The organism is Streptomyces sp. NBC_00572 (genome assembly GCF_026341815.1).
Lineage (GTDB): Bacteria > Actinomycetota > Actinomycetes > Streptomycetales > Streptomycetaceae > Streptomyces.
The window spans coordinates 1938724-1996258 of the sequence record NZ_JAPENX010000001.1; the positions used below are offsets into that span (position 1 = coordinate 1938724).

General features: G+C 71.7%; 50 protein-coding genes, 1 tRNA gene and 1 riboswitch (1 of these 52 cut by a window edge). Of the genes, 16 read left to right on the forward strand and 35 right to left on the reverse strand.

Annotated elements, in window-relative coordinates:
* The 5 genes from OG514_RS08780 to OG514_RS08800 all read right to left on the reverse strand — a co-directional run.
* A protein-coding gene (locus tag OG514_RS08780) for a hypothetical protein (RefSeq protein ID WP_266892592.1) crosses the window boundary here: on the reverse strand, positions 1–154 show its 5' end (the start). The gene continues 305 nt to the left of window position 1, outside the view; the window shows 154 of its 459 coding nt (coding positions 1–154); its start codon is at positions 152–154; its stop codon lies off the left edge, out of view.
* A gap of 104 nt (positions 155–258) precedes the next feature.
* A complete protein-coding gene (locus OG514_RS08785; RefSeq protein ID WP_266892594.1) occupies positions 259–2211 on the reverse strand; it encodes a hypothetical protein in 1953 nt (650 codons plus the stop codon).
* A 117-nt stretch (positions 2212–2328) separates the two neighbouring features.
* Entirely contained in the window at positions 2329–3138 is an 810-nt protein-coding gene (locus OG514_RS08790; RefSeq protein ID WP_266892596.1) for a polysaccharide deacetylase family protein, read from the reverse strand.
* Entirely contained in the window at positions 3135–4424 is a 1290-nt protein-coding gene (locus OG514_RS08795) for a glycosyltransferase family 2 protein (protein ID WP_266892598.1), read from the reverse strand. The genes OG514_RS08790 and OG514_RS08795 overlap by 4 nt, the downstream gene beginning before the upstream one ends.
* Before the next feature lie 57 nt (positions 4425–4481).
* Complete coding sequence (locus OG514_RS08800; protein ID WP_266892600.1) at positions 4482–5558, reverse strand: GNAT family N-acetyltransferase; 1077 nt, start codon at positions 5556–5558, stop codon at positions 4482–4484.
* Between the two features lie 166 nt (positions 5559–5724).
* Here OG514_RS08800 and OG514_RS08805 point away from each other — a divergent pair, with 166 nt between their 5' ends.
* On the forward strand, positions 5725–6396 hold the full coding sequence (locus OG514_RS08805) for a phosphotransferase (RefSeq protein ID WP_266892602.1): 672 nt from the start codon (positions 5725–5727) through the stop codon (positions 6394–6396).
* 328 nt (positions 6397–6724) lie between these two features.
* Here OG514_RS08805 and OG514_RS08810 read toward each other — a convergent pair whose 3' ends face one another.
* The 5 genes from OG514_RS08810 to hutU form a co-directional block, all read right to left on the reverse strand.
* Complete coding sequence (locus OG514_RS08810; protein WP_266892604.1) at positions 6725–7468, reverse strand: hypothetical protein; 744 nt, start codon at positions 7466–7468, stop codon at positions 6725–6727.
* A 69-nt stretch (positions 7469–7537) separates the two neighbouring features.
* A complete protein-coding gene (gene hutI, locus OG514_RS08815) occupies positions 7538–8710 on the reverse strand; it encodes an imidazolonepropionase (RefSeq protein ID WP_266892606.1) in 1173 nt (390 codons plus the stop codon).
* 100 nt (positions 8711–8810) lie between these two features.
* Positions 8811–10151: a formimidoylglutamate deiminase gene (locus OG514_RS08820; protein ID WP_266892608.1), complete on the reverse strand. Its 1341-nt coding sequence runs from the start codon at positions 10149–10151 to the stop codon at positions 8811–8813.
* Entirely contained in the window at positions 10142–11344 is a 1203-nt protein-coding gene (locus OG514_RS08825; RefSeq protein ID WP_266900794.1) for an allantoate amidohydrolase, read from the reverse strand. Before OG514_RS08825 ends, OG514_RS08820 begins: the two co-directional genes overlap by 10 nt.
* Before the next feature lie 17 nt (positions 11345–11361).
* Entirely contained in the window at positions 11362–13026 is a 1665-nt protein-coding gene (gene hutU, locus OG514_RS08830) for a urocanate hydratase (RefSeq protein ID WP_266892610.1), read from the reverse strand.
* Between the two features lie 103 nt (positions 13027–13129).
* Between hutU and OG514_RS08835 the strand changes: the two genes are divergently transcribed.
* The 6 genes from OG514_RS08835 to OG514_RS08860 all read left to right on the forward strand — a co-directional run bounded on the left by OG514_RS08835 (position 13130) and on the right by OG514_RS08860 (position 17203).
* Positions 13130–14488 (forward strand): diaminopimelate decarboxylase, encoded by a 1359-nt coding sequence (locus OG514_RS08835; RefSeq protein ID WP_266892612.1) that lies wholly within the window; start codon positions 13130–13132, stop codon positions 14486–14488.
* Positions 14489–14520: 32 nt separating this feature from the next.
* Positions 14521–15006 (forward strand): SRPBCC family protein, encoded by a 486-nt coding sequence (locus OG514_RS08840; protein ID WP_266892614.1) that lies wholly within the window; start codon positions 14521–14523, stop codon positions 15004–15006.
* A gap of 140 nt (positions 15007–15146) precedes the next feature.
* Positions 15147–15539 carry a hypothetical protein gene (locus OG514_RS08845; protein ID WP_266892616.1) on the forward strand — a complete coding sequence of 131 codons (393 nt, stop codon included), beginning with the start codon at positions 15147–15149 and terminating at the stop codon, positions 15537–15539.
* On the forward strand, positions 15536–16330 hold the full coding sequence (locus OG514_RS08850) for a transcriptional regulator (RefSeq protein WP_266892618.1): 795 nt from the start codon (positions 15536–15538) through the stop codon (positions 16328–16330). The genes OG514_RS08845 and OG514_RS08850 overlap by 4 nt, the downstream gene beginning before the upstream one ends.
* A gap of 41 nt (positions 16331–16371) precedes the next feature.
* On the forward strand, positions 16372–16764 hold the full coding sequence (locus OG514_RS08855; RefSeq protein WP_266892620.1) for a roadblock/LC7 domain-containing protein: 393 nt from the start codon (positions 16372–16374) through the stop codon (positions 16762–16764).
* Positions 16765–16831: 67 nt separating this feature from the next.
* A complete protein-coding gene (locus OG514_RS08860) occupies positions 16832–17203 on the forward strand; it encodes a hypothetical protein (RefSeq protein ID WP_266892622.1) in 372 nt (123 codons plus the stop codon).
* Between the two features lie 23 nt (positions 17204–17226).
* Here the strand turns inward: OG514_RS08860 and OG514_RS08865 are convergent, their stop codons facing one another.
* The 5 genes from OG514_RS08865 to OG514_RS08885 form a co-directional block, all read right to left on the reverse strand.
* Positions 17227–18072, reverse strand: a complete 846-nt coding sequence (locus OG514_RS08865; RefSeq protein ID WP_266892624.1) for a MurR/RpiR family transcriptional regulator — start codon at positions 18070–18072, stop codon at positions 17227–17229.
* A 197-nt stretch (positions 18073–18269) separates the two neighbouring features.
* On the reverse strand, positions 18270–18881 hold the full coding sequence (locus OG514_RS08870) for a hypothetical protein (RefSeq protein WP_266892626.1): 612 nt from the start codon (positions 18879–18881) through the stop codon (positions 18270–18272).
* Positions 18882–19877: 996 nt separating this feature from the next.
* Entirely contained in the window at positions 19878–20363 is a 486-nt protein-coding gene (locus OG514_RS08875; protein WP_266892628.1) for a hypothetical protein, read from the reverse strand.
* A gap of 12 nt (positions 20364–20375) precedes the next feature.
* Positions 20376–24392 (reverse strand): GDSL-type esterase/lipase family protein, encoded by a 4017-nt coding sequence (locus OG514_RS08880; protein WP_266892630.1) that lies wholly within the window; start codon positions 24390–24392, stop codon positions 20376–20378.
* Between the two features lie 434 nt (positions 24393–24826).
* Positions 24827–26215 (reverse strand): cystathionine beta-synthase, encoded by a 1389-nt coding sequence (locus tag OG514_RS08885; protein ID WP_266892632.1) that lies wholly within the window; start codon positions 26213–26215, stop codon positions 24827–24829.
* A 155-nt stretch (positions 26216–26370) separates the two neighbouring features.
* Between OG514_RS08885 and OG514_RS08890 the strand changes: the two genes are divergently transcribed.
* The 3 genes from OG514_RS08890 (at position 26371) to OG514_RS08900 (ending at position 29890) form a co-directional block, all read left to right on the forward strand.
* A complete protein-coding gene (locus tag OG514_RS08890) occupies positions 26371–27393 on the forward strand; it encodes an SGNH/GDSL hydrolase family protein (RefSeq protein ID WP_266900795.1) in 1023 nt (340 codons plus the stop codon).
* Between the two features lie 112 nt (positions 27394–27505).
* Complete coding sequence (locus OG514_RS08895) at positions 27506–28726, forward strand: acetyl-CoA C-acetyltransferase (RefSeq protein WP_266892634.1); 1221 nt, start codon at positions 27506–27508, stop codon at positions 28724–28726.
* Positions 28727–29047: 321 nt separating this feature from the next.
* The gene (locus OG514_RS08900) at positions 29048–29890 is read left to right on the forward strand and encodes a hypothetical protein (RefSeq protein ID WP_266892636.1); all 843 of its coding nucleotides are present in this window, start codon (positions 29048–29050) and stop codon (positions 29888–29890) included.
* Between the two features lie 15 nt (positions 29891–29905).
* Here OG514_RS08900 and OG514_RS08905 read toward each other — a convergent pair whose 3' ends face one another.
* On the reverse strand, positions 29906–30235 hold the full coding sequence (locus tag OG514_RS08905; protein ID WP_266892638.1) for a hypothetical protein: 330 nt from the start codon (positions 30233–30235) through the stop codon (positions 29906–29908).
* 112 nt (positions 30236–30347) lie between these two features.
* Here OG514_RS08905 and OG514_RS08910 point away from each other — a divergent pair, with 112 nt between their 5' ends.
* On the forward strand, positions 30348–30578 hold the full coding sequence (locus tag OG514_RS08910; protein ID WP_266892640.1) for a DUF4287 domain-containing protein: 231 nt from the start codon (positions 30348–30350) through the stop codon (positions 30576–30578).
* Positions 30579–30668: 90 nt separating this feature from the next.
* Here the strand turns inward: OG514_RS08910 and OG514_RS08915 are convergent, their stop codons facing one another.
* On the reverse strand, positions 30669–31571 hold the full coding sequence (locus OG514_RS08915; protein WP_266892642.1) for a Bax inhibitor-1/YccA family protein: 903 nt from the start codon (positions 31569–31571) through the stop codon (positions 30669–30671).
* 190 nt (positions 31572–31761) lie between these two features.
* Positions 31762–31846 (reverse strand) — tRNA-Leu (locus OG514_RS08920).
* 374 nt (positions 31847–32220) lie between these two features.
* Here OG514_RS08920 and OG514_RS08925 point away from each other — a divergent pair.
* Positions 32221–32991, forward strand: coding sequence for an ABC transporter ATP-binding protein (locus OG514_RS08925; RefSeq protein WP_229313737.1), 771 nt, complete (start codon positions 32221–32223; stop codon positions 32989–32991).
* A gap of 52 nt (positions 32992–33043) precedes the next feature.
* Positions 33044–35575 (forward strand): ABC transporter permease, encoded by a 2532-nt coding sequence (locus OG514_RS08930; RefSeq protein WP_266892647.1) that lies wholly within the window; start codon positions 33044–33046, stop codon positions 35573–35575.
* Positions 35576–35645: 70 nt separating this feature from the next.
* On the opposite strand, the gene OG514_RS08935 is transcribed toward OG514_RS08930, so the two are convergent.
* The 9 genes from OG514_RS08935 to OG514_RS08975 form a co-directional block, all read right to left on the reverse strand.
* A complete protein-coding gene (locus OG514_RS08935) occupies positions 35646–36956 on the reverse strand; it encodes a cyclopropane-fatty-acyl-phospholipid synthase family protein (RefSeq protein ID WP_266892649.1) in 1311 nt (436 codons plus the stop codon).
* 191 nt (positions 36957–37147) lie between these two features.
* Positions 37148–38527: an NAD(P)/FAD-dependent oxidoreductase gene (locus OG514_RS08940; RefSeq protein ID WP_229313740.1), complete on the reverse strand. Its 1380-nt coding sequence runs from the start codon at positions 38525–38527 to the stop codon at positions 37148–37150.
* Between the two features lie 369 nt (positions 38528–38896).
* Complete coding sequence (locus OG514_RS08945; protein ID WP_266892651.1) at positions 38897–39811, reverse strand: Ppx/GppA phosphatase family protein; 915 nt, start codon at positions 39809–39811, stop codon at positions 38897–38899.
* The gene (locus OG514_RS08950) at positions 39808–40347 is read right to left on the reverse strand and encodes a DUF501 domain-containing protein (RefSeq protein ID WP_266892652.1); all 540 of its coding nucleotides are present in this window, start codon (positions 40345–40347) and stop codon (positions 39808–39810) included. Before OG514_RS08950 ends, OG514_RS08945 begins: the two co-directional genes overlap by 4 nt.
* 32 nt (positions 40348–40379) lie before the next feature.
* Entirely contained in the window at positions 40380–40850 is a 471-nt protein-coding gene (locus tag OG514_RS08955; protein WP_266892653.1) for a septum formation initiator family protein, read from the reverse strand.
* A gap of 90 nt (positions 40851–40940) precedes the next feature.
* Entirely contained in the window at positions 40941–42227 is a 1287-nt protein-coding gene (eno, locus tag OG514_RS08960) for a phosphopyruvate hydratase (protein WP_266892655.1), read from the reverse strand.
* Between the two features lie 334 nt (positions 42228–42561).
* Positions 42562–43284, reverse strand: coding sequence for a transglycosylase family protein (locus tag OG514_RS08965; protein ID WP_266892657.1), 723 nt, complete (start codon positions 43282–43284; stop codon positions 42562–42564).
* 3 nt (positions 43285–43287) lie between these two features.
* Positions 43288–43462: riboswitch (cyclic di-AMP (ydaO/yuaA leader) on the reverse strand.
* Positions 43463–43720: 258 nt separating this feature from the next.
* The gene (locus OG514_RS08970; RefSeq protein WP_266892659.1) at positions 43721–44821 is read right to left on the reverse strand and encodes a transglycosylase family protein; all 1101 of its coding nucleotides are present in this window, start codon (positions 44819–44821) and stop codon (positions 43721–43723) included.
* A gap of 150 nt (positions 44822–44971) precedes the next feature.
* Positions 44972–46327 (reverse strand): cytochrome P450, encoded by a 1356-nt coding sequence (locus tag OG514_RS08975; RefSeq protein WP_266892661.1) that lies wholly within the window; start codon positions 46325–46327, stop codon positions 44972–44974.
* A 95-nt stretch (positions 46328–46422) separates the two neighbouring features.
* Between OG514_RS08975 and OG514_RS08980 the strand changes: the two genes are divergently transcribed.
* Positions 46423–47622: a globin domain-containing protein gene (locus tag OG514_RS08980; protein WP_266892663.1), complete on the forward strand. Its 1200-nt coding sequence runs from the start codon at positions 46423–46425 to the stop codon at positions 47620–47622.
* 85 nt (positions 47623–47707) lie between these two features.
* On the opposite strand, the gene OG514_RS08985 is transcribed toward OG514_RS08980, so the two are convergent.
* From OG514_RS08985 to OG514_RS08995, 3 genes are all read right to left on the reverse strand, one after another.
* A complete protein-coding gene (locus OG514_RS08985) occupies positions 47708–48673 on the reverse strand; it encodes a nucleoside triphosphate pyrophosphohydrolase (RefSeq protein WP_266892665.1) in 966 nt (321 codons plus the stop codon).
* A 19-nt stretch (positions 48674–48692) separates the two neighbouring features.
* Positions 48693–49337 carry a SurA N-terminal domain-containing protein gene (locus tag OG514_RS08990; RefSeq protein ID WP_266892667.1) on the reverse strand — a complete coding sequence of 215 codons (645 nt, stop codon included), beginning with the start codon at positions 49335–49337 and terminating at the stop codon, positions 48693–48695.
* A gap of 80 nt (positions 49338–49417) precedes the next feature.
* Positions 49418–50437 carry a glycosyltransferase family 2 protein gene (locus tag OG514_RS08995; protein ID WP_266892669.1) on the reverse strand — a complete coding sequence of 340 codons (1020 nt, stop codon included), beginning with the start codon at positions 50435–50437 and terminating at the stop codon, positions 49418–49420.
* Positions 50438–50563: 126 nt separating this feature from the next.
* Here OG514_RS08995 and OG514_RS09000 point away from each other — a divergent pair, with 126 nt between their 5' ends.
* Entirely contained in the window at positions 50564–52981 is a 2418-nt protein-coding gene (locus tag OG514_RS09000; RefSeq protein ID WP_266892671.1) for a YfhO family protein, read from the forward strand.
* Here OG514_RS09000 and OG514_RS09005 read toward each other — a convergent pair.
* From OG514_RS09005 to OG514_RS09020, 4 genes are all read right to left on the reverse strand, one after another.
* Positions 52971–53465, reverse strand: coding sequence for a hypothetical protein (locus OG514_RS09005; RefSeq protein ID WP_266892673.1), 495 nt, complete (start codon positions 53463–53465; stop codon positions 52971–52973). The genes OG514_RS09000 and OG514_RS09005 overlap by 11 nt on opposite strands.
* A 53-nt stretch (positions 53466–53518) precedes the next feature.
* Positions 53519–54073, reverse strand: coding sequence for a GNAT family N-acetyltransferase (locus tag OG514_RS09010; RefSeq protein WP_266892675.1), 555 nt, complete (start codon positions 54071–54073; stop codon positions 53519–53521).
* Positions 54070–54804 (reverse strand): DUF2625 domain-containing protein, encoded by a 735-nt coding sequence (locus OG514_RS09015; protein ID WP_266892677.1) that lies wholly within the window; start codon positions 54802–54804, stop codon positions 54070–54072. The genes OG514_RS09010 and OG514_RS09015 overlap by 4 nt, the downstream gene beginning before the upstream one ends.
* A gap of 131 nt (positions 54805–54935) precedes the next feature.
* The gene (locus OG514_RS09020; protein WP_266892679.1) at positions 54936–55967 is read right to left on the reverse strand and encodes an AraC family transcriptional regulator; all 1032 of its coding nucleotides are present in this window, start codon (positions 55965–55967) and stop codon (positions 54936–54938) included.
* A gap of 194 nt (positions 55968–56161) precedes the next feature.
* Here OG514_RS09020 and OG514_RS09025 point away from each other — a divergent pair, with 194 nt between their 5' ends.
* Positions 56162–56704, forward strand: coding sequence for a MepB family protein (locus OG514_RS09025; RefSeq protein WP_266892681.1), 543 nt, complete (start codon positions 56162–56164; stop codon positions 56702–56704).
* A 73-nt stretch (positions 56705–56777) separates the two neighbouring features.
* Here the strand turns inward: OG514_RS09025 and OG514_RS09030 are convergent, their stop codons facing one another.
* Positions 56778–57197, reverse strand: coding sequence for a PPOX class F420-dependent oxidoreductase (locus OG514_RS09030; protein ID WP_266892683.1), 420 nt, complete (start codon positions 57195–57197; stop codon positions 56778–56780).
* Positions 57198–57535 lie beyond the last annotated feature (338 nt).

Consider the following 57535-nt stretch of genomic DNA (forward strand, 5'->3'; position numbering starts at 1 on the left):
GGGCGAGGCCGGGTGCGAGGACGACGAAGGCGAGGACCGGGATCCAGCGCACCGGGGAGCCGCCGGGGAACGCGGTCGCCGCGAGGGCGACCCATCCGGAGGCCGCGAGGACGGCTCTGCGCTGGACGCGTGGGGTCAGGCGTGGGTGGGCCATGGCGTACCTGCTCCTCGTACGGGTGGACCGACGGGCGTGTCGTCGGAGGGGTGTTCGGCCGGTGGCGGGCGGGCGGGTTCAGCCGCGGTGGCGGGCGGGCGTTCTCAGCCGGTGGTGGTGGGCCGGTAGCGCAGGACGAGGCCGTACCGGCTCTCCTCCACGACCTCGAACAGCGGGGATGCCTTGAGCGCCTTGCCTAGGGCGTCGAAGCCGCCCTCGGGGAGGTAGCCCTCGCCGATGACGGCCTCGCCCTGGGTGGGGGTGAGGATCACATAGGCCGGGCGGCCCGCGGGGATGCCGCCGGCGAGGTAGCCGGCCGGGTCCTTCAGCATGCGGAGGTTCTCGTCGACCTCCTGCTCGGTGAAGAACCAGCGCTCGTAGTGGTCGTAGCGGTAGTACGAGTCGGCGAAGGCGCCGGTCGCGGCGAGGATCAGCGCCCCCTCGGGCGCCCGGTCGAAGGCACGGCGGGTGAGCGCGGTCTCGCCGGGCGGCGCGTAGTGCATGCCCTCCTTGCCGTAGTACGAGGGCAGGAAGCCGGCGAGCATGGCGACGAGGGTGACGGGCAGGGCGACGGCGGCCGTGCGGCGGGCGATCGCGGCGGCGCGGCTCGCTGCCCCGGCGGCGGGGACGAGCGCGGCGGCGGCGAAGAAGGCGGCGCCGGGAAGTCCGAAGAGGTAGACCCTGAAGATCATCTCGCCGCCGTAGTCGTTGACGGCGAACATCGGGAGGGGCGCGGCCGCGGTGAGCAGCAGCGGCAGGGCGCTGCGGACCAGCCTGCGGCGGAGGAGCACGGCGGCGGCGGCGAGGCCGCCGAGGGCGAGCACCATCAGGATGTTGGCGCTGCCGACGAGTTCGGGTCCCGGCCCGGTGGGGTCACCCGCGAAGCCGGGGCGGCTGTTGCCGAGCAGGTCGCCGGCCTTCTCCCGCAGGGTGCCGAGGGTCTCCAGGAACAGCTCCCGGCCCATGGTGAGGTTCCAGACCAGCATGATCACGCCGGTGGTGGCGAGGAGCCCGAGGTTGCGGTAGCGGCGGGTGAGGCAGAGGGCGAAGAGGCTCGCGCACAGCATCACGGGGGTGAGCTGGTGCGAGGCGTTGATGGTGGCGATGATCGGGACGAGGAAGAGGACCGCGATCGCGCGCTGCCGGGTGGTCGTGGGCGGCGGTACGGCCGCGGCGGCCGGGTCGAGCGCGGAGCGGTCGCGGAGCGCGCCCGCCGAGCCCGGCAGGACGAAGTGCCGGACGACGACGGCGAAGACGGTGAGATAGAGCAGGTAGGAGAAGCCCTGCGGGGAGAGGTAGTCCTGGCCCACCCAGTTCGCGAGCTGGAAGATCCACACACCGGTCCACACGAGGCGCCAGTCGTCGCTGAACGTGCGGTAGACGAGTATCAGGACGGGAACGGTCAGCAGACCGAGCGCCACCGGCGCCCAGTTGATGAACGAGGCGGCGGCGTCCACACCGAAGGCCCGGACCAGGGCCGCGTCCAGCGAGAAGAAGCCGGGCCACTGGTCGTAGGCGGACATGCCGCCGGAGATCTCGCGCCCGGGGTGGACCGTGCCCTCGGTGAGGAGCCGGCTGATGATCGCGTCGTGCTTGGACGCCCAGGCGTAGCGGACCGTGTCGTAGAGGATCGCCGGCGGTGCCTTGAGGGCGACGAGCATCGCCGCGCAGTAGGTGGCCGGCCAGAGGGGCGCGGTGCCGGCGCGGCGCAGGGTGATGACGAAGCCGCCGGTCAGGACGGCGAGGGCGGCGTAGAAGCTGAGGGGGAAGCGGTCGAGGAGGCCGAACTCGTCCATGCTGCGGAAGTCGATGCCGGGCAGGGCCCAGAGCCAGAGGGCCCCGGCGACGACGAGGGGGACGAGGTTGAGGGCGTCGGGGGAACGGAGGGCGCCGACGAGACGGGCTCGGCCGTCCCCGCGGGCGGGGCGGGGCGCCTTGACCTCCCGCCCTCCTGCCCGTCGCTCCTCCGGCTGCCCGTCGTCCGCCTCCCGGTCGGTGGCGGTGGGCTGCGGTGGCACGCCGCTCCCGGTCACCGGTGTGGGCCCCTGACGCTGCACGGCCTCTCCCCCCACGAACTGTCCCTTTCGGCGAAGTACAGGAAGGTACTTCGGTTTTGTTCGGGCTTTCAACTCCCGGTCGGATCGCCGGAGTTGTCGATCTTGGGACGGACCTGGTCAGCCGGCGAACTCGGGCCCCTTGAGCCGGGCGCGGGCTCTGCGGTACATCCGCCAGCCGACCGTGGGCAGCGAGTCCGGGTACGGCGCCGCCTTCGCGCCGCGCCCCTCCATCCACTGCTCGATGTCGGCGACGGTGTGGCTGCGGCGCAGGATGAGCCGGGCGATGCGGTAGATCTCGTCGGTCCCGGAGCTGAGCGCGTGCCGGACCGCGACGGCCGAGGTGTACCCGGCGGCCGCAGCGGCCCGCCGTACGGCCGGACTGTTGTAGCCGTGCGGATAGGCGAGATGCCGCACCTCACGCCCGAGCACGTCCTCCAACACCGCTTTGGACACGCGCAGTTCGCGCCGCAGTGCGCCCGGCGCGAGGGTGTCGAGCTGGGGGTGGGTGGCGGTGTGCGCGCCGACCTCCATGCCGTACTGCTCCAGGAGCGGCGCCTGGGCGAGGGTCATCATCGGCGCGGGCGGCAGCAGGCAGGGGCGGCCGCGGGTGATGGCCCCGGTGGTGAGGTACGCGGTGGACGGCAGGTCACGGGCGGCGAGCGCCTCTGCGGTCGGCCCGACCAGATCGGCGAAGCCGTCGTCGAAGGTGAGGACGACGGGGCGGGGCGGCAGCGGGGCGCCGGTGGCGAAGTGCGCGGCGAGGGTGCCGAGGGTGACGGCGGTACGGCCGCTGGCCACGATCGCGTCGAGCTGGGAGGCGAACTCCTTGGGGGAGACGGTGAATTCGGCGATCCAGTCCGGGGGGTCGTCCATCACGGCGTGGTAGAGGAGGACGGGTATGCGGGTGCGGAGCGGGGCGCTGTTCATCGGGCGTCCGCCTTCCTCAGCCGGGCCTTCGCGTAGCCGATCGGGCCGTAGAGCATGCCGCGGCGCTCCAGTCGGGAGAGGGAGGCGGGCCAGGGGTGGTGGTGGGTGCCGTGCTCGCCGGGGACTCCGCCGTCTCCCTCCCCGCGCTGGGCGGTCATGGTCCGGGCGTACGCGAGGCCGCGCGGCAGCCGGGCGAGGAGGGCGGGCAGCAGGCGGGGGCTGCGCACCAGGGTCGCGGTGAGGTACGCGGTGAGGCCGGCGCCGTAGCCGTACGCCTGGTTCCGCAGGTCCTGCCAGCTGTCGCGGTGGTGGTGCCAGACGAGGGCCTCGGCGGTGTAGCGGAGCCGGAAGCCGGCGGAGAGGACGGCCACGAAGGCGTACAGGTCGTCGCCGCCCCTGGCCGCGGTCCCGGTGCCGGTCGCCGGGTCGAAGCCGCCGGCCCGGCGGAGGGCGTCGGCACGGAAGGCCATGTTGGCGCCGGAGCCGAAGCTGCCGGCGGTGAACGGGAAGAGCGGTTCGTCGGCGGGCGGGTGCTCCGGGTCGTACAGCCGGGGCGCGAAGCCCTTGGCGAAGCCGCCGTGCGATTCGAGGAGGATCTGGGCGGGGGTGCCGAGGCGGGCGGGCAGGATGAGTCCGGTGACGCAGCCGAGCCGGGGGTCGGTGGCGAAGGGCGCGGTGAGGGCGCTCAGCCAGCGCGGGTCGGCGATCACGTCGTCGTCGGTGAAGGCGACGACGGAGCCGTCGGCGGCGGCGAGACCGGTGTTGTGGGCGGTGGCGAGACCGGGGGTGTCCTCGCGGACGTACCGGACGCGGTCGGCGTACCCGCGGGTGACCAGCTCGTGGGTGTCGGTGGTGCGGGGCGCGTTGTCGACGACGACGAGCTCGAAGTCCGGGTGGTCCTGGACGAGGAGCGAGTCGAGGGCGCGGGCGAGCTGCTCGGGCCTCTCGCGGGTGGCGACGACGACGGAGGCACGGGGCGGGGTGAGCGGGCCGGGAGCGTCCCCCCGGGCGGCGGCGAGGCGTTCGGCGTCGGTCCCGGGCTTCGCCGCATCGGTGAGCCGCGGCCGGGCGAGGGCGGCGAGCACCTCGGCGGGGTCCTCGCCGTCGGCGACGGTGCCGACGACGGTGGCGGCGGGCCGGCCCCGGAGCCGTACCAGCGCGTAGACGTCACCGGGCACGACGGCCGGACCGCCCGGCGCGGGCCGGAAACCGAGGACGGGCCCGTCGGGAGCGCCGAGATCGAGCTCGGCGACGGAGAGGGGCCGGGGGGCGGGGGGGCTGCTCATCGAGGGTCTCCCCAGAGACGTACGAGGGCGGGTACGGAGGGCAGGGGGCGACGGGGGCTAACGGTGGCCCCGCAGACGGGCGAGACCGTTGAGGGCGGCGCGACCGCGGGCCGCGAGGGCCGGGCGGGTCCGGACGAAGCGGTGCACGCGCAGCGGGGGCTCCCGTCGCAGCCAGTGCAGGGCGCCCAGCGCCCCCGGGCGGACGACGGCACCCTCGTACACCGTCACCTCCCCCGTCTTCAGGGCGTCCTTGTACTCGGCGTCGCCGCGCCCCAGGTCCAGCATCCCGATCCCGGCGGCGGCCGCCGCCTCGGCCATCCGCAGATGGAGGACGAGGCCCGGCGAGTACTTCGCGAACTCGGGGTCGTACGCCGGGAACCAGCAGGACAGCACGGTCGCCGAACGCAGCCCGAAGTGCGCGGCGATCGGACGCTCCCCCACGTACAGCACGGACAGCACGCCGGAGCAGCCGGGCGTGCGGAGTTCGTGGAGGCGGCGGACCAGGGTGTTGATCCACTCCTTGGCGAAGCGGTCCCCGCGGCCGGTCCTGCGGTACTGGGCGGACTTCCACTCCATGAGGGTGCGCAGGGCCGCGGGATCACGCTCGTCGAAGACGAAGCGCACCTCGCCGTCGACCTGGCGCCCGAGCTTGCGCTCCTTGGCGAGGGTGGTCCTGAGGAACTTGGGCGACTGGACGCGGAGCAGGGCCTCGTAGGCCGCGTACCCCTCGCCGACGTCGATCACGGGTGAGCCGAACGACTCGGTGGCGGCGCCCTCGAAGACCGGCTGCCCGGCCTCCAGGTTGTCGAACTCCCAGACGGCGAGACCGCAGGCACGCAGCAACGCCCGTGCCCCCGGGCGCAGTCCGGACCGCAGGACGGCACCCTGACTGTCGGAAACCCCGAAGCCGATGGCGCGGCCCCCGCCGAACATCCCCTTCTCGTGCGGGAAGAAGCCGACCGGCTCGTCACCCTCCCACCAGACGGCGACGCGCGACCGCGGGCGCACCTCGGCGACCGCGCGGGTGAACTCCGGTTCCATGAAGGGGTTCGCGGGCCCGCCCGCTTTGACGCGCAGCTCCCGCCACGCCTCGATCTCGCGCGCGCTCAGCTCCCCCGGCCTCACGACGCGCACACGGAAAGCGCCCACCTTGCCGACCCCCCGGTCATTCCCCTGAGTGCTGCCTGGGAGGACGGTACCGGTCCGCTGTCGTCGGTGGCAGGGATACTGGGGCTTTCCGTGACCAACCCGTGAAGGAGTGGACACGGCAGGGAACGACGATGATCAAGGGGCCGGTGGGGTGGACGAGTTGGAGATCGTCGGACGGGGCAGAACGGCGGACGTGTACGTGCTGCCCGGGGACGGGACGCGGGTCCTGCGGAGGTACCGGGACGGCAGCGACGCGACCCGGGAGGCGGACCTCATGGCGCGGCTCGCGCTCCAGGGATATCCCGTCCCGGCGGTGCTGCGCGCGGAAGGCCCGGACCTGGTGATGGAGCGCCTCTCGGGGCCGTCGCTCCTGGACGCCCTGCTCGACGGCACGTACGCACCGGAACCGGCGGGTGCGCTGATCGCGGAGCTGCTCGCCACCCTGCACGCGCTGCCGGGGACACCGCCGACACACCTGGACCTCCACCCGGGGAACGTGATCCTGACGACCGACCGCGGCCCCGTGGTCATCGACTGGCAGACGGCGGAGGAGGGCCGGCCACCGGGCCTGGACCACGCGATGTCAGCGCTGCTCCTGGCGGAGGTGGCGGTCTCCCCGGCCCCGTACGCCGAAGGCGCCCGAGCGGCCCTGACCGCACTCCTGTCGGCCACCACGATCCCGGTCCCACCCCACATCGAGCCGGCACGAGCCCGCCGGGCCCAGGACCCGAACCTGACGGAGGGCGAGGTCGCGGCACTGGGCAAGGCGGCGGGCCTGGTGGCGGAGCTGGCGGGGGAGCTGGCGGGGGCCCGGCGCTCCTGAGCGGCCTGGGACGACCCCGGGCCACCAGCCGATCTGAACGTCCCCGAGAACCTCGCCGCCGATCGATGTGGGCGGCGAGGTTGCGCGCGGGACAGGTCGCCGGGCTTGGCGACGTGAACGAAGACGGTGTGGTGCGGTGTCCACGTGCGGACGATCCTGGAGCCGTGGGTACCGGCGGAGGAACTGGACGAGTTCAACGCGCACATCGCGGGCGAGATCGAGGTGGTCCACGAGTTCCGGTGACCCGCCGACGTGGACGCCCGCGACCCGGACGGTCGCGTGATCAACGTCCTGAGCCATCGGTCCTAGCGCTCGAACCGGGGGTCCTTCAGGCGTGTCGCTTCACGTCCGTGCAGTACACCGCCGGATGGACGCCGTACGGGTCGAAGGTCGTGCGGGTTCCGTCGTAGGTGCCGTCGAGGCACAGCTCGCCGCCTCGGAGGTCGAGGGTGAACTCGATCTTTCCGTTGGACTCCGTGGGGCCGTGGAGGCGGTAGTCGAGGTTGTAGCCGATCTCGCCGAGGGCCTTCTCGACGTGGGTCGCGGTCGGGTCACCCGTCCCGTCCAGGGCCTTCGCGATACGGCGGCCGTGGCGAAGTGCCGCACACTTCTCGACGTCGCCCAACTCGACCTCCTGACGGACGCGTTCGAAGTTCCAGGAGGTATCGGCGGGCGGGGGCGCGTCCTCCAGGGGGACGGGCACTCCCGAGTCGGCGGGGCGGGGCGGCGGACCCTGGGTTTCGACCTGCCCCGGCCGCTCCGGTTCCGGGCTCGGGGGTGCGACGGGGAAGCCCTCGGAGCCCTCCTCGCACGGCGCGGCGACCTCGATCACGAGGCTCATGAACGCGACCGCGGCCTCCTGCTCCTCGGCGGTGAGGCCGGGGTCGTCCATGGGGTCGGGTCTCGCCTCCGTGGGCGTGGCGGTCGGCTTCGCGACCATGGCCGCTCCCGCCGTCGCCTCGCCCCCCGCCCTCTCCGTACCGCAGGCCGTGAGGGCCAGGGCGCACAGCGCCGCCGCGAGCGTGCCGCCGACTCGCTTGGTCTTCAGGGTGGTCGAGCGCTTTGAAGTCATGCCCGCAGTCTGTGCGCGGCGGGCCGGGCCGCGCCTGAGTACGGCTACTCAACCGCCGCGCCCGCCTGCTCAGACCACGCGTGCGCCCGCCCGCCAGACCTCCGTCACCAGCGGGACCCCCGGGCGGTACGCCAGGTGGACGTGGGACGGGGCGTCCAGGACCGTGAGGTCCGCGCGGGCGCCCACCGTCAGCCGGCCGATGTCCGTGCGGCGCAGGGCCGCCGCGCCGCCCGCCGTGGCCGACCAGACCGCCTCGTCGGGGGTCATGCCCATGTCCCGTACCGCGAGCGCGATGCAGAAGGGGACGGAGGAGGTGAAGGACGAGCCCGGGTTGCAGTCCGTGGACAGGGCCACCGTCACGCCCGCGTCCAGGAGTCGGCGGGCGTTCGGCCACTCCGCCCGGGTGGAGAACTCGGCGCCCGGAAGGAGGGTCGCGACCGTCGAGCCGTTCGCGAGCGCGTCCACGTCGGCGTCCGTCAGGTGGGTGCAGTGGTCGGCGCTCGCCGCGTCCAGTTCCACCGCCAGCTGGACGCCGGGGCCGTACGTGAGCTGGTTGGCGTGCACCCGGGGGTGGAGGCCCTTCGCCTTGCCGGCGGTGAGGATCGCGCGGGCCTGGTCGCCGTCGAAGGCGCCCTTCTCGCAGAAGACGTCGACCCAACGGGCGTACGGGGCGCAGGCGTCGAGCATCTCGCCCGTCACCAGGTCCACGTACGCGGCCGGGTCGTCGGCGTAGTCCGGGGACACGATGTGCGCGCCGAGGTACGTGACCTCGTCGGTGTGCTCGGCCGCGATGCGGAGGGCGCGGGCCTCGTCCTCGACCGTGAGGCCGTAGCCGGACTTGGTCTCGAAGGTCGTCGTGCCCTGGCGGAGGGCTTCGCCGAGGTAGCGGGCGACGTTCGCCGAGAGTTCCGCGTCGCTCGCCGCTCGCGTCGCCGCGACCGTCGTGCGGATGCCGCCCGCCTTGTACGGCTGGCCGGACATGCGGGCGTTGAACTCGGCGGTGCGGTCGCCGGCGAAGACGAGGTGGGAGTGGGAGTCGACGAAGCCGGGGACGACGGTGCGGCCTTCGGCGTCGAACGAGCGGTCCGCGGCCGGTGCGCCGGCCGCCGGGCCCACCCATGCGACCTGGTCGCCGTCCAGGATCAGTGCCGCGTCCTTGATCAGGCCCAGGGGGGAGCCGTCCCCGAGGGTCGGGTCGTTCGTCACGAGGGTGGAGATGTTCGTGATGAGCGTCGTGGTCATGGGTGCTCTCCGGTGGGGCGAGGTTCGGGTGCGGGCCGGTGGGCCGGTTGTGCCCACGCGTTCCGCCCCGGCGGAACGCATGCCCACAACCGGCCGGCGTTCAGCTTCTGAGCGCGGCGATCGAGTCCGCGAGGGCCTGGGTGACGTCCGGCACGGAGCCGTGGACCCCGTCCCGCACGACGTGACGTCCGCCCACGACCGTGTGCCGGACGTCCGCCGCCGACGCGGCGAAGACCGCCGTCTCGGCTGCCAGACGCGGTACCGGTCCCGCTGTCCTGACCGAGTCCAGCGCGATCGTCGTGAAGTCGGCCAGGGCGCCCGGCTCCAGGTTGCCCGCGTCCGTCCAGCCGAGGGCCGCGTGGCCGTCGGCGGTGGCCGCGCGGAGCAGGGCCGCCGCCGTCCAGTGGCCTCGGGTGCGGGTGCGCAGGCGCTCGTTCAGCTCCATGGCCCGCGCCTCCTCCAGGAGGTCGATCACCGCGTGGCTGTCGCTGCCCAGGGACAGCGGGGAGCCGGCGCGCTGGAGGGCGACGGCCGGGCCGATGCCGTCGGCCAGGTCCCGTTCCGTGGTGGGGCACATGCAGGTGCCGGTGGACGTCGAGCCGATCAGGGCGATGTCGGCGTCCGTCATGTGGGTGTTGTGGACGCCCGTCGTCCGTGCGCCGAGCACCCCGTGGTCGGCGAGGAGCTGCGTGGGGGTGCGGCCGTGGGCGGCGAGGCAGGCGTCGTTCTCGGCGGTCTGCTCGGAGAGGTGGACGTGGAGGGGGGCCTGTCGGTCCTGGGCCCAGCGGGCCACCGTCGACAGCTGGTCGGCCGGGACCGCGCGGACGGAGTGGATCGCCGCCCCGATCCGGACGCCCTCCCTCTCCTTGAGCCCGCTCACCCGCTCGGCCCAGGCTTCCGCCGTGCCGTCGGAGAAGCGGAGCTGGTGCTGGTCGGGGGCGGCGCCGAAGCCCGCGGAGAGGTACGCCGTGTCAAGGAGGGTGATGCGGATGCCCGCCTCCCCCGCCGCGGCGATCAGGGCCTCGCCCATGGCGTTGGGGTCGGCGTACGGGGTGCCGCCGGGCGCGTGGTGGAGGTAGTGGAACTCGCCGACGGCCGTGATACCCGCGAGCGCCATCTCCGCATACACGGCGCGCGCGAGGGCGAAGTAGCTGTCGGGGGTGAGGCGTTGGGCGACGTTGTACATGACCTCGCGCCAGGTCCAGAACGTGCCGGAGCCGACCTGGACGGTGCCGCGCAGGGCGCGGTGGAAGGCGTGCGAGTGGGCGTTGGCGAGACCCGGGATCGTCAGGCCCCGCAGCGCCACCGCGCCGGGGGGCGGGGCGTCGATCCCCGTCCGTACGGCCGCGATCCGGCCCGCGGAGTCCACGTCCAGGGCCACGCCCGGCTCGACGTTGGTGTCGAGCCAGGCGTGTTCCAGCCAGTACGTCGTCAGCGGCACGCCAGCTCCTCCAGTACGTCGGCGAGTGCGAGGACCCCGGCCACGCAGTCGTCCTCGGCCGCGAACTCGGCCGGGGAGTGCGAGACCCCGGTGGGGTTCCGTACGAACAGCATGGCGGTCGGGATCGATTCGGACAAAATACCCGCGTCGTGGCCCGCGCCCGTGCCGAGGACCGGCACCTTCCCCGCGGCGCCGTCACCGAGGATCCGGGACAGCTCGTCGCGCAGCGCGTGCGAGAAGTCCACGATCGGGGTGAAGGACTCCCGGACGACCGTGAGGTCGATGCCGTGCCGCCGGGCGTAGTCGCGGGCCGCCGTCTCGACGCCCGCGACGACCGTGTCGAGCGAGTCCTGGTCGGCGGCGCGCGCGTCGAGCCAGCCGCGGACCATGGACGGGATGGCGTTGACGCCGTTCGGCTCGACCGCGATCTTGCCGAAGGTGGCGACGGCGCCGGCCAGCTCGGCCTCGCGGCGGGCGGCGAGGACCGTCTCCGCGTACGTCAGCATCGGGTCGCGGCGGTCGACCAGGCGGGTGGTGCCCGCGTGGTTGGCCTCGCCGGCGAAGTCGTACCGCCAGCGGCCGTGCGGCCAGATGGAGGAGGCGATGCCGACGGAGTCGCCGGACAGGTCCAGGGCGCGGCCCTGCTCGACGTGGAGCTCGACGAACGCGCCGACGCGGGCGAGCCGCTCGGGGTCCGAGCCGATGGTCGAGGGGTCGTACCCGGCCGCCTCCATGGCCTGCGGGAGGCTGGTCCCGGAGGCGTCGCGGAGCTCGTACGCCTGCTCCTTCGTCAGCCGGCCCGCGGTGAGGCGGGAGCCGACGCAGGCGAGGCCGAAGCGGGCGCCTTCCTCGTCACCGAAGTTGGTGATGGCGAGGGGGCGCTTGAACACGACCCCGCGGGAGCGCAGTTCGTCGAGGGCGGCGAAGGCGGAGACGACGCCGAGGGGGCCGTCGAAGGCGCCGCCGTCCGGGACGGAGTCCAGGTGGGAGCCGGTGACGACCGCGTCGCCGGCGGTCGGGTCGCCGAGCCAGGCCCACTGGTTGCCGTTGCGGTCGGTCTCGACGTCCATGCGGCGGGCCTCGGCCTGCATCCGGAACCAGAGCCGGCAGTCGGCGTCGGCCTCGGTCCAGGCGTAGCGGCGGTAGCCACCGGAGGCGGCGCTGCGGCCGATGGGCCGCAGCGACCGCCACATGGCGTGGAACGTGTCGCTCACGCGTCGTCGCCCTCGCGCATCGGGATCCGTACGCCCTTCTCGTCCGCGACCCGCTCCGCGATGTCGTAGCCCGCGTCGACGTGGCGGATGACGCCCATGCCGGGGTCGTTCGTCAGGACGCGGCGGATCTTCTCGCCCGCGAGGGCCGTGCCGTCCGCGACCGAGACCTGGCCCGCGTGGATGGAGCGGCCCATGCCGACGCCGCCGCCGTGGTGGATGGAGACCCAGGACGCGCCGGAGGCGACGTTCACCATGGCGTTGAGGAGCGGCCAGTCGGCGATGGCGTCGGAGCCGTCGAGCATGGCCTCGGTCTCGCGGTACGGGGAGGCCACCGAGCCGCAGTCGAGGTGGTCGCGGCCGATCGCGAGGGGCGCGGCGAGGGTGCCGTTGCCGACCATGTCGTTGAACATGTCGCCGGCCTTGTCGCGCTCGCCCTGGCCGAGCCAGCAGATGCGGGCGGGCAGGCCCTGGAAGTGGACGCGCTCGCCGGCCATCTTGATCCAGCGGTGGAGCGACTCGTTCTCCGGGAAGAGGTCGAGGAGCGCCTTGTCGGTCTTGTGGATGTCGCTCGCCTCGCCCGAGAGCGCGGCCCAGCGGAACGGGCCCTTGCCCTCGCAGAACAGCGGGCGGATGTACGCCGGGACGAAGCCGGGGAAGGCGAACGCCCGGTCGTAGCCGGCCAGCTGGGCCTCGCCGCGGATCGAGTTGCCGTAGTCGAAGACCTCGGCGCCCGCGTCCATGAAGCCGACCATGGCCTCGACGTGCTTGGCCATCGACTCGCGCGACCGCTGGGTGAACCCGGCCGGGTCCTTCGCCGCCGCGTCGGCCATGTCGTCGAAGGCGACGCCGATCGGGAGGTAGGCCAGCGGGTCGTGGGCGGAGGTCTGGTCCGTCACGATGTCGATCGGGGCGCCCTCGGCGAGCATCTGCGGGAGCAGCTCGGCGGCGTTGCCGAGGAGGCCGATGGAGAGCGGGCGGCGGGCGTCGCGGGCCTCGGTGGCCAGCTGGAGGGCGTGGGCGAGGTTGTCGGCCTTCACGTCCAGGTAGCGGTGCTCGATGCGGCGCTCGATGGCACGCGGGTCGACGTCGATGCAGAGGGCGACGCCGTCGTTCATCGTCACGGCGAGGGGCTGGGCGCCACCCATGCCGCCGAGGCCGGCGGTGAGGGTGATGGTGCCGGCGAGGGTGCCGTTGAACTTCTTGGCGGCGACGGCGGCGAAGGTCTCGTACGTGCCCTGGAGGATGCCCTGGGTACCGATGTAGATCCAGGACCCGGCGGTCATCTGGCCGTACATGGTGAGGCCGAGGTGCTCCAGGCGGCGGAACTCCTCCCAGTTGGCCCAGTCGCCGACCAGGTTGGAGTTGGCGAGGAGGACGCGCGGGGCCCACTCGTGGGTCTGCATGACGCCGACGGGGCGGCCGGACTGGACGAGCATCGTCTCGTCCTGCTTCAGCGTCCGGAGCGTGCGGACCATGGCGTCGAAGGAGCGCCAGTCGCGGGCGGCCTTGCCGGTGCCGCCGTAGACGACGAGCTTGTCGGGGTGCTCGGCGACCTCGGGGTCGAGGTTGTTCTGGAGCATCCGGAGGGCGGCTTCCTGCTGCCATCCCAGGGCGCTCAGTTCCGTACCGCGAGCCGCTCGTACGGGGCGGGGTCCTGACATGGGGGTGCCTCCTCGAATGTCGTTCAGATATTCACATCCTGGCGCCATGAATAGTTGTAGTCAACAGCTGCGGGGTCGACCATCCCGGTGATGGGATGGATCCATGGCCTCCTCCCGCCGCGATCTCGCCGTCCGAGCCTCCGTCGACCAAGGACTTCTCTCCCCCGCCGAACCGGTCGTCGCCCTCCTCGACACCGCCGGCATCCGCGCCTCCGCCACCGCTCTGACCAGCGCTTTCGCCGCCGTCACCGACGCGCCTGTACTGCACGCCTTCGCCGTCAAGGCCGCCCCCCTCGTCCCCGTGCTCCGCCTCCTGTACGAGTCCGGGCTCGGCGTCGAGGTCGCGAGCCCCGGCGAGCTGGCCCTCGCGCGCGCCGCCGGGATCCCGCCCACCCACACCGTGCTCGACTCCCCCGCCAAGACCCCGGCCGAGCTCCGCCAGGCCCTCGCGCTCGGCATCGCCGTCAACGCCGACAACCTCCAGGAGCTGGCCCGCCTCGACGCGCTCGTCGCCTCCGCGCCGACCTCCTCACCCCTCGGAATCAGGGTGAACCCGCAGGTCGGGGCCGGTTCCATCGGCGCGCTCTCGACCGCGACGGCCACCTCGAAGTTCGGCGTGGCGCTCCGCGACGAGGGCGCCCGCAAGACCGTCGTCCAGGCCTACCTGGAGCGACCCTGGCTGACCCGTCTGCACACCCACACCGGCTCCCAGGGCGTCCCGCTCGCACTGATGGCCGAGGGCGTCGGGGAGGCGTACGCGCTCGCCGAGGAGATCAACCACGCGGCCGGCCGGCAGCAGATCGACACCCTCGACATCGGCGGCGGCCTGCCGGTGAACTTCACCTCCGACGAGGAGACGCCGACGTACGCGGAGTACGCCCGGCTGCTCGCCGACACCGTCCCCGGGCTCTTCGACGGCCGCTACGGCCTGGTGACCGAGTTCGGCCGCTCGCTGCTCGCCAAGCACGGCACGGTCCTCGCCCGGGTGGAGTACACCAAGACCTCCGGCGGACGCCCCATCGCCGTCACCCACGCGGGCGTACAGCTGGCCACCCGGACGGTCTACGCCCCCGACGCCTGGCCGCTGCGCGTCCTCGCGTACGACCCCGAGGGCCGCCCCCGCACGGGCGAGGTCACCGTCCAGGACGTGGCGGGCCCCGCCTGCTTCGCCGGGGACCTGCTCGCCACCGGCCGCGAGCTGCCGCTGCTGCACCCGGGCGACGTGGTGGCCGTCCCGGACACCGGCGCGTACTACTTCGCCCACCACTACGCGTACAACAGCCTGCCCCGGCCGGGCATCCACGGCTTCACGGTGACGGAGAACGGGGACGGAGACGGCGGCGGGGGCGGGGGCGGGGCCGGGGGCGCCACGGTCACGTTCACGACCGTACGGAAGCCCCAGACGCTCGATTCGATCGTCGCCGAGTCGGGCGGCGACCGCGCGGACGCGCTCGTCCGGTAGCGCGGGCCCGGCGTCCCGGCTTCGATGAAGTCATGACTGGAACGGGAACCGGTAGGAACACCACGACCGTCGCCGTCGAGCGCCGGGTCGACGCCTCCCCCGGGCGGGTCTGGGAGTCGATCACCGACCTGCGGGACATGCCCCGCGTCCTCTCCGGCGTCGAGCGGGTCGAGGTGCTCACCGAGGGCGGCTTCGCCGTCGGCACGCGCTGGCGCGAGACCCGGCGGATGCTCGGCAAGGAGGCCACCGAGGAGATGCTGGTGACGGAGTGCGAGCCGCCGGACCGGTACGTCACGGTCGCCGAGTCGCACGGCATGCACTACGTCTCCGAGATCAGCCTCACGCCCGACGGAGCGGGAGCGACCGTCCTGCGGATGACGTTCTCCGCCCGGCCTGCGCGCGGCCGCAGACCCGGGTTCCTCGGCCGGCTGATGGCCCGCTTCGGCGCGAAGGCGGTCGCCAAGGCGCTGACGAAGGACCTGTCCGAGATCGCGCGGGCGGTGGAGTCCGCGACCTGACACACATCCGGGACGAACTCTCCCCCAGTACTGGCATGTTCCGATGGAAAATGCCAGAACACCCCTCCGGAAGCCGCTGCGTTGAGTAACGTCACCGTCACTGCCGCACGTTCGCACGCCGCATCGGGAGAGGAATCCGCGTGCCCGGAATCGACGAGTGCCTTCTGGAGGCCATGGCCCTGCCGGGCGCTCGCGGAGCCTCCCTGGTCGACTGGACCAGCGGGCTCGCCCTCGGGACGGCGGGTGACTCACCGGTCGGCGACCACGAGACGACCGCCGCCGAGACCGCCGAACTCGCACGCGCCGCCGCCGAGTTCGACTCGTTCGCGGCCCCGGGGGAAACCCCCACCGGCGAACCCCCCGTCGAGGACCTGATCGTCACCACCCGCGCCGGCTACCACGTCCTGCGCTTCGTCGAGACCTCCTTCGACAGCAGCGTCTTCCTCCACCTCTGGCTCGACCGCGCCACCGGCAACCTCGCCCTCGCCCGGATCAGACTCCGCGACCTCGCCGAGAGGCTGGTCCTGGGATGAGCGGCGCCGGGACGAGCACGGTCGCCACCCCCGTCTCCCCGATGCTGGTCCGGCTGGCCGCCGAGAAGGCCACCGGCGCCCTGCTCCGCGACCACGGCACGCTCTACCTGGTCGACGGCCGGGTCGTGCACGCCGAGAGCCCCGCCGCCCCCGGCGTCGACGTCCTCCTCACCACCGGCGGGCGCCTGCCCCGCGAGGGCTGGGACGAGGCCGTCGACCGGGCCGGAGCCCACCGCGCCGTCGGCCGCTTCCTCGTCGACAGCGGCCGGCTCCACGACGGCGAGCTGGAGATCTGCCACCTCGGCGCCGTCTTCGACGCGGCCTTCTTCGCCCTCTCCCCCACCAGCGGGCCGACCCGCTTCCGGTACGGGGTGGGGCACTGGTTCGGCACCGTGCGGCCGGTGTCGGCCCAGGCGGTCGAGCGCGAGACGGTGCGCCGCCGCGAACTCCTCGACGCCGTCTGGCCGTACGCCTCCGTGGACACCGCCCCGGTCGTGCCGCGCCCCGCCGCGCCCGGCCAGACCGTGGGGGCGCGCCAGCGGGCCCTGCTCGCCGTCGCGGACGGGGAGCGGACCCCGGCGGAGCTGGCCAGGATGCTCGGCCGCCCCGCCTTCCACACCCTCCTCGACGTGCGGCGGCTGGCGGCCGCCGGGCTCGTCGAGACGCCGCTCGACCCCTCCCCCGCACCGCTGCCACCCCTCCTCCCCGCCCTGTTACCGGCCCTGCCGGTGGCCGATCCCGACATCGCCCTGCTGCGCCGGCTCCGTGACGCCCTGGAGGCACACCTGTGATGAGGCGTGCCCTGCGCCTGCGCGCCGAAAGGAAACAGCTCATGACGGCAGAAGCCGAGGTCCTCGGCGAGCTCAGACGGCTACGGGCCCGGCTGCCCCAGCTGACCGGAGCGCTCGCGGCCAGTGCCGACGGGCTCGTCCTGGCCCACGACACCGTGGACGGAGAGGCGGAGAGCGTGGCCGCGCTGACGGCAGCGGCGCTCGGCGTCGGCCAGCGGCTCAGCGACACCACCGGCCAGGGCCGGTTCCGGGAGCTGCTCGTACGCGGTGAGAACGGCTATGTGGCGACGTACGCGGCGGGTGGCGCGGCCGTCCTGACGCTGCTCGCGGAGCCCCGGATCAATGTCGGGCGGCTCCATCTGGAGGCCCGCAGGTCCAGCGTCCGGATAGGCGAACTCGTCGACGGCGCGCTGGAACGCAAAGACCTGAACTGACGCACCGCACCACGAAGAACGAGCACCACGAAGAAGAACCCGTACACGAAAAGGAAGTGCGACACCCATGGCGAACACCGAGACCTCGCTCAAGGAAGCCACCACGATCGACGGCGCTCTCGGCGCGGCCCTCGTCGACTACACGAGCGGCATGGCGCTCGGCACGATCGGCGGCGGCAAGGAACTCGACCTCAACATGGCCGCGGCCGGCAACACCGACGTCGTACGGGCCAAGGTCCGGACGATGGAGATGCTCGGCCTCGGCGACGAGATCGAGGACATCCTCATCACCCTCGGCCGGCAGTACCACCTGATCCGGCTGCTCAAGGGACAGGGCAAGAACGGCCTGTTCCTGTACCTCGCGCTGGACAAGGAGCGGGCGAACCTGGCGATGGCCCGCCACCAGCTGAAGAAGATCGAGGCCGACCTGGAGGTCTGACCCGGCCCTCGCGGGCGCGGGGCCTATTCGACGAACAGGCCCCGCGCCGCCGCCTTCGCGTCGAACTCCTCCAGGCGCGCCTGCGCGTCCGGGAGTTCGTCCGCCATGGCCTCCAGGAGGACCCGGCCGAGCATCATCGGCGCGCAGGCGGTGTCGAAGGCGAGCCCGGTGCCGACGGCGGCCGGGATGAGCAGATCGCTGTGGGCGGCGACCGGCGCGAACGCCGACTCGGCTACGGTCACGACCGTGAGCCCGGCCGCCCGCGCGTACTCCAGGGCCTCGACGACCTCCCGCGGATGCCGGGGCAGCGCGAAGCACAGCAGGGCCGTGGCCCCGGCCCGTACGGCCGCGTCGACGCGGTCCGTGAGCATCGTTCCGGCCTCGTCGAGGAGCCGGACGTCGGGGTGCACCTTGGCGGCGAAGTAGGCGAAGCCACGCGCCTGCGAGGAGGCGGCCCGCAGTCCGAGCACGGGCAGCGGGCGGGAGCGGGCGAGCAGCCGCCCGGCCCGCTCGACGGGCGCGGGGTCGGCGAGCAGTTTGGCGAGGTGCTGGAGGTTCTCGATCTCGGCTAGCACGGCCTGCTGGTACTCGTTGAGCGCCTCGCCCTCCCCTTCCCCGGCGCCGGGCTCGGGGGGCGCGACCTCGCGCAGATGGCGGCGGAGCGCCGGGTACCCGTCGAAGCCGAGGGCGACGGCGAAGCGGGTGACGGACGGCTGGCTGACCCCGGCGAGCTCGGCGAGCTCGACGCTGGACAGGAACGGCACGTCACCGGAGCGCCGCACCATGCAGTGCGCGATCCGCCGCTGCGTCGGCGTCAGCCGGTGCCCCTCGAAGAGCGCCTGCAGCCGGCCTGCCGGGCTGTCGCTCATGCCGCCCCTTTCACCTATTCACCCATCAAGATCTTGCATAAGGATATGCACATCGGGTCGCGTGCGGCACCCCTCGAACGCTCCCGATCGCAGGCGGACGCACGAGACCGGGCCCGCGCCGAAGCGTGGACCCGGTGCCGTCGGGCGAATGAGGCGTCACACCGGGAATTCCCCGGAATGCCGCCGCCTTTCTCCGGTCAGTTACAGGAAGGACGGATCGCGCGGTTGACCAGGTAGGTGCTGGCGCCGCTGCTGGTCTTCATGAGCGCGGTGGTCTGGGCGCACCAGCCGTCCGTCACGCGGACGGGGCCCGCGTACTGGCTGAAGAGGCCCTCGTCCACGTCGCAGGCGGCGCCGACGGTGTTCGGGCAGATCTTGAGCTTCATCCACTTGGCGCTGGCCGTGTTGTTGTCGAACATCGCGCAGGCGTTCCAGGGAGCGACGTTCTTCCGGTACATGAAGACCGTCCCCAGCCGCTGTTCAGGGGTCGGCAGCTGTTCCGCGTGAATCAGGTAGTAGCCGGTGCCGCACAGGTTCGCCGTGGCCGTGACGGCCGCCGGAGCGGCCTGGGCGATCTCGCGCGTGGCGCTGTCGGCCGTGGCGGAGACGGCCACGCCGCCGACCGTGGCGAGCGGGCCGGTGCCGATCTGCCGCGCGTCCTTCGCCGCGGGGGCGGCGACGACGACGGAACGACCGGTCGACTCCTGCCCGACGGCCGGGGCGGCGATTCCGGCCGTCAGAAGGCCGACCGCCGCGGCACCGACGGCCACCCGGGCGCCGTAGGAACGAATCACGTTCTTGAACTGCATGTGTGTCTCCAAGTTCGGAACTGGCTGACATCGAAAAGCACGGGGCCCTCAGCGCCCCGCGTCGACCGCACGACACAGGAGGATGGCAATCGGACGCCGATCAGAATTCCTCCATCGAGTCACCCCGGCCCCCCCGAGGAACAGTCGACAACAGCAGCGGAATGGGCACGCCTTCCCGCTTCAAGTCCTTGCGGGAGAAGAGACTGGGCACATCCCGAGGGACAGTCAAGCGAGAATTGCGCGAGGCCACTTGAGGTGTGTGATCCATCCCACGCCCCTTCACCCCGCCTCCGGATGATCTCGCCGCCCCGCAACACCCCTGAAACATGAGGCAGGCGGCCTAAACCCCCTCTCGATCACCTCCGCCGCCATCCCCTTCTCCATTGATCACGTTCGTGACAATCCAAAGAAAACGGACCTGACAAGGTCTGATCAATTCGCCTCGACGACTCCGTGACCGCCACGTAGCTTCGGTCGCGTCCGGTGCGGAACCGTCCGCCGGACAACGGGGCTTGGGGGCGCCCTGGACCAGGGGCCGTCGGGACCCGGACTCTCGCGGAGGCTCGCCTCCGTCTCCTGCGCCGACGGACACCGCTGTTCGGTCGGAGCACGCGGTCCGCTTCCGGATGCGCCGTCGGCACTCGCCACGGCCTCCCTGGACGGCAACTGCTGCCGGCACCACCGACACCTCTCCCGCGCGTCGCATCGCGTCGCGCCTTCATGTCCCGGTACTTGGTCGCGCCGCCCGGCGGCACCGAAGGACCTGATGAGGGAGCTGTGTTGAGAACACGCAGAAGTGTCTTCCTCACCGGCGCGGCACAGCCCGTCGCGGGCGCCGCCCTGCCGAGGACGGTCCGGTCCCTGGCGGGCACCCCGCGCGGCACGCGGGTGTCGACGCTCGGCGAGGCCGCGCTCACCGGTCCTGAAGACCCCCCGCCGGAAGCGGCGCGGACAGCGGAAGGAGCAGCGGCGCCAAGGGCACCGCCTTGTCGGAGATCAGGGGGAGGGAAGGCGGCCGGCCACGTCCGCGCAGGAATCCTCGGGGCCGTGGGCGGTGACCTCGGCCCGGGGCGGCCCGGATGCCGGGGAGGGCAGGCCGACGGTGAAGCAGCGGTCGGCCATGGCGTCGGCCGGGCCGAAGAGGGCCACGCCCCGCTCGTACGGGCGGGAGAACTGGACGAGGACCCGGGTGCCGTCGGCGGTGGCCCGTACCTCGTAGAGCACACCGCGGCGGCCTGCGGCGGCGGTGTCGAGGACGTCCCGGACGTCCTGGTCGGTGGGGGTGACGCCCTTGGCGGCGACGAGGGCGTCGGCGAAGCCTCGCGCGTCCGCCCGGGTGGCGTCGAAGGCGTCCCGCTCCCGGGCGGCCTCGCGGAACCGGCCGACGGCGTACAGGGCGACGAGCGCCAGAACGGGAACGAGCAGGACCGCACCCAGGGCCTTCGCCCAGGGTGCGGTCCCGCCGCGTTGATCAGCTTTCACGGATTCCTGACGCTACTTGGGGAGTTTGTCCAGCGCCCGCCGGAAGGCGACGGAGTACGCCGAGGTTCCGGTGTTGTTGGGATGGTAGCTCTCGCGACTGACGCACCAGGTGCCACCGACCTCGCACTTGAAGTCGCCGGGCCCCTTCCCCGCGGTCACGATCTTGTTGATGCCTTCGGGGCTGTCGCACGCCCGCCTGCCCTCGAAGTCCCCGTCGGGGGACTCGAAGAAGATCGGCTTGCCCTCCGCCTTGAGCTTGTCGACGACGGCCCGCTGCTTCGCCTCCATGTACTCCGCGTTGTCGTTGATGCGGATCATGCCGGCGCCACCCACACCGCTCACGCAGGTGAGCGAGTTCTCGTTGAAGATCTTGGGGTAGCCGAGCAGGACGATCTTCGCGCCGCCCGCCGCGGTGTGGATGTCCCGCAGCAGGCTTTCGATCTTGGGCATGGCGTCGTCGATGTCCTTGTGGACGTCCTCCTCCGCCGGGCAGCCGAGCGTGACGCAGTCCTGCATCACGGTCGGGAAGCCCGCGTCGTTGCCTCCGATGGTGAGCGTCACCAGATCGGTGTCACCGCTGAGGACACCGGAGTCGATCTGGAACCTCTCGTGGAAGTTGCCGTCGAAGCCCCACTTCTCGTTGCCGCTCTGGTCGACGGGGTAGCCCGTCTTCAGCTGGAAGCTCTGGGCGCCCGAGCAGGAGACGTTCTGGAACTCCAGCTCGCTGGAGAAGCCGTCGGCGAGGGTGCCGATGGACGCGGACCGGCCGGGCAGGGTGGTCTTGCGTGCCCAGGAGTTGGCGCTGCGGCGGCAGGCGTTCCAGCGGGCCTTGTCGTCGATGTCGTTGTCGGAGTCCTTGGCGTACGAGCCCGCCCCCTCACCGGAGGAGTACGAGTCGCCCATCTGCACGACCTGCTGGGGCTTGCCCGGCAGCGGCTGGAAGGCGACGGCGTCGAAGGCGACGTCGTCGTCCCCGGTGCCGTCCTCGGTCTCGGTGGTGAGCTGGACGCGGGGCACGCCGTTCATCTGGTACGCGCCGAGGGACATCCAGCCGTTGGATCCGCGCTTCTGGTTGACGTACCGGTGGCGGGTGAAGCTGCCGCCGCCGGTGTCGATGTCGTACCGGGCCTGCTGGGTGTGCGCGCCGTGGTCGGGCAGGTGCACCAGGACGCGCATCCAGTCGGTCCGGCCCTGGTTCAGGGTCCAGGTTCCGGTGAAGTTGAGGCGGTCGCCCTTCGCGTCGACGGTGTCGTCCCGGGTGTGGCCGAAGTAGAAGTGGCCGCCGAAGCCCGCGCCGAGCTGGTGCATGTCGACCTTGCCGGGGTACACCGTCGCGGCGGTGCCGTCATGGGCGATTCCGGACTCGCCGGGGAAGTCGGCCGTGAACGTACCGGAGTTGCTCCACTCGCTGTTGGCACATCCCGGCCGGATCGACGGGGTGCCTCCGGGGAGGTCGTCGACGACGAGCGCGCCGGCGGGCAGGCCGGAGCGGGTGCAGTTCGGCGGGTAGGCGGTGCCGTCCGCCTGCTCGGCGTCGTAGTCCGGCGAGGTGAAGCGGTAGAGCTCGTTGCCACAGGAGTACGAGCAGTCGGTCTTCCACTGGACGGAGAGGTGGAACCAGCACTTGAAGTCGTCACGGGTGCAGGGTCCCGCTCCGGGCTCGTTCTTCGCGCCGTCGGAGATCTTCGAGGGCTCGCACCAGTTGTAGACGCCGCAGAACAGGTCCTCCGGCGGCTTCATCTGCGCGCGGTTGTACTTCGCGGAGCCCTTGACGGTGGCGTCCTCGGTGGTGCCGTTCCACCAGGCGGGGCGGAACGCGGCCACCAGCGTGCCCGGGGACTCCAGGAACGACGGCGGGTGGGCGGCGAAGCCGAGGACCTTCTCGGGGTACGGCCAGTGCTGCGGGCGGGCCGCGGCGGAGGCGTCCTCGCCGCCGAGGCGGGTCTCCATGAACGGAAGCCGGCCGGCGTCCCACTCGGGGTTGGCAGGGTTGTTCGCCCAGCCCACGCCCCAGGGCCCGTTGGCGTTGACGTTCTCGTAGAAGCCGCTGTTGTAGGCCCACAGCGCGAAGAACCAGTTCTCCAGCTTGGCCGGGTTGCCGTCGTGCACCTGGATTCCGGCGCGCTTGGTCTGGTTCCACTTCTCGACCAGGATGCCCAGGCCGGCGGCGACGTTCGCCGCGTAGTCCAGGGCTACGGCGCGCTGCTTCTGGTAGTCCCAGGCGGCGCCGCCCTTGTCGTGCTCGCGGCCGGCGAGCCGCATGTGGTCGGTGACCTGGGTGACGCCGTAACCGCAGTCGGCCTTGGACCAGTTGACGTCCCAGTCGTTGGCCGGGTTGCCGTCGTAGTAGTCGACACCGTAGTAGTTCCCGATCAGCGGGCTGCCGGTGACACCGGGCACCGCGGAGCGGGAGGCCTGCCACATGTTCGACTCCTGCGCGGTGATGCCGAGCAGCACCTGCGCGGGGACGCGGCCGCCGCCGTCGAGGACCGGGTTCGGGAAGAGGGACTGCGGCGAGTACGCCGGCATCCCGAGGTTCTTCCAGTTCGCCGGGCGCGAGGCGCCGATGTTGAGATTGCCCGTGACGGCCTTGTCGACGGCCCACTCGACCTGGCGCGGCTTGGGCTGCACGGCCTGGTTGCGGGGGTCGTTGCGGGGCACGGAGCAGGTGCGATCCGACTCGACGATCTCACCGGCGTCGCCGGCCGTGGCAGCCGCCGCCGTGGTGGAGGTCAGCGCGCGGGCGCCCGCGGTCTGGGTCTGCACGCCGCCCTTGGCGGTGTCCGGGGCGCCCTTGGCGGTGCCGAGGAGTGGCGACGGGGTGCGGGAGCTCTCCCACTTCGCGGACGTGGCCGCCATGGGGGTGACGGTGAACCCGACGTTCTTGCCGGTGTCGCGCAGGGTGGTGTCGATCTTCACCGGGCGCGCGTCGGTGGCCTTGTCCCGCTGGAGGTACTTCGGGGATCCGACGCCGTCCGCCCAGACCGTGTGCTGGACGATCGCGGCGCCCTTGGTGGAGAGCGTGGCGTCCTTGTGGACTCCGGACAGCCGTGTGACCGACTTCGGCAGACTCGCCTCGGTGGTGACGTCGCCGGTCAGGTAGACCTGTCCGCCGACACGGGCGAGGCCGGCGTCCGCGAGCGGTCCGTGGCCCAGCCTGGTGACCTTCTTGGCCGCCCAGCGGCTGACGAGCGCGGTCTCCGTCTCCTTGACGCTGTCCCGCTGGACGCGCTCCATGAAGACGTAACCGCCGTCGTTGTCCTTGCTGATGCGGTACGGGACGGTGCCCGTCGTCGCGAGCTTCTTCTTGGCGCCCCTGCCGTCGATCTCGACGAGGGTGCGACCGGAGGCCGCGGCTATCTTCCCGCCGGTGACCGGCACCGAGGAGGTGATCTGTCCGTCGACCACGACGGGCTCGCTGACCTGGCCCGTGGCGGTGTTCACCCGGAACAGACGGGTCTGCCGCTTGTCCTCGCCCGGCGACTGGGTCAGTACGGCCTCTTCGTCCGCGCCGCAGCCGGGGTTGTAGTACGACAGCGAGGCGTTGACCTTCAGCTTGGTGACGGCGCCGCTGGTCAGGTCCACGATGGCGGTGAAGCCGCCGCGTGCCATCAGCCTGGTGTCGTTGGTGAAGGTGCGCGGGGCGTAGACGACGACGGCGCGCTTGCCGGAGCCGGTGACGCAGGCGTTTCCGATCCACTGGTCCACGTCGAAGCCGGGTTCGGCGAGGGACGCGAGGGTCTTCCAGGCGTAGCCGCTCTGCTCGGTGGCGGTCAGCAGGTGGAAGCCCTGGGCGTCACCGGTGGTGGTCCAGGCGATGTCGGCGGACTTCTGCCAGTCCTCGCCGAGGACCTCGGCCCGGTCGCCGGCCGGGACGCGGTCCTGCTGTGGGGCGGTGTCGGTGGTGACGGGCGCCGGCGGGGCGCCGGGCCCGGGTCCGGCCCAGGCCGTGGCCTGGGTCAGTCCCGCGAGCAGCGCACCGGCAGCCACCGCTGCCAGGGGTGCTCGCGCCGTATGGAGGAATCTCAACTGCGTTCTCCTTAGAGGCTTGTACGGCGCGGAAGCCTCCCCCCGTGCGGTGGGCGTATGCCCGCGCCACGCGCGAGCATGATCACGACACCGGTGACGGTCAAGGGAATTGATCGAGTTCCGGGCGTCTCCCGAGACCCCACGGTCCGGGACCCCTGCACGTCACAGGGCCCCTCGCCGAAGCGAGGGGCCCTGTGGCGTTCTGACGAAGTGTTCGGCGCGGGGACCGCCGCACCCCCGAGACGGGGGGCGGGACGACGGCGGTCCCCGCGAGGACACGGGCCCGGGTCAGGGCCGGTCTCCGCGTCCGGCGGCGTCTCAGGAGTCCGGGAGCCGCTCCGGAAGTCCGTGACGCCGACAACCACCAATGTGCCGGACGCGTGTTAAGCCGGTGCTGCGCGTACGTGTCGCCCTCGTACCAGTTGCGCGAACTGCTACTTCGCGCCGCCGTTGGCCAGGAAGGCCAGCAGGTCCTGGCGGCTGACGACACCGGTCGGCTTGCCCTCGACCAGGACGATCGCCGCGTCGGAGGACTCGCCGAGGACGGCCATCAGGTCGGCGACCGGCTCGCCGGAGCCGACCTGCGGCAGCGGCGCGCTCATGTGCTGCTCCAGCGGGTCCTCCAGGGAGGCCTTCTTGGTGAAGAGGTGGTCGAGGAGCTCGCGCTCGACGACCGAGCCGACGACCTCGGCGGCCATCACGTCGGGGTGACCGGCGCCGGGCTTCACGATGGGCATCTGGGAGACGCCGTACTCGCGCAGCACCTCGATGGCCTGACCGACCGTCTCGTCCGGGTGCATGTGGACGAGCGAGGGCATGACGCCCTCCTTGTGGCGCAGGACGTCGGCGACGGTGGCGGTGGAGGTGTCCTCGAGGAAGCCGTGACCGGCCATCCACTCGTCGCTGAAGATCTTGGACATGTAGCCGCGGCCCGAGTCCGGCAGCAGCACGACGACGACGTCGTCGGGACCGAGCTCCTTGGCGACCTCCAGGGCTGCCACGACCGCCATGCCGCAGGAGCCGCCGACGAGGAGGCCCTCCTCCTTGGCGAGGCGGCGGGTCATCTGGAAGGAGTCCTTGTCGGACACGGCGACGATCCGGTCCGTGACGTTCCGGTCGTACGCGGTGGGCCAGAAGTCCTCGCCCACACCCTCGACCAGGTACGGGCGGCCGGAACCGCCCGAGTAGACCGAACCCTCCGGGTCCGCGCCGATGACCTTGACCTTCCCGCCGCTGACCTCCTTGAGGTAGTTGCCGGTGCCGGAGATGGTGCCGCCGGTGCCGACGCCCGCGACGAAGTGGGTGATCTTCCGGTCCGTCTGCTCCCAGAGCTCGGGACCGGTGGTCTCGTAGTGGGAGCGCGGGTTGTTCGGGTTGGAGTACTGGTCGGGCTTCCAGGCACCGGGCGTCTCACGGACGAGCCGGTCCGAGACGTTGTAGTACGAGTCCGGGTGCTCCGGGTCGACCGCGGTCGGGCAGACGACGACCTCGGCGCCGTACGCCCGCAGCACGTTGATCTTGTCGAGGGACACCTTGTCCGGGCAGACGAAGATGCACTTGTAACCCTTCGTCTGCGCCACGATCGCCAGGCCGACGCCGGTGTTGCCGGACGTGGGCTCGACGATGGTTCCGCCGGGCTTGAGCTCACCGCTCTGCTCGGCCGCCTCGATCATCCGCAGGGCGATCCGGTCCTTGACCGAGCCTCCGGGGTTGAAGTACTCGACCTTGGCCAGAACGGTCGCCTGAATACCCGCTGTGACGCTGTTGAGCTTCACCAGCGGGGTGTTGCCGACGAGGCTGATCATCGAGTCGTGGAATTGCACCGTAATCTCCGGGGTCTCCGTAATGGTGTGGCCAGCGTATGCGTAGTCGGAGCGGGTTACGGGGCAGTTAGACCCTGAACGGCTTGAAGGGCCTCCACGGTCCGGACGGCCTCTACGGCTCGGAGGAGGTGACGGCCCCCATGTCGAGGGCGAGGGTGGCACGCCGGATCGCGGCGGGAGCGGCGTACGGCGGCGGGAGCATCGGGCTGCTGGGTGTGGCGGCGGTGGGCGTCCTGCTGGCCGAGATGCAGATCGCGAAGCGGACGGTCGGCGGCGGAGCGGCCCCGCTCCCGCCCGGAGCGGACGGCCTCTACGGCCGCGCGTTCGGCACGGAGGACCCGCTGAGACTGGCCCTTCTGGGTGATTCCACGGCGGCGGGTCAGGGGGTGCGCCGCTCGGGTCAGACACCGGGCGCGCTGCTCGCCTCGGGGCTCGCGGCGGTGGCGGAGCGGCCGGTGGTGCTGCGGAACGTGGCGCTGTCCGGGGCGCGCTCGGACGATCTGGAGCGGCAGGTGTCGCTGCTGCTCGCGCAGCCCCTGGGGCCGCCGGACGTCTGCGTGATCATGATCGGCGCGAACGACGTGACGCACCGGATGCCGCCGACCGAGTCGGTACGGCTCCTGGCGTCGGCGGTCCGGCGGCTGCGGACGGCCGGCGCGGAGGTGGTCGTCGGGACCTGTCCCGACCTGGGGACGATCGAGCCGGTCTACCAGCCGCTGCGCTGGCTGGCCCGGCGGGCCTCCCGGCAGCTCGCCGCGGCCCAGACGATCGTGGTGATCGAGCAGGGCGGGCGGACGGTGTCGCTCGGTGACCTGCTGGGCCCCGAGTTCGCGGCGAACCCGCGCGAGATGTTCGGAGTGGACAACTTCCACCCCTCGGCGGAGGGGTACGCGACGGCGGCGATGGCCGTGCTCCCGACCATGTGCGCGGTGCTCGGCGTATGGCCGGAGACCGACCGTCTCGAACCGGCCCGGCGGGAGAACATGCTGCCGGTCGCGAAGGCGGCGGCCGAGGCGGCGAAGGAGGCGGGCACCGAGGTGACGGGCGCGCGGGCGCCGTGGGCCCTGCTGAAGCACCGCCGCAGGCGCCGCCTGCCGGTGCCCGCCGAGGGCGGCCCGGAGGGGACGGCCGAAGGGCCGGCCTCGACCACCGCGCCGGCCGACCCCGCCACCAACTGAGCGTACGCTTAGAAAAGAGGCCCGCATCACACACCCAGGCCGGTGACCCCATGCGGTACGTACGGGTAACTTCCCTTTCAGTCCGCCCACTCCGCACCCTCATGGAGCCGTGATGCCCGAAGCCGTCATCGTCTCGACCGCCCGTTCCCCGATCGGCCGGGCCTTCAAGGGCTCCCTGAAGGACCTGCGTCCCGACGACCTCACCGCCACGATCATCCAGGCCGCGCTCGCCAAGGTCCCCGAGCTGGACCCGCGGGACATCGACGACCTGATGCTCGGCTGCGGCCTCCCCGGCGGCGAGCAGGGCAACAACCTGGGCCGGATCGTCTCCGTGCGGATGGGCATGGACCACCTGCCGGGCTGCACGATCACCCGCTACTGCTCCTCCTCGCTGCAGACCTCCCGCATGGCGCTGCACGCGATCAAGGCGGGCGAGGGCGACGTCTTCATCTCGGCCGGTGTCGAGATGGTCTCCAGCTTCGCCAAGGGCAACTCGGACTCCCTGCCCGACACGCACAACCCGTACTTCGCCGAGGCCGAGGCCCGTACCGCCGCCGTCGCCGCCTCCGAGGGCTCCGCGTGGCACGACCCGCGCGAGGACGGCATCGTCCCGGACGCGTACATCGCCATGGGTCAGACCGCCGAGAACCTGGCCCGTCTCAAGGGCATCAGCCGCCAGGAGATGGACGAGTTCGGCGTCCGGTCGCAGAACCTCGCCGAGCAGGCCATCAAGAACGGCTTCTGGGAGCGCGAGATCACCCCGGTGACGACCCCGGACGGCACCGTGGTCTCCACCGACGACGGCCCGCGCGCCGGCGTCACCCTGGAGGGCGTGCAGGGCCTCAAGCCCGTCTTCCGCCCCGACGGCCTGGTGACCGCCGCCAACTGCTGCCCGCTGAACGACGGCGCCGCCGCGCTCGTGATCATGTCGGACACGAAGGCCCGTGAGCTCGGCCTGACCCCGCTCGCCCGCATCGTCTCCACCGGCGTCTCCGGCCTCTCCCCCGAGATCATGGGCCTCGGCCCGGTCGAGGCGTCGAAGCAGGCCCTCAAGCGCGCCGGCCTGACCGTCGGCGACATCGACCTGGCCGAGATCAACGAGGCCTTCGCGGCCCAGGTGATCCCGTCCTACCAGGACCTCGGCCTGGACCTGGACAAGGTGAACATCAACGGTGGCGCCATCGCCGTCGGCCACCCCTTCGGCATGACCGGCGCCCGCATCACCGGCACGCTGATCAACAGCCTCCAGTTCCACGACAAGCAGTTCGGCCTGGAGACCATGTGCGTCGGCGGCGGCCAGGGCATGGCGATGGTCATCGAGCGGCTGAGCTGAGCCGTAGCGGTGGCGAAGCTCAGCGCGACCGAAGAAGCGAGCGGCTGAGCTGAGCCCGGAAGCGAGCGCCTGAGTCGAGGCCTCGCCTCTCCTGACGGCCCCGGCGTCAACCGCTCCGCGTCCGAGCCGTGACCGAATCTCCCCCAGGATGTGACCTACGTCCCGGGGGAGTTCGTTTTCGCAGGTCAGAGGTGTTTCGGGACTAAACGCCTGGCAGAAATACCTGTCCAATTCGTGACGTAATGCACTGACAGCGGGCCCCACCCCAGGACAAGCTGATGTAGGAAGTCGGGGGATCGACTCGGAATCGGGAGTACGTCAGTGAGCGCCATGCCTCTTGCCCTGCTGCTGACCACGGCCGCTGCCACGGCCGTGGGCGCTGCCGCCCTGCACGCCGTCCACGGTCTCCGCAAGCAGGTCACCGACCTGCGGAGCGAGCTGGCGGCCGGGCGCGGCGTCACCGTCCCCGCCGCCCGTGCCACGCCCGCCGCCGAGATACGGGCCGCGGTCGCGGAGGCGCTGGCCGAGGAGCGCGAGCGCGAGCTGGCCGAGGCGCGGGCCTTCTGGGCCGCGCAGGAGGCCCGGGACGCGGCCGACGCCCCGTCCCTGCTCGGCGGTCTCGGCGGCCCGGTCGACGACGGCACCTTCTTCGTCCCTCGCCAGGCCGACTTCGTGGGCCTTGAGGCGATGGCCCTGGAGGCCATGGAGGCGGAGGCGGCCGCGCTCGACGGTTCCGACGCGCTCGACGCCTTCGATTCCCTCGACGAGTACCCGGAGGACTCGGCCGAGCTGGCCGCGGCCCGCCGCCGGCACCCCTCGCACCCGGACTTCGTGCCGGTGCAGGCCCCCGTCGTCACCGACCACGAGCGGACGGTGGCCCGGCTGGAGGAGCTGGCCGACACCGCCACGGCGCTGACCGACGTGCGTCCGGGCCCGCTCGGCACGCTCGACGTCTACGTCTTCGCGGACGGCACGACGCTCTGTATGACCCCGGGGCACCGCGAGACCGCGGAGCGCCTGGCGGAGGCCCTGCGCTCCGGCCGTACGCCGGTGCTGCTCGGCGGCTCGGGCGTCTCGGGCGCCTTCGCCCTCACCTTCTCGTACGGCGAGTCCGGCGAGGAGAACGTCTACATCCTGGCGGACCGCGTCATCGCCTCGCTGTAGGCCCCCTGGAGGGCCTTACAGCCCCGAGCGCTCCGCCGCCTCACGTACCAGTTCCACGGCCTCTGCCAGTTCCCCCTCGCGGGAGTCGGCCGGGGCCGTTCGCAGGACCTCGGCCAGATCGTTCCCGGCGACGGCCAGCTGGTCGGCCACGGTGAAGACCCCCGCGTCCGGCATGGTCCTCGGCTCCCGCTCCGGGTCCTCGGCGCGCTGTGCGCGCACCGCGAGCTCGCGGGCGAGGGCAAGTCCTTCGGCCGCCGCGCCGCGCTGGAGACGGCTGTGCGGGGCGGCCCGCAGCCGGTCGGCGAAGCGTTCGACGGCGGCGGTCAGTTCACTCGTATCGCGCACCCCGTGACCCTACGCGCCGTCCCGGGCCTCTTGCCAACGGGCGAAGGCTTCGGCACGGTGGCGTGAAGGAGTACGAGGAGCAGCACACGGTACGACGCGTCCGGAGGCGCCGATGTCCCACACATTCTCCGAAGAGACCCACCGCAACATGCTGGCCCGGATCCCGCGCCGCACCGGTCGTGAGATCGCCGACTGGATGCGCACCGTCGAGGAGGGGCCGTCGCTCCTCCGTTTCGAGGAGCGGGTGAGCTGGCTCCGCGGGGCGCACGACCTGGCGTACGGCCACGCGAAGGCGATCCTGCACGAGTACGACCTGCGGCGGGCGGCCCGGAGACTGCTCTGAGGTCCGAGCACCGCCCCGGTCCCGACGGGAACGCGGAAGGGCCCGCCCGGCACGAAGCCGGACGGGCCCTTCCCCCCGAGTCGGGACGCGTCAGTCGTCGCCCTGCAGGATCGACAGCAGACGCAGCATCTCCAGGTAGATCCACACCAGGGTCATGGTGAGACCGAAGGCGGCCAGCCAGGCCTCCTCGCGCGGCGCGCCGTAGGTCACGCCGTCCTCGACCTGCTTGAAGTCGAGGGCCAGGAAGCAGGCGCCCAGGATGATGCCGATGACACCGAAGAGGATGCCGAGGCCACCGCTGCGGAAGCCGAGGCCGTCACCGCCGGCGAAGACGGCGAACAGCAGGTTGGTCACCATGAGGAGCATGAAGCCCATCGCGGCGGCCATCACGAAGCCGTAGAAGCGGCGGTTGACCCGGATCCAGCCCATCTTGTAGGCGATCAGGACGCCGGCGAAGACCGCCATCGTGCCCAGGACCGCCTGGATGACCACGCCGTCGGCGATGTACGTCGAGACGGCGGCCGAGATCACTCCGAGGAAGACACCCTCGAAGGCCGCGTAGCCCAGGATCAGCGCCGGCGACGGCTTGCGCTTGAAGGACTGCACGAGCGACAGCACGAGGGCGACCAGGGCGGCGCCGATGGCGATGCCGTAGGACTTGCCCAGGTTGGCGGGGTCGACCGGCAGGAGCAGCCAGGCCAGGACGGCGGTGAGCACGACCGTACCGAGCGTCATGGCCGTACGGCTCACGACGTCGTCGATCGTCATCACGTTGCCGCGGGCCTGCTGCGGGGCGCCGAGCTGTGTGTCCTGCGGGGCGTACGGGTTGGTCGCGTACGGGTTCGTCGCGCCCTCGGCATACGGGGTGCCGGTGGCGTACGGGTTGGTTCCGACGGCGGGGCCCCCGGCCTGCGGCTGCTGGCCGTTGAAGCCCGCGGTGCCGTTGTCGCGGCTGAACCCCCGTCGCGAGAAGACCGGGTTGCTGCTCCTCATCTCACTCCTCCATGGCGTGCCGCATGCGCGCGGCCTCGCGTCAAGAGTAATGCGTAGGCAAAAGAAACTCTCTAGTGCTCGGGGAGGATCTTTTCCCGTACGTTTTCGATCTTGCTGCACGTCGGGAGGGCGTCACCCGGGGAGGGGCGGCCCCACGGCCGCCGGACCGCCTGTCGCACCGGCGAAACCGTGGTGCCCGGAACCGGACTCGAACCGGTACGGCCCGAAGGCCAGCGAGGTTTAAGCTCGCCGTGTCTGCATTCCACCATCCGGGCGTCGCGGAGCTCCGCGTTGGCACATGAGCCTATCGGGACGCTTCCCCCGATCAGCGGAACGTCGGCCCGATGTTGTCTTATTTTATTGACGTCTGAGGGTGCGTCAGTGCAGGTGGGGGCGGTTTCACCGAACTGTGACAGGGGTCGCAGGCGCAAAGCCGCACCCCCTGGAATGACGAAAAGTCGCCGCACTTGTGTCACGTCGGCCTGAAGCCGTCTCTCGGGGGCGCCGTCATACCTCAGGAGGAGAGTCCGGCCCTCCGATGCGACTCGAGACTGCCCCGGGAACGGGCATGTGGACGGACGATCCGAGCGCGAACGCTCGACACGATGGAGGGGTTCCCGCAGCAGCCCCGTAGTGACAGGAGTCCCTCGTGACCACCACCCCCACCGTGTCCCGCGCCACCGCGGTGGCCGCCCGCGCCACGGATCTCTCCAAGGTCTACGGACACGGCGAGACCCAGGTGGTCGCCCTCGACCATGTCACCGTGGACTTCCGCCAGGGAGAGTTCACCGCGATCATGGGCCCCTCCGGCTCCGGCAAGTCGACGCTCATGCACTGCGTCGCCGGCCTGGACTCCTTCTCCTCCGGCTCGGTCCGGATCGGCGAGACCGAGCTCTCCACCCTGAAGGACAAGCAGCTCACCCAGCTGCGCCGGGACAAGATCGGCTTCATCTTCCAGGCCTTCAACCTGCTGCCGACGCTGACGGCCCTGGAGAACATCACGCTGCCGATGGACATCGCCGGCCGCAAGCCCGACAAGCAGTGGGTCCAGCAGGTCATCGACATGCTCGGGATCTCCGCCCGCCTCAGCCACCGCCCCACCGAGCTCTCCGGCGGCCAGCAGCAGCGCGTGGCCGTGGCCCGCGCCCTCGCCTCCCGCCCCGAGATCATCTTCGGTGACGAGCCGACCGGAAACCTGGACTCCCGCTCGGGCGCCGAGGTCCTCGGCTTCCTGCGCAACTCGGTGCGGGAGCTCGGCCAGACCGTCGTCATGGTCACCCACGACGCGGTGGCCGCCTCCTACGCGGACCGCGTGATCTTCCTCGCCGACGGCCGGATCGTCGACGAGATGCTGCACCCGACGGCGGACGGCGTGCTCGACCGCATGAAGGCCTTCGACGCCAAGGGCCGTACGAGCTGACGCCGTAGCGCAGCCCCGCCCCTCGCCGTCCCTCTTCCTCCAGGACACACCCATGTTCCGTACCGCCCTGCGCAACGTGCTCGCGCACAAGGCGAGACTGCTGATGACCGTCCTCGCCGTGATGCTCGGCGTGGCCTTCGTCTCCGGCACCCTCGTCTTCACCGACACCCTCTCCAACGCCTTCCGCAGCCAGTCCGCGAAGAGCTACGACGACGTCGCCGTCGCCGTCGAGATGTACCCCTCCACCGAGGAGGCCCGGAAGACCCCCGGCCTCTCCCAGAAGGACGTCGACAAGGTCGCGGGGCTCGACGGGGTCACCTCCGTCGCCCCCCGCGTCGACGGCTTCGCCGGTGTCCCCGACAAGGACGGCAAGCTGATCGGCGTCGGCTGGTCCAACAAGGGCACCAACTTCGCCCCCGGCAAGGACGGCAAGGACCGCGCGTACACCTTCACCACCGGCAGCGGCCCTGCCTCGGCCGGACAGATCGCGCTCGACAAGGACACCGCCGACAAGGGCAACTACAAGGTCGGTGACACCGTCCGCGTCGCCACCAACGGCCCGGTGAAGGAGTACGAGCTCTCCGGTGTCTTCACCACCGAGGACGGAGCCGTCAACGCCGGCGGCAGCCTGGTCGTCTTCGACTCCTCCGTCGCTCAGAAGCTCTATCTGAAGCCGGGGTACTTCCAGAACCTGACCGTCACCGCCGCGCCCGGCACGGACGCGGACAAGCTCCTCGACGAGGTTCTGAAGGTCGTCCCGAAGGCCGCCACCGCGCAGACCGGCACGGCCCTCGCCGAGCAGCAGGCCAAGGACATCGAGTCCGGTCTCGGCGCGCTCAACCAGGTGCTCCTCGGTTTCGCGGGCATCGCGCTCTTCGTCGGGATCTTCCTGATCTCCAACACCTTCACCATGCTGGTCGCCCAGCGCACCAAGGAACTGGCCCTGATGCGCGCGGTCGGTGCCTCCCGCAAGCAGATCACCCGCTCCGTCCTCGCCGAGGCCGGTCTGGTCGGTCTGGTCGCCTCGGCCGTCGGCTACGTGCTCGGCATCGGCCTGGCCGTCGGGCTCCGCTCCGCCATGGGCGCCTTCGACATGAAGCTCCCGGACGGCGATCTCGTCCTCGGCGCCACCCCGGTCCTCACCGCCTTCCTCGTCGGTGTCCTGATCACGATGCTCGCCGCCTGGCTGCCCGGCCGCCGCGCCGCGAAGATCCCGCCGGTCGCCGCCATGAGCAGCGTCCACGCCACCGCGAGCACCAAGTCGCTCGTCGTCCGGAACTCCATCGGTGCCGCGATCACCGCGCTGGGTGCCGTGCTCATCGTGCTCGGCGCGGGCAAGGGCGGCGACGACGGCCGCCTGCTGATCGCGGGCGGCGCGTTCCTCACCCTCATCGGTGTGATCGTGCTGATCCCGTTCCTGTCCCGGCCCGTGATCGCCGTGATCCGCCCGGTCTTCGTGAACCTCTTCGGGGTCTCCGGCAAGCTCGCCGGCCTGAACGCGGTCCGCAACCCGCGCCGCACCGGCGCCACCGCCTCCGCGCTCGCCATCGGCCTGACCCTGGTCACCGGACTCTCGGTGCTCGGCGCCACGGTCGGCACGGCCCTGGACAAGATGACGACCGACCAGATCAAGGCCGACTACATGGTCTCGATGGCCAGCGGCACCAGCCTCAGCCAGGAGGCCCTGACGGCCCTGGAGAAGGCCCCGGGCGTCACCGCGGTCTCCCCGCAGCAGAACGGCGCCCTGGAACTCAAGGGCTCGTTCGTCTCGGCCTCCGGTGTCACCCCCGGCGACATCGAGAAGGTCCTCAAGCTCGACGTCGTGAACGGCTCGATGGCCTCCCTCGGCCAGGGCAAGATCGCCGTCGACGACAAGACCGCCGCCAAGCGCGGTCTGAAGGTCGGCGACACCGTCCCCGTCGAGTGGCTCGACAAGCAGAAGGGCAAGCTGACCGTCGGCGCGGTCTACAAGGGCAGCGAGTTCGTCTCGCCGGTCCTGATCGACACCGAGCTGGTCAGCGCGCACGACGATCAGGCGGGCATCCAGCAGATCTTCGTCTCGACGGAGGGCGGCCCGAGCGCCGCCCACGAGAAGGCCCTGTCGAAGGCCATGGGCGACAACCCGGCGATCACGGTGATGGACCAGAAGGACATCCGTGACCTCTTCGGCGGCCAGATCAACATGCTCCTGAACATCGTCTACGGTCTGCTCGCGATGGCCCTGGTGATCGCGGTCCTGGGTGTCGTGAACACCCTGGCGATGTCGGTCTTCGAGCGTCAGCAGGAGATCGGCATGCTGCGGGCGATCGGTCTCGACCGGCGCCGGGTGAAGCGGATGGTCCGTCTGGAGGCCGTGGTCATCTCGGTGTTCGGCGCGGTCGTCGGCATCGGCCTCGGCTCCTTCCTCGGCTGGGCGATCGGCGAGACCTTCAAGAACAGCCTGCCGGGCTACGCCCTGGTCCTGCCCTGGGACCGGATCGGGATCTTCCTGGTCCTGGCCGCCCTGGTCGGCGTCCTCGCCTCCCTGTGGCCGGCCCGGAGCGCGGCCAGGCTGAACATGCTCGCCGCCATCAAGGCCGAGTAGCAGCGGTACTCACAGAAGAAGGGCCGGTCTCCCCACCAGGGGAGGCCGGCCCTCCGCCGTACCCGCCGCGTCAGTCCGTCCGCTCGTTCCAGACGCGCGGCCGCAGCGCCGTGCCGCTCTTCCCCGACACCGGGGTCTTCACGGCGAGGAACTGGTTCACGCCGATCCTGTTGCGCTCGAAGGAGACCGCGGAGGCCGCCATGTAGAGCCGCCAGATCCTGGCCCGGCCGGGTGAGGTGAGCCGGACCGCCCGGTCCCAGTCCCGCTCCAGGTTGGCCACCCAGCGGCGCAGGGTGAGGGCGTAGTGCTCGCGGATCGCCTCCACGTCCCTGACCTCGAAGCCGGCGTCCTCCAGGGTGCTCAGCGTGCGTCCCATGGGGGCGAGTTCACCGTCGGGGAAGACGTACGCGTCGATGAAGACGTCGACCTCGTACGCCTCCTCGTCGGGCTCGGGGCGCCGGGAGATCTGGTGGTTGAGGAGCCGCCCGCCGGGCTTGAGGAGCCCGTACAGGATGTCGGCGTACTCCCGGTACCGGACGGCGCCGACGTGCTCGGCCATGCCGATCGAGGAGATCGCGTCGTACGGGCCGTCCGTGACGTCCCGGTAGTCCTGGACGCGGATCTCGATCAGGTCGGTCAGGCCCTCGTCCGCGATCCGCTTGCGGGCGAACGCGGCCTGCTCGCGGGAGAGGGTGATGCCGACGACCCTGGCCCCGTACTCGCGGGCGGCGTGGATGGCCATGGAGCCCCAGCCGCAGCCCACGTCGAGGAGCCGGTCGCCCTCCTTGAGGTTCAGCTTGCGGGCGATGAGGTCCAGCTTGTCGCGCTGGGCGTCCTCCAGGGTCGCGTCCGGGCCGTCGGCGGCCCAGTACGCGCACGAGTAGACCATCGACGGGCCGAGGACCAGCCCGTAGAAGTCGTTGCCCACGTCGTAGTGGTGACTGATCGCCTGCTTGTCGCGGCGCCGGGTGTGCCGGCCGCCGCTGCGGCCGCGCATCTCCTCGGCCGGCGGCTGCGGCGGCGGCAGCGGACCGGCGAGCCGCAGCAGGGCGGCGGCCGCGGCGCGCAGCCGGGGGTCGCGCGCGGACGCGATCAGCCCCCTGGTGTCCTCGTCCCGCTCCCAGAGCAGGCCCGAGATCGCGTCGAGGAGCTCGTACAGGTCGCCCTCGACGTCGAGTTCCCCGGCCACCCAGGCGCGGGCCAGGCCCAGTTCGCCCGGCTTCCAGATCATCCTCCGCAGGGCGCGGCGGTCGCGGACGATCAGGACGGGGCCACCGACGGGCCCGGCCTCGCTGCCGTCCCAGGCTCGCAGTCGGACCGGGAGCGGTCCGCCGAGGAGTTCCTCGGCAAGAGTCGTCAGCCGCGACGCGGCGTCGGCCATGGTGCACACCTCCGTGATCTCGTGCCCCAGAAATGCTCGTCACCAAGGGAACACCGTCAGTAGGCGTTTACAGTCCCGCCGCAGCGCAATCAGTCGGCAAAACACGCGAAGGGCCGTCCGCACCACGGATGGCGGACGGCCCTTTTACGGCCTTGCGTGTACTGCTGGTGTTACTGGTGCTGCGTGTACTGCTAGGAAGCCTTGGCCTTCTCCTGCGCCGGGGCGGCCGGCGCCGGGGCGGGCTTGGCCGCCTCGTAGAACTCCTCGCGCGGCGTCTCCATGGCACCCAGGGAGACGACCTCACGCTTGAGGAACATCGCGAGGGTCCAGTCGGCGAAGACGCGGATCTTGCGGTTCCAGGTCGGCATCGCCATGCCGTGGTAGCCACGGTGCATGTACCAGGCGAGACGGCCCTTGAGCTTGATCTTCACCTTGCCGACGACGATCATCGCGACGCCCTTGTGCAGACCGAGGCCGGCCACGGCGCCCTTGTTGGCGTGGCTGTACTCCGCCTGCGGGAAGCCGCGCATGCCGGCCACCACGTTGTCGCCGAGGACCTTGGCCTGGCGCAGCGCGTGCTGGGCGTTCGGCGGGCACCAGGCGTTCGGGTTGCCCGCCTTGCGGCCGACCATGTCCGGGACCTGGGCGTTGTCGCCCGCGGCCCAGGCGTAGTCGAGGCCGTTGATCTGGAGCTTCTCGTTGCAGTCCACGTGGCCGCGGGGGCCGAGCGGCAGACCGAAGCGGGAGAGCGCCGGGTTCGGCTTCACGCCGGCGGTCCACACGATCGTGTTGGAGTCGACCTCAAGGCCGTTCTTCAGCACGACGTGGCCGTCGACGCAGGAGTCCATGGAGGTCTCGAGGTAGATCTCGATCCCGCGGCTCTCCAGGTGCTCCTTGCCGTACTGGCCGAGCTTGGGGCCGACCTCGGGAAGGATCTTGTCGGCCGCGTCGACCAGGACGAAGCGCATGTCCTCGCGCGACACGTTCTGGTAGTACTTCGCGGCGTCACGGGCCAGGTCCTCGACCTCGCCGATGGTCTCCGCGCCGGCGAAGCCGCCGCCCACGAAGACGAAGGTCAGCGCCTTGCGGCGGACCTCCTCGTCGGTGGTCGAGTCGGCCTTGTCGAGCTGCTCAAGGACGTGGTTGCGCAGGCCGATGGCCTCCTCGATGCCCTTCATACCGATGCCCTGCTCGGCGAGGCCGGGGATCGGGAAGGTACGGGAGACGGCGCCCATCGCGATGACGAGGTAGTCGAAAGGCAGCTCGTACGCCTCGCCGACGAGCGGCGCGATCGTGGCGACCTTGCGGTCCTGGTCGATGGTGGTGACCCGACCGGTGAGCACCTCGGCTCCGCGCACGACGCGTCGCAGCGGGACGACGACGTGGCGCGGCGAGATGCTGCCGGCGGCGGCTTCGGGCAGGAAGGGCTGGTAGGTCATGTACGACCGCGGGTCGACGACCGTGACGGTCGCCTCCGCGTAGCGCATCTTCTTGAGGATGCGCCGAGCTGCGTACAGGCCTACGTACCCGCCGCCTACTACGAGGATCCTGGGACGCTCCGTGGTGCTCATGAGATCGAGTATCCACCCCTCCTGAGGGGGGTGCTCGTGCGCCCCTTCACAAGGTCTCCGGGTACCTCTGCTACACTCCGCCGCCCACGTGATCCATGTCATGGTGCTGCAAAGGAACCGGGGTGCGGGGGCGAACGTTGTTCACCCCTTGTGAACTGGCCCGGAGAGCCTCCGTTAACGCCGAACGACGGGGGCCGTTCACGCGATGGAAACAACGAGCGAATCGGCCCCCGTGCCTGCGAAAGGGCCCTGAGGCGCCCCCCGGAGGGCCTAAAGACCCCCTTCGGGCGCCACCAGGGCCCTTTTCCTTGTGAAGAACTTCACGAACTTTCCCGACGCCGTGTCGCCGGGGGTGTCGATAGATGCCCGCTATGCCACGGATAGGGCGATCCCATCGAGGATGTCGTGCTCACTCACGACGACCTCGTGGGCTCCGACGCGCTCGACGATCTCCTTCAGGACGAGCGCACCGGCGATGATCACGTCGACCCGGCCGGGGTGGATGACGGGGATCGCGGCGCGCTCGGCGTGGGTGGAGGCGAGCAGCCGCTCGGTCACCTCGGCGACCTGGGCGGCGGAGATCCGGGCGTGGTGGATCTTCTCGGAGTCGTACTCCGGGAGCCCGAGGGCGATCGCGGCGACCGTGGTGACGGAGCCGGCGAGCCCGACGAGGGTCTCGGCGGTGCCGATCGGCACGGTCTCGGCGGCCAGGTCGAGCGCGGCCCGGACGTCGGCGCGGATCGCGTCGGCCTCCTCGGCGGTCGGCGGGTCGTGCCGGACGTGCCGCTCGGTGAGCCGGACGCAGCCGATGTCGACGGAGCGGGCGGCCTCGACGTGCTTGTTGCCGGTGACGAACTCGGTGGAGCCGCCGCCGATGTCCACGACGAGGTACGTCTCGGTGCCGTGCAGCTCGCCGGTGGCGCCGGTGAAGGAGAACTCGGCCTCCTGGTCGCCGGTGATCACCTCGGGCTCGACGCCCAGGATCTCCACGACCCCGTTCACGAAGTCCGCGCGGTTCTCGGCGTCCCGGGAGGCGGAGGTGGCGACGAAGCGGAGCTTCTCGGCGCCCAGCTCCTCGATGACCTCGGCGTACGCGCGGCAGGCGGCGAAGGTCCGCTCCAGTGCCTCGGGGGCGAGCCGGCCCGTCTTGTCGACGCCCTGCCCGAGCCGGACGATCGTCATCCGCCGGTCGAGCTCGACCAGTTCACCGGTCTCGGGGTGGACGTCGGCGACGAGCAGGCGGATGGAGTTCGTACCGCAGTCGATTCCGGCGACCCGGGTCATTCGGCGGACTTCCCTTCGTCGGTGCACGGGGTGACGCAGGGGCCCTTCGCCCACCACTCCGGCAGCATCGCGAGCGCCTCGTCGCCGAACGGGTTCACGCCCGGTCCCGCGACCAGCGAGTGGCCGACGAGGACGTGCAGGCACTTGACGCGGTCCGGCATGCCGCCGGCGCTCGGGAAGCCCTCCAGGACCTCGATGGCGTCACGGCGCGCGAGGTAGTCCTCGTGCGCGGCCCGGTAGGCGGCGGCGAGCTCCGGGTCGGTGGCGAGCCGGGCCTGCATCTCCTTCATGACCCCGTTGGCCTCCAGGGTCCCGATGGCCGAGGCCGCCCGGGGGCAGGTCAGGTAGTACGTGGTCGGGAACGGCGTGCCGTCGGGCAGCCGGGGCGCGGTCTCGACGACGTCCGGGTTGCCGCAGGGGCAGCGGTGCGCGATGGCGCGCAGGCCGCGGGGCGGCCGGCCGAGCTGCAGCTCGAAGGCGGCGATGTCCTTCTCGGTGGGCTCGGTGGATTCGGTCTGCGGAGGGGGCGTTTCCATGTCTGCCTTGCTCGTCTGTTGCGGAGGAGGGGTCAGGGGCGGTCGGCGTGGTCGACGCCGTCCCAGAGGTTGTCGTACCAGGGGCGGTCCGCCGCGCCCTGGTCGCCGCGGGGCCGTTGCTCCGCGTCGGGGTCGTTCACGGTGAAGCCGGTCTCGCCGGGCATCACGTAGTGGAGGTGCTCGCGGGCGAGGCGGCGGACGTAGGCCGGGTCCTGGAGGCGGGCCTTCTCGTCCCTGAGTTCCTCGACCCGCCGGGCGGCCTCGGCGGCCCTGCGCTCCTGCTCGGCGATCTCGCCCTGCTGGGAGACGTAGCTCCGCATCGGATAGGCGAGCGCCACGACGAGGGAGCAGACGATCAGGGCGAGGAAGGCCGCGCGGCCGGTGAGCCGCGAGCGGCGGGCCTGACGGCGGGTCTGGGAGCGGTAGACACGGGCGGCGGTCTGCTCGCCGAGCAGTCTGATCCGGGTCGCGGTGGAGAACCGGTCCCGGTCCTTCGCGGCCATGTCGTGTCGCCTCCCCTGTTCACGCGGACGTCCCCGCACACGGTACGGGACCGAGTGCGGGGACGGACGGAACTACCGGGTGCGACGCTGTCAGCCCTTGAAGCGCGGGAAGGCGCTGCGGCCGGCGTAGACCGCGGCGTCGTCGAGGATCTCCTCGATGCGCAGCAGCTGGTTGTACTTGGCGACGCGGTCCGAGCGGGCCGGGGCGCCGGTCTTGATCTGACCGCAGTTCACGGCGACCGCGAGGTCGGCGATGGTGACGTCCTCGGTCTCGCCGGAGCGGTGGGACATCATGCACTTGAAGCCGTTGCGCTGGGCCAGCTCGACGGCGTCCAGCGTCTCGGTCAGCGAGCCGATCTGGTTGACCTTGACCAGGAGGGCGTTCGCGGTGCCCTCCTCGATGCCGCGGGCCAGACGCTCCGGGTTGGTGACGAAGAGGTCGTCGCCGACGATCTGGACCTTGGAGCCCAGCTTGTCGGTGAGGACCTTCCAGCCGGCCCAGTCGTCCTCGTACAGCGGGTCCTCGATGGAGACCATCGGGTACGCGGAGACGAGCTCCTCGTAGTACTCGGTCATCTCGGCGGCCGAGCGGGACTTGCCCTCGAACTCGTACTTGCCGTCCTTGTAGAACTCGGACGCGGCGACGTCGAGCGCGAGCGCCACGTCGGTGCCCGGGGTGTAGCCGGCCTCCTTGATGGCCTCGACGATGAGGTCCAGGGCGGCGCGGTTCGACTCAAGGTTCGGGGCGAAGCCGCCCTCGTCGCCGAGGCCGGTGGAGAGGCCCTTGCGCTTCAGCACGCCCTTGAGCGTGTGGTAGATCTCGGCACCCCAGCGCAGCGCCTCGGAGAAGGACTCCGCGCCGATCGGGGCGATCATGAACTCCTGGATGTCGACGTTGGAGTCGGCGTGCGACCCACCGTTGAGGATGTTCATCATCGGAACGGGCAGCAGGTGCGCGTTCGGGCCGCCGAGGTAGCGGAAGAGCGGGAGGTCCGAGGCCTCGGAGGCGGCGTGCGCGACGGCGAGGGAGACGCCGAGGATGGCGTTGGCGCCGAGCGAGCCCTTGTTCTCCGTGGCGTCCAGGTCGAACATGGCCTGGTCGATCAGGCGCTGCTCGGTGGCGTCGTAGCCGACGAGCTCCGGGCCGATCTGCTCGATGACGGCGAGGACGGCCTTCTCGACACCCTTGCCCAGGTAACGGTTGGGGTCACCGTCGCGAAGCTCGATGGCCTCGAACGCACCGGTGGAGGCGCCGGACGGAACAGCAGCACGACCGGTGCTGCCGTCGTCGAGGCCGACCTCGACCTCGACCGTGGGGTTGCCTCGGGAGTCCAGGATTTCCCGGGCTACGACGACGTCGATGGACGGCACGAGCATCTCCTTTTTGGGATGTGACGCTGGATGTGACGCATGGCCGGTGCAGGGTCGCTCGGCCTTGCGACAAGAGCCTAACCGGCTCGGAGGCTCCGGCCAGCCGGACGCCCGCCCCCTGGGACGAAAAAGGACCCAAGGGCATGCATCTCGGGATGAAGGGCCTCAGATCTACTGGGCGGTAACCGTTGTCACCGTCAGGTCCTCCCGGAAGTCCTCCCCGAAAAAGGGGGAACCCCGGCCCGACGCGCACGGGGGATGGGCGCGTCGGGCCGGGGTGGTCACCGCGGGAGGGTCGGAGGGGCCGCGTGAGCCGCCGGACTCACGCGAGCCGCCGGGCTCACTTCAGGTGAAGCTGCTGGCCCGGGTAGATGAGGTCGGCGTTCTCGACGACGTCCTTGTTCAGCTCGAAGAGCTTGGCCCAGCCGCCCTTGACGCCGTGCGCCTGGGCGATCTTGCTGAGGGTGTCGCCGGCGACGACCTTGTACTCGCCGTCACCCTTCTTGACCTTCTTGCCGGTCGGGGTGGTGACCGTCTTCTTGGCGGCGGCCTTCGGCGCGGCCTGCTGCTGCGTGGCCGGCTTGGGGGCCTTGCGCTGCTCGCTGCGGGTGGTCGGCTGCTCGGCCTTCCGCTCCTGCTGCGGCTGCTGGGTGCTCTGCTGCGGCGCGCTCTCGACGGCGCCGGCCGGCGAGGCGCCGGAGAGGCCCACGCCACAGGACGGCCAGGCGCCCTTGCCCTGGCCCGCGAGGACCTTCTCGCCGATGGCGATCTGCTGGGACTTCGACGCCTGGTTGGCGGTCGAGGCGTAGGCGGTGCCGCCGTACGCGGCCCAGGTGGAGGCGGAGAACTGCAGGCCGCCGTAGTAGCCGTTGCCCGTGTTGATGGACCAGTTGCCGCCGGACTCGCACGCGGCGACGGTGTCCCACTCGGAGACCGTGGCGGCCGAGGCGGTGCCCGCGGTCATCAGCGGGGCGGCGACGGCGACACCGGTGACGCCGACGAGCGTGGCGACCTGGGTGGCCTTGGAGGGACGGCGGTGTTTGCCCTTACCGGAAAACAGCATGGAGATTCTCCTCACCGACGCCTGTGAGGTGAGCTGTCGGGTTCGGGCCGGAAGAGTTGCCCGGCCGCGTGTCCTAGCACGCGGCTTCACCCCAAGCCGATCGTCGGCCGTCTGTCTCAACGGCCGGGACCGGCACTTACCTTGGGTCCCCCACTCCTGCCTTCGGCGCTTACGCGACGACTGTTCCCATCGGCCGACGGCAGGATTCGGCGTTTCGGTCGACGGGGCCCGCGGTGGCGAGCGGTGACGACCGTAGACACAGACCCACCGGAAGTTCAAAGAGGCGTATTGCGGAAATACCGCCCCTACTTGCCTTCCGGTGGGGGGTGTTTGTGCAGGTGAGAGGTGACGGAAGCAAAGTTTGCGGGCGGAACACGCCAGTTGGGACGAAGAGACCCATGTCTCACTTGCCCAGAACCGGACATACGCCCGCGAATCACTCCGCCGTCGCGCTCGAACCGTTCGTCAGGTCGAGGCTCTGACCAGGAAGGATGAGGTCCGGATCGATGCCCACGGTCTGCCGGTTGGCGTCATAGAGGGCGGTCCAGCCTCCGGGGAGTTCGTTCTCCTGTGCAATGTCGGACAGGTTGTCGCCCGGCTGCACGAGATAGGCGCCCGGCTTGCCCTGACTGTCCGTTGCGTCCGATTTCTTCGAGGCGTCAGCCGCCGGGGCCTTCGCGGGCTTTTCAGCCAGTTCGTCGCCGGATGAAGCATGTCGACCCGATTCAGCCGAAGTGTCCGGCTTGCCGCTTTCCTCCGGGGCGGCGTCGCCCCGATGCTTCCCGGTTCCGGGAGTGGCCGACGACAGGTCGCCCTTCGGCACTCCGGGCGTGGTGGGTGCACCGGGCGCCCCAGGCGTACCGGGCGCACCCGGCGTAACAGACGCATCGGGCATGCCCGGGGTGGTCGGCGCGGTCGCGTCGGTAGGAGCGGACGGACCCCCCGGGGTCGTCGACGTGACGGGAGCGGTCGGCGAGACGGGCGCGGTGGGCGACACGGGAGCGGTCGGCGAGACCGTCCCCGTGGCCTTCTTCGCGGCCCCGTGGGAGGCGGCGGTGTCCTTGGAGGCCTCCGGGAGCCCCGAGGTCCGGTTCGACTCGACGACCGGGCCCGTGGGGGCCTTCGGGATGCTCGTGGGGCCGGGATCCACGCCGGTGGCCGTGCCGTCGTTCGTCAGGCCGGCGATCGGTGCGCAGGTGGCCCACTCGGTGGAGCCCTTGGCAAGGGCCTTCTCGGCCACCGCGATCTGCTGGGCGCGGCTCGCCAGGTCGGCGCTGGGCGCGTACGTCAGGCCGCCGTTCCGCTCCCAGCTGTCCTGGGTGAACTGGAGCCCGCCGTACATGCCGTTGCCGAAGTTGGCGCTCCACTGGCCGCCGGACTCGCACTCGGCGACCCGGTCCCAGGTGGCGGCGTCGGCGGCGGAGGCGGACCCGGTGGCGAGCAGCGGCAGCGCCATGGCGGATCCGGTCACGCCCGCGGCGACGACGATGGCGGGGGCCTGACGGGGGCGACGGTGTCGTCCGTTCCCGGAACGCATAGGGGCGCCTTTCGCGTGACGGCTGTGATGACGGCCCGAGTTGTCGGACCTGGCCGAGTTACTCAACCAAGTTGACGAACCGAGCTGACGGGGAAGGTAGCCGTATTCGAACGCTCATCACAAGTCGATGCACCCCCGATCACGTGAAGATCACAGTTCTGATGGATCGTCACCTTGTGAGGGTCGTACGGAAGGGGAGAACTCCACCGGAAGCGTGCGCAAACCACGCATGATGAGCCCCCCGCGCCACCGCAGTTCGGCCGGATCGGCGGCAAGTCGCAGGTCCGGCAACCGGGTGAGGAGGGTGGCCAGCGCGGTCTGTCCTTCGAGGCGCGCGAGCGGCGCGCCGAGGCAATAGTGGATGCCGTGCCCGTACCCGAGGTGCTGGTTGTCGCGCCGTGCGAGGTCGAGCGTGTCCGGCCCGTCGAACCGCTCCGGGTCCCGGTCGGCGGCCGCGAGCACCACGAGGACGGGGTCCCCCGCCGGGATGTCCTGCCCGCCGATGGTCAGCGGCTCGGTCGCGTACCGCCAGGTGGCCATCTCCACCGGCCCGTCGTACCGCAGCAGTTCCTCGACCCCGGTCTCCAGGAGCCCGGTCTCGCCCGCCGCGATCGAGGCCTGGAGCAGCTCGCGCTGCTCGGGGTGGCGCAGGAGCTGGTACATCCCGTTGCCGATGAGGTTGACGGTGGTCTCGAAGCCGGCGAAGAGAAGGATGAAGGCCATGGCGGCCGCCTCGTTCTCGGTGAGGTGCTCGCCGTGGTCCGAGGCCTTGATGAGCCCCGAGATGAGGTCGTCACCGGGTTCCTCGCGCTTGCGGTGGATCAGCTCGGCAAGGTAGCCGCGCATCTTCTTCACCGAGCGCGCGACCCCGCCGCGCGGGCCGCCGCCGTGCCGGATCATCATCCCGGCCCAGTCGCGGAAGTCGTCCTGGTCCTCCTCGGGCACCCCGAGCAGGTCGCAGATGGCGTAGATGGGCAGCGGGAAGGCGAACTCGTGGATGAGGTCCGCGCTCCCCTTCTCCGCGAAGGAGTCGATGAGCCGGTCGGTCAGCTCCTGCACGCGCGGGGTGAACTCGGCGACCCGGCGCGGGGTGAAGGCCTTCGAGACGAGCCGCCGCAGCCGGGTGTGGTCCGGCGGGTCGATGTTGAGCAGATGCGTCATCAGCTCGGCCTTGCGCTCGCCCGGGATGCCCGTCTTCCCCTTGGCGTGCGGGGACTCGTCGTGGTGCGCCGGGTTCTTGGAGAGCCGCTGGTCGGCCAGGGCCTGCCGGGCGTCCCCGTACCGGGTCACGAGCCAGGCCTCGACCCCGCTGGGGAGCGTCGTCCGGTGCACGGGCGCGTGCTCGCGGAGCCAGGCGTACGCGGGGTACGGATCGCTCGCGAACTCCCAGGTGAAGAGCTCGGGCGCGGGCTCGGGCGCCGGTGTCGGTGCGGGTCCGGAGACGGGGCCGGAAGCGGGGCCGGAGACAGGGCAGGAAGAGGGGCCGGTGCCGGGGGTGGTGCTCACCCCCCGACCGTACAGGGGGTCCGGAACGTGCGGTCTGTCAGATCATGTGATCAAGAACGGTGACGTGCCCTAGATTCTTGTCGGTGGATCCTCAGATGCTCAGAAGCACGTTCGCGGTCGTCGAGAGACGGGCCGAACACGCCGTCACCTTCTTCTACTCGCATCTTTTCTGGAACAACCCCGCCATGCGCGAGCTGTTCCCCGAGGACATGCAGCCCCAGCGGGACCGGCTCTTCGCCGCGCTCACCCATGTGGTGACCCGCCTGGAGGACCCGGGGCTCGCGGAGTACCTGGGGCAGCTGGGCCGCGACCACCGCAAGTTCCTCGCCTCCCCCGCGCTCTACGCCGCCGTAGGGGCGAGCCTGCTCGCCGCCTTCGCGCACGCCGCCGGGGCCGCCTGGACCCTGGAGGCCGAGAAGGCCTGGACCGAGGCGTACGGACATGTCGCCGACCTGATGCTGGCGGGCGCCGATGAGGCCGCCGGGGCCGGGGAGCCCGCCTGGTGGGACGCGGACGTCGTCCGGCACGAGCGGTACGGCGAGGACCTGGCCGTCCTCACCCTGCGGCCCCGGCAGCCCCTCCCCTTCCTCCCCGGGCAGTACGTCAGCGTCAGCTCGCTGCGCGTCCCGCGCGTCTGGCGCACCTACTCCCTAGCGGACGCGCCCCGCCCCGACGGCACGGTCGAGCTGCATGTGAGCCGGATCCCGGGCGGCGCGATGAGCACGGCCCTCGTCGACGAGACGAACCCGGGCGAGACCCTGCGGCTCAGCGCGCCCGGCGGCGGCCTGACCGCACGGACGGAGCCGGGCGGACTCCGTACCTATATATGCGCGGGTACGGGCTGGGCCCCGGTGCGGGCCCTGCTCGCGGAGGCGGCGGAGACCGAGCCGGAGCTGAAGGGCCGGCTGTTCGTCGTGGCGCGCGCCAAGGGATATCTGTACGGGCGGGAGGACGCGGAGCGCCTCAAGGAACGTCTCGCCGGGCTCAGCGTCACCTACATCACCTCGGCCCCCGGCCACCGCAAGGACCAGGCGACCGAGCGGCTCCTCCAGGCGCTGCGGGCCTGCGTCCACTGGGCCTCGCACGACGTCTACCTCGCCGGCCCGCCCGGCTTCCTGACCGAGGTCGCCGAGGCGCTGATGGAGCTGGGCACCGATCCGGACCGGATCCACCACGACACCCTGCAGCCCGTGGGCCGCTTCACCGTCCGCCCGAACACCGCGGCCGAGCGCCTTCTGGGCCCGCCCGCACCGCTCTGGCACAACCCGGGCGCCCGCGCACCGCGCGAGCGCTGACCCACCGGGGCCGCCGGGGTTCGCCCCCGACGACCGCCCGCCGCGCGAGCTTCGGCGAGAGCCGCCCGGGGCCGGCCACGAGCTCCTACGCCTTCACGCCCTCCGCCGCGCGGATCGCGTCCCGGTACGTCCGGGCCGCCGCGCGCAGGGCCTCCTCCGGGTCCACGCCCTCCGCCTCCGCCCGTACCGCGAGGGCGAGCAGTTCGTACCCGATGCCCTTCTCGGCCGGGACGGGCACGTCGAGTCCCGCCGTCCGCACCCGGCCGCCGAGCTTCGCGCCGAGCGCGAGCCCCGGCTGTCCGAGCGGCACGCCGTCGGTGACGGACTCCCGCTGCTTCTCGATCGCCTTGGTGCGCAGCCAGGTGGCCCGTACGTCCTCCGGCGTCTCCGCCTTCTCGTCCCCGAAGACGTGCGGGTGCCGGTGGATCAGCTTCTCGACGAGGGTCCCGGCGACGTCGTCCACGGAGAAGGGCTCCTCCGGGTCGTCCTCGGCGATCCGGGCGTGGAAGATCACCTGGAGGAGGACGTCCCCGAGTTCCTCGCGCAGCTCGTCCCGGTCGCCGTCCTCGATGGCCTCGACGAGTTCGTACGCCTCCTCGATGCCGTACTTGGTGAGTCCCTTGTGGGTCTGCAGGGAGGACCACGGGCATGCGCGGCGGATGCGGTCCATGATCTGCACGACGTCGAGGAGCCGGGCGCCGGGCAGGTCGTAGGAGCCGGGCAGCAGCTCCAGATCGGGCATCGTGAGACGGCCCGAGCCGGCCAGCCGGGCGAGGCCGTCGGTCAGCGCCCGGTCGCCCTCGCCGGAGGGCAGCAGCAGGACCGTACGGCCGCCGGCGCACGCCTCGACGAGTTCCTCCGCGGTGGGCCGGAGGTGCTCGACGGCGACCCCGGCCTCCCGCAGGTACGGCAGCTGGGGGTGGTGCTCGTCGGGGCAGAGCACCCGGTCCGCGGCGCCCAGCGCCTGCCAGGCGGGCCAGGACAGCAGTCCGGGCGCCACGCGGTGGCTGGCGGTGAGCAGAACGATGCGGCCGGGGCTCTCAGAAGTCACCCCTTGAACTTACTCCGCCTCACGCACCGGCCGGGACGGCGCCGGGGTCCTGGCTGATCTGCCGCAGCCAGGGCGCGGTGCTGCCGGTGAGCCGGACCTGGGCGTCGTCCCAGGCGCCGTAGCGCGGGTTCACGTCGATGGCGAGGTCCTTGGAGGCGGCGGAGAAGACCTCCGTCAGCTTCTTCTGGCCCTCGGGGGTGTCCGTGACGCCCAGCTTGGCGGCGATCTTGTTCATGAGGACGTTGCGGCGGACGACGTCGTCGATCTCGCCGGGCGCCACGCCCTGCTCCTGGAGGAGGACGGTGGCGAGCTGGTCCTCGCCGCCGCTCTCGCGGACGAAGGCGGTCCTGGTCTGCTGGAGCTCGGCGCGGGTGACGGTGACGCCGTTGTCCGCGGCGACCTTGTCGACGACCCGGTCGAAGATCATGCCGTTGAGCTTGCGGCGGGGCAGGTCGCCGGTGGCCTGGACGAGCTGGACGGCCTGCGGGGAGCGCTCCTGGGCGGTGCGCACGTCCTTCACCTGTGCCTGCAGGCTGGAGACGTCGATCCGTTCGCCGCCGACGACGGCCGCCGCTCCTGGGTGGGCGTCACTGCCGCAGGCGGTGAGCAGCGGGGCCGCGGCGAGAAGCGCGGCGGAGACGGTGAGCGCAGTGCGGCGGTGCAAAGGAGCCTCCCGGGCTGGTCGTGCGTCAGTTGAACGACCTTGCGGTGATCGATGTTAGGGAGTCGCCCGGGCCGGAGCCACTACTTCGGTGCGACTGTTTCCCACAACGACTCACCCGCACGCCGGGTGTCGGCCCGTACCTGTCCGGTCTCGGCCCCCTCCGGTGTCCCGCCGTGCGGTCCCTCGTGTGTCTCCTGCACCAGGTAGTGGGGCCGTCGCTTGACCTCGTAGTAGATGCGGCCGACGTACTCGCCTATCAGTCCGACCATCACCATCTGCACGCCGGCGAGGGCGGTGACGGCGACGAGGAGGGTGACGTAACCGGGGGTGTCGACGCCGTTGACCAGCGCGTCGCCGACGATCCAGGCGGCGTAGCCGAGGGCGACGAGGACCAGCAGGAAGCCGAGGTGGACGGCGGCGCGGAGCGGCTTGTTGTTGAAGGAGAGGAGGCCGTCGAGGCCGTAGTTGAGGAGCTTGCCGAAGGTCCACTTGGAGCGGCCCTGCTCGCGGACGGCGTTCTCGTACGAGAACGTCGTCGTCCGGAAGCCGACCCAGGAGAAGAGGCCCTTGGAGAAGCGGTTGTACTCGCCGAGGCCGAGGACCGCGTCGACGGTACGGCGGGACAGCAGCCGGAAGTCCCCGACGCCGTCGACGAGCTCGACGTCGACGAGCCGGTTGATCGCCCAGTAGTAGACGCGGGCGGTCAGGGTGCGGGTGACGCGGTCGCCCTCGCGGGTGCGGCGGGCGACGACCTGGTCGTACCCCTCGGAGTGCAGCGCGACCATGCGGTGCACCAGCTCGGGCGGGTGCTGGAGGTCGGCGTCCATGATCACGACGGCGTCGCCCGCGGCGTCGCGGAGCCCGGCCAGCATCGCCGCCTCCTTGCCGAAGTTACGGCTGAAGGAGACGTACCGGACGTGGTGGGGGTCGCGCGCGGCGAGCTTCTGGAGGAGCGGGAGCGTCCCGTCCCGGCTTCCGTCGTCCACGTAGACGATCTCGAACTCGCCGTCCAGCTTGGCGAGTTCATCGGTCACATGGTCGTGGAAACGGGCGAGGACGTCTTCCTCGTTGAAGCACGGGACGACGATCGAGAGCAGCACGCGGACCACGACAACGGAGCCCGGTGTCCCGGCCGGTCCGCGTGGATGGCCTTCAGGCGACCATTGAATGAACTGGGTGGCGGGGCCACGCTCTTCCCGGTCGGACGCTGGCATATTCGAACCGTCATGTCGAACAAGAAACGCCCGTGCCTCCTCGCCGCGCTCCTCACCGTGCTCGCCGTCTGCGGCGGGGACTCCGTCGCCCGGGTCTTCCCCTTCGGGCCGCGCCACCGGGCCGTCAACGACCTCGCCAACCAGTTCGTGCCGTTCCACGCGCACCTGTGGGACCTGCTGCGCGGCCGGGCGGACGGCGGTCTCCTGCTCGACTGGCAGGCGGGCTTGGGCACCGGTTTCCTCCCCGACTACGGCACCTATCTGTCGAGTCCCTTCGCCCCGCTGGTCGCGCTCTTCCCGCGCGGGGACATCGAGTACGCGGTGTACGCGATCACCGTCCTGAAGACGGCGGTCGCGGCGGCGGCCATGACGTACCTGCTGCGCCGCCTCGGCCCCGGCACCTGGTGGTGGGCGTCGGTCCTGGGCGCCTCGTACGCGCTCTGCGGCTGGTCGCTCGCGGAGGGCACGTACAACCCGATGTGGCTGGACGGCCTGATCGCGTTCCCGCTGCTCTGTCTGGTGGGCGAGTGGGCACGGGAGGGCAGACGGCCCCTGCTCGGCCCGCTGGTGGTCGCGGTCTGCTGGGTCGCGAACTTCTACACGGCGTACATGGCGACGCTCGGCGCGGCCCTCGTCCTCCTCGTCAGGCTGGCGGTGACGGACTCCTCCGGGACGCGTACGGCGCCGACGGACTCCTTCGGGACGCATACGGCGGTCCGGGCGGCACTGCGGGCGGTGCTGCGGGCGGGCCTGACGACCGGGATCGGGATCGCCCTCGCGGCCCCCGTCCTGATCCCCGTCTTCCTCGGCTCGCGCCACGCCCACCCGGGCCTGGTCAGGGAGTTCGACCCGGCGCCCGCCACCGACGTGCTCGCCCGGCTGCTCCCGGTGACGTACAGCTTCGCGACCCCGGCGGCCTTCGTCTCCACGGCGGTGCTGCTGCTCGTGGGCGCGCTGCTGTTCCGCCGGGACGTCCCCGGCCGGGAGCGGGCGCTGTGGGCGGGCCTGTGCGGGGTGGTCCTGGCCTCGATGCAGTGGGGCCCGACGCACCTCCTGTGGCACGCCTTCGCCACCCCGAACGGCAGCCCGTACCGGCAGACCTTCGTCCTCTCGGGCGTCCTCGTCCTCGCCGCGTGGACGGGCTTCGCCCACGGCCTCCCCGACCGCCGGGCGCTGCTCGGCGGGACGGCGGTCGTCGTGGCCCTGACGGCCGGGGCGCTCCCGAGCCCCTTCCTGACCTCCTGGGCGGTGCTGCTCACGGCGGCGGGCCTGGCGGCGGTGGCGGGCGCGCTGCTGCTGCCGGGGCGCGGCCGGTACGGGGTGCTCGCGGCGCTCCTGGTGATGGGCACCCTCCTCGGCCAGGCGTCGGCGACGACGGCGTACGCGGACCGGGAACGCCTGGTCCGGCTCGACGACTACCCGCCGTGGGGCGCCGAGCAGGAACGTCGGGCGGCGGCGCTCGCGAAGGCCGACGGCTGGCCGGCGTACCGCACGGACGCGGGTCTGCCCCGGGTGGCGGGCAACGATCCGCTGCTCCTGGGCGGACAGGGCGCCGCGTACTACAGCAGCCACACCCCGGCGGTCCTGACGGAGACGCTGACGGCACTGGGCGGCGGCTGGACCTCCCGGGGCCGGAACCTGCTGAGCCTGGACAACCCGGTGACGGACGCGCTGTTCGGGGTGGGGGCGAGGTGGCGGGAGGGTCGGGTGATCCGCTCAAAGCCGCTGCCGCTGGTGACGGTACGACCGCCGGGCCCGCCCCCGGCCTACAGCGGGTCCCCCTTCCGCAACCAGGAACTCCTCCTCGGCACCCGGGTGTACGAGGCTCCGGGGGCCGGCGGCGCGTGCCCGGTCGGCACGGAGGTCTTCCTCTGGGCGCCCGACGCGACGGGCACGGCACGCCTGGGCACGTACGAGACCCGCCTGCTGGGCGGCCGGCCGAAGCGACGGGCGGCGCTGACGTCGCTGGGCGTGCAGGAGAGGGCGGGGGCGGTGGCGCTGGTCCCGGGCGGCGGTAGCGCCGAGATCGGCTGCCTGGACCACGACCGCCTGCGGACGGCCCTGACGGCGCTCCGCGCCCGTGCGGCGACGTCGGTCGAGGTCACGTCCGACGGCCTGACGGCCACGCTGCCACCCGGCACGACGGGCACCGTGGTGGTGGCGGCCCCGAGGATCGCGGGCTGGCGCTGCGAGGGCAGGCCGGCCGATTCGTACGGCGGCCTGCTCGCGATCGAGGCCGGACCGGGGACGACAAGCGTCACCTGCGAGTTCCGCCCTCCGGGCCTCCGCGCGGGCCTCGCGGCGGGGGCGGCGGGCGCGCTACTGCTCGCCGCGCACCTGTGGCTCGGCGCCCGGTCCCGCCGGAGGACGCGGGCCCCGGCCGCCCGGACCCGCCCGGGGGCCGAGGACCCGGCCCCGCTCAGCCCGTGACGGTGACGATGCGCCAGCCCACGGCGCCGGCGGCGCCGGGCCGTTCCTGGACGGTGAGCGAGAGCTCGGCGGGCGCGCTGGCGATCCGGTGCGTCACGGGGACGCCGTCGCACGGCACGGCCGGGATCTCCTCACCCGCGACGGCGGGCACGACGGCCCCCTCACCGGCACAGACGAGAGCCAGCTGATAGGCGGCCCCCTTCTTCAACACGGTACGGAGGTGCAACCCGTCCTCCACCCGCTCGGTCCCGGACGCCACGAACTCGGGATCGTCCGGGGAGACGGTGTCCAGGGCAGCCTTGACGCGCTTCTCCTGCGCTGTTGCCGCCGTGCTGCGACTCGCCGGTGCGGATGTGGCGGAAGTGGCGGGTGAGGTGGACGAGGTGGCCGCCGGGGCGGCCCCTTGGCCGGTGCACCCCACGCCCCCGATCCCGAGGAGCCCGAGCGCGGCCCCCGTCAACAGATACTCGCGCAGCCTGGTCATCAACTGATCTCCCCGTGATCGGTACGTCCCCCGAACCACGACGCTAGGTCACCTCACCCGGACGCCGGACCACAATGCGGCTTCCCTGAGGAAGACTTGAGGTCAGGGACCTTCCGCTCCCAGCGGATCTCGCCGTCCTCCACCCGGTCCGTGGGCGTGAGGCCGGCCGCTCGGGCGACGGTCGCCGAGGCCGTGTGGTCCGGGTGGACGTGGGCCACGATCGTGTGGGCGCCGCGCTCCGCCAGGAGGGCGATCAGGGCCTCGGCCGCTTCCCTGGCGATGCCCCGGCCCTGCCACTCCGTGCCGGTCACCCAGGCGACCTCCGCGACCCGGCCGTCCTCCGTGAGCGTCGCCTGCACGGTTCCGGTCAGCCGGTTCTCGGCGCGGAGCCGGACGACCCAGTTGAGCCAGAGCGTCGCCGGGTCCGGCGAGCCGGCCGCCAACCGCTCGTATCGCGCTCGTAGATCGGGCGCGGTCAGCGGGGCGCCGCCGATGAAGGTGTGCAGGGCCGGGTCGGCGAGGACCCCCGCCATCTCCTCGGCGTGCGCGACCCCGAGCGGTACGAGGTCGAGGCGGCGGGTCCGTACGGTCCCTCCGTCCGTGCTCATACGTTCCCCAGGAACCCGGGGTCCGTCTCTCCGAGCCCCACGCTCGCCTCCCGCTCGAACTCCAGGAGTTCCGCCGTCGTCACGACGCGCCGGCTGGTCGCGGCCAGGTCGCGGTGCGCCTCCTGCGACCACAGCGGCGGGTAGAGGGTGAGCCCCCGGTCGCCGTCCAGCGAGCGGACCTCGTCCTGCCAGCCGGGCCAGCGCAGCCCCTCGTAGAACTCCTCGGTGCCGCCGGACAGCATCCACGACAGCCAGGCCGCGAACCCGGCGCCCAGCGCCTCCCAGCTCAGCGAGTCCGGCGCGAAGTACACCATCTCGCCGGGCTGCCCCGGCAGCCCGACCTCGTCCGCGGTCCCGCCCTGGATGACGAACACCCCGCCGAGGACGTCGTGCGCCACGACGAGCCCGGCCCCGGGCCGCCACTCCGGGTCGGCCCGCGCGTCGGCGGGGTAGTCGTTGACCCGCGCGAGCGACGGCATCCGCCGGTCGTTGTCGACGGCGGGGCTGCCGTACACCCGCAGCCAGCCGTCGTCGACGAACGCCCCGCCGCTGTGCAGGACGAACGCCCCCAGGAACGACCGCACGGTCACCTGCGTCCGCAGCAGCGTGTCCGCGCCCCGCACCCCGTCGGCGTCCAGCACCTCGACGGGCACGGACGCCGTCCGCAGCTTCTCGTCGAGGGCCGGCCACGCGGGGTCCTCGACGTCGATCAACTCACTCAGTTCACGCACGGGAGCATGCTCGCACGCCCGCCGCTGCCGTCCATGTCCCAGACTCCCTGACCGTTTCGCTTCCCCATGAGACGTCCCCCGCCTTCGTGTGTGCACTCGAACGAACGGCTCCGAGCCTAGGAAGACCATGATCAGCAGGCTGTGCGCTCGGCGCACGATTCTTTGACGCTCGGTGCAGGCCCCGACCGGCTCCCCAGCGTCCACGCGCGGAACTCGGTCGGGCTCACCCCGTACGCCTCCCGGAACGACCTGCTGAACACCGCCGGGCCGCTGAACCCCCACCGGGCCGCGATCGCGTGCACGGGAAACGTGAGCAGCTCGGGCCGTTCGAGATCGGCCCGGCACCGTTCGAGCCGCCGCCGCCGGATGCGGGCCTGGACGGTCTCACCGTCGCCCCTGAAGAGCTGGTGGAGGGTGCGGACCGAGAGGTTGTGGTGGGCCGCCACGGCGACCGGGGTCAGGTCCGGATCACCGAGGTTGTACTCGATGAACACGTGGATCCGGCGGAGCAGCGCCCGCGCCCGCACCTCGGCGGGGAGCTGCTTCCCGGCGTCGGTGTTCTGTGCCAGGCAGGCCGCCGCGAGATCGATCGCGGTGGCCCCGATCCGGCTCAGTTCGTCCGGCGTGCACGCGCCGCCGTGCACGACGAGCGAGCGCAGGAAGTCGGCGAGGATCGCCCCCAGTCCGCTGCCGCCCGACATCCGGCCGGCGAGCAGCCGGTCGAGCCGGTCGGCACGCAACGGCAGGACATCTCGCGGGAGTTGGAGGATCACCAGCTGTCCGGGGTCGCCGTCGGAGACGTACCGTGCGTCGGAGGGGCGTGAGGTGTCCCAGAAGACGAGGTCCCCGGCCTCGGCCTCGCAGCTGTTCCCGTTCTGGACGAGGGTCATGGCGCCCTTGGTCACGAGCCCCAGCTGGTACTGCTCGGGGTCGCCCCGCCTGATCAGCGCGGGCGTGCGCTGCGAACGCAACGGCGAGTAGGCGACCTTGGACACCTGGAGCTCCCCCAGGTCGAGGAGGGCCGCCTCGGCCGTGAAGCCGGCGGGCCGCTCGCCGCCGAGCATGGTGAGCCTGGTGGGCATCACCTCCCGCGAGATCATGTCCGCGAACCACTCGAACCGCTCCCCGCCGGGCAGCTCCCCCGACGACACCACCGACCACATCGACCGATTCCTCCGATCCCCCGACTCGACTCGACCACGACGGTCAAGACGATCAAGACTCCCAAGATGACGTTGGCCAGAATGCAGTGGCGCGAACGCAATCGCCGCAGGGTTTCACAACCGGCGTGGCGCGCCGCCCCTCGGGCGCTTCGGTGATCCGCTCGCCGAGAGTCGGGGCGTGACAGGGTGGCCGGATGACGACCGACCGCGCGCACTCCCCCGACCCGACCCCACTCCACGAAGATCTCCGCGCGGCGCAGGCGCTCGTCCACGACCCCTGCGGGTTCACCTGCTCGCGGCCGGTGCCGGAACCCGAGTCCGCCGACTACGCGGCCCACGCCTTCACCGTCGACGGCCGTTCCGTCCGGTTCCGGGTGGCGAGGACGACCCCGACGAAGGTCGGCCAGTTCGTCACCGTGTGGAAGCGTTCCTCCGCCGGGCCGATCGCGCCTTTCGACACGGCGGACGGCATCGACCTGGTCGTCATCAGCTGCCGGAACAACCCTGACCACTTCGGGCAGTTCGTCTTCCCCCTGGAGGCGCTCCGCCGGCACGGCGTGGTCTCGGAGAACGGCTCGGGCGGGAAGCGGGGATTCCGCGTCTACCCGCCGTGGGTGACCACGACCAACCGCCAGGCCGCCCGTACGCAGGCCTGGCAGCTGGACCACTTCCTGTACGTACCCGAGGACGGAACGCCCGTCGACCGGGCCCGCGCCCGCGAGCTCTACGGCCGGTGACCACCCCGGGCCCCCCGGGCCCCCCGGGCCCTCCCGAGGAAGACCCGGCCGTCCGGGAGCGCGGCGCGGCGCCTCAGCAGGGCACCCTGGTGGCGCTGCCGAGGATCTTGGTCGGCGTGATGCGGGCGACCACGCGGACGTGTTCCGGCGGAGCCTCCTCGTACTCCTTGCCGCCGCCCGGACCGAGGTACTCCTCGGCGATGCGGACGGCCACCGCCCGGCCGGTGTCCTCGGTGAGGGTGGCCGTACCGCGTATCTCGACGTACAGGTCGGGGTCGGCGGGGTCGAAGACGGTCAGGCCGACGCGCGGATCCCGGAGCATGTTCAGCGCCTTGCGCCGGCTCTGCGTCGTGGAGATCAGCAGCTCGCCGCCGTCCCGGCTGACCCAGACCACCGAACTCTGCGGGGCGCCGTCGGGGTTGAGGGTGGCCAGGACGGCCATGTGCGGGGCGTCGAGCAGGCCACGCACGGTGTCGTTCATCTCGATAGTCATGTCAGGGAGGCTATTCGGGACCTCGGGGAGGTGCACCGGAATACCTGCCCACCGCCTGAGGCCGACGGCGATCGGACCGTCGGACCGCCGGACCACGCTCCGGGGGCGGCGGACCGCCCCGCCCCCTGGCTCGATGTCACCGCCGCGGCCATGCCCCTTTCCTCCGGAACCACCCGTGAGGCGTTCTCGGCCAGTTCGACGAGTTTCGACATCACCCCTCAAGCCAATTGGCCGAGAATACCCCCAGAAAATCCGACGCTTGAAAACATAAGATCGAACGACGCTTTGCATCCGTCATCGTCTTGGATCGAGCAATACGGCGGAGGGTAAAGGCCGAT

Bases quoted from the DNA above. Each gene is read 5' to 3' on its own strand.
- OG514_RS08965 (WP_266892657.1), bottom strand. From the start codon at position 43,284: ATGCTGTTTTCCGGTAAGGGCAAACACCGCCGTCCCTCCAAGGCCACC.
- OG514_RS08860 (WP_266892622.1), top strand. From the start codon at position 16,832: ATGGCGAACACCGAGACCTCGCTCAAGGAAGCCACCACGATCGACGGC.
- OG514_RS09005 (WP_266892673.1), bottom strand. From the start codon at position 53,465: ATGACCAGGCTGCGCGAGTATCTGTTGACGGGGGCCGCGCTCGGGCTC.
- OG514_RS08795 (WP_266892598.1), bottom strand. From the start codon at position 4,424: ATGAGCAGCCCCCCCGCCCCCCGGCCCCTCTCCGTCGCCGAGCTCGAT.
- OG514_RS08915 (WP_266892642.1), bottom strand. From the start codon at position 31,571: ATGAGGAGCAGCAACCCGGTCTTCTCGCGACGGGGGTTCAGCCGCGAC.
- OG514_RS08825 (WP_266900794.1), bottom strand. From the start codon at position 11,344: ATGTGGCGGTCGCTGCGGCCCATCGGCCGCAGCGCCGCCTCCGGTGGC.
- OG514_RS08895 (WP_266892634.1), top strand. From the start codon at position 27,506: ATGCCCGAAGCCGTCATCGTCTCGACCGCCCGTTCCCCGATCGGCCGG.
- OG514_RS08840 (WP_266892614.1), top strand. From the start codon at position 14,521: ATGACTGGAACGGGAACCGGTAGGAACACCACGACCGTCGCCGTCGAG.
- OG514_RS08870 (WP_266892626.1), bottom strand. From the start codon at position 18,881: ATGCAGTTCAAGAACGTGATTCGTTCCTACGGCGCCCGGGTGGCCGTC.
- OG514_RS09000 (WP_266892671.1), top strand. From the start codon at position 50,564: ATGTCGAACAAGAAACGCCCGTGCCTCCTCGCCGCGCTCCTCACCGTG.
- OG514_RS08850 (WP_266892618.1), top strand. From the start codon at position 15,536: ATGAGCGGCGCCGGGACGAGCACGGTCGCCACCCCCGTCTCCCCGATG.
- OG514_RS08945 (WP_266892651.1), bottom strand. From the start codon at position 39,811: ATGACCCGGGTCGCCGGAATCGACTGCGGTACGAACTCCATCCGCCTG.
- OG514_RS09020 (WP_266892679.1), bottom strand. From the start codon at position 55,967: ATGTGGTCGGTGGTGTCGTCGGGGGAGCTGCCCGGCGGGGAGCGGTTC.
- hutU (WP_266892610.1), bottom strand. From the start codon at position 13,026: ATGTCAGGACCCCGCCCCGTACGAGCGGCTCGCGGTACGGAACTGAGC.
- OG514_RS08935 (WP_266892649.1), bottom strand. From the start codon at position 36,956: ATGGCCGACGCCGCGTCGCGGCTGACGACTCTTGCCGAGGAACTCCTC.
- eno (WP_266892655.1), bottom strand. From the start codon at position 42,227: ATGCTCGTGCCGTCCATCGACGTCGTCGTAGCCCGGGAAATCCTGGAC.
- hutI (WP_266892606.1), bottom strand. From the start codon at position 8,710: ATGACCACGACGCTCATCACGAACATCTCCACCCTCGTGACGAACGAC.
- OG514_RS08930 (WP_266892647.1), top strand. From the start codon at position 33,044: ATGTTCCGTACCGCCCTGCGCAACGTGCTCGCGCACAAGGCGAGACTG.
- OG514_RS08940 (WP_229313740.1), bottom strand. From the start codon at position 38,527: ATGAGCACCACGGAGCGTCCCAGGATCCTCGTAGTAGGCGGCGGGTAC.
- OG514_RS09010 (WP_266892675.1), bottom strand. From the start codon at position 54,073: ATGAGCACGGACGGAGGGACCGTACGGACCCGCCGCCTCGACCTCGTA.
- OG514_RS09025 (WP_266892681.1), top strand. From the start codon at position 56,162: ATGACGACCGACCGCGCGCACTCCCCCGACCCGACCCCACTCCACGAA.
- OG514_RS09030 (WP_266892683.1), bottom strand. From the start codon at position 57,197: ATGACTATCGAGATGAACGACACCGTGCGTGGCCTGCTCGACGCCCCG.
- OG514_RS08865 (WP_266892624.1), bottom strand. From the start codon at position 18,072: ATGAGCGACAGCCCGGCAGGCCGGCTGCAGGCGCTCTTCGAGGGGCAC.
- OG514_RS08980 (WP_266892663.1), top strand. From the start codon at position 46,423: ATGCTCAGAAGCACGTTCGCGGTCGTCGAGAGACGGGCCGAACACGCC.
- OG514_RS08950 (WP_266892652.1), bottom strand. From the start codon at position 40,347: ATGGAAACGCCCCCTCCGCAGACCGAATCCACCGAGCCCACCGAGAAG.
- OG514_RS08855 (WP_266892620.1), top strand. From the start codon at position 16,372: ATGACGGCAGAAGCCGAGGTCCTCGGCGAGCTCAGACGGCTACGGGCC.
- OG514_RS08955 (WP_266892653.1), bottom strand. From the start codon at position 40,850: ATGGCCGCGAAGGACCGGGACCGGTTCTCCACCGCGACCCGGATCAGA.
- OG514_RS08835 (WP_266892612.1), top strand. From the start codon at position 13,130: ATGGCCTCCTCCCGCCGCGATCTCGCCGTCCGAGCCTCCGTCGACCAA.
- OG514_RS08790 (WP_266892596.1), bottom strand. From the start codon at position 3,138: ATGAACAGCGCCCCGCTCCGCACCCGCATACCCGTCCTCCTCTACCAC.
- OG514_RS08910 (WP_266892640.1), top strand. From the start codon at position 30,348: ATGTCCCACACATTCTCCGAAGAGACCCACCGCAACATGCTGGCCCGG.
- OG514_RS08970 (WP_266892659.1), bottom strand. From the start codon at position 44,821: ATGCGTTCCGGGAACGGACGACACCGTCGCCCCCGTCAGGCCCCCGCC.
- OG514_RS08810 (WP_266892604.1), bottom strand. From the start codon at position 7,468: ATGACTTCAAAGCGCTCGACCACCCTGAAGACCAAGCGAGTCGGCGGC.